General features: G+C 34.3%; 44 protein-coding genes, 2 tRNA genes and 3 rRNA genes (2 of these 49 only partly in view). 34 read left to right on the top strand and 15 right to left on the bottom strand.

Going from position 1 to position 57,671, the window contains the following annotated elements:
* The 17 genes from AC3QL1_RS02880 to AC3QL1_RS02800 form a co-directional block, all read left to right on the top strand.
* Positions 1 to 366, top strand: the 3' portion of a protein-coding gene (locus AC3QL1_RS02880) for a ribonucleoside-diphosphate reductase subunit alpha (protein ID WP_492494928.1). The gene continues 2,025 nt to the left of window position 1, outside the view; the window shows 366 of its 2,391 coding nt (coding positions 2,026–2,391); its start codon lies off the left edge, out of view; the stop codon is at positions 364 to 366.
* A gap of 546 nt (positions 367 to 912) precedes the next feature.
* Positions 913 to 2,310: a DUF1800 domain-containing protein gene (locus tag AC3QL1_RS02875; RefSeq protein WP_492494926.1), complete on the top strand. Its 1,398-nt coding sequence runs from the start codon at positions 913 to 915 to the stop codon at positions 2,308 to 2,310.
* A 12-nt stretch (positions 2,311 to 2,322) separates the two neighbouring features.
* Positions 2,323 to 3,489 carry a DUF1501 domain-containing protein gene (locus AC3QL1_RS02870; RefSeq protein WP_492494924.1) on the top strand — a complete coding sequence of 389 codons (1,167 nt, stop codon included), beginning with the start codon at positions 2,323 to 2,325 and terminating at the stop codon, positions 3,487 to 3,489.
* Between the two features lie 459 nt (positions 3,490 to 3,948).
* Complete coding sequence (locus AC3QL1_RS02865; RefSeq protein WP_492494922.1) at positions 3,949 to 4,785, top strand: prephenate dehydratase; 837 nt, start codon at positions 3,949 to 3,951, stop codon at positions 4,783 to 4,785.
* A 70-nt stretch (positions 4,786 to 4,855) separates the two neighbouring features.
* Complete coding sequence (locus AC3QL1_RS02860; RefSeq protein ID WP_492494920.1) at positions 4,856 to 6,001, top strand: pyridoxal phosphate-dependent aminotransferase; 1,146 nt, start codon at positions 4,856 to 4,858, stop codon at positions 5,999 to 6,001.
* A gap of 219 nt (positions 6,002 to 6,220) precedes the next feature.
* Positions 6,221 to 7,081, top strand: a complete 861-nt coding sequence (locus AC3QL1_RS02855; protein WP_492494918.1) for a prephenate dehydrogenase — start codon at positions 6,221 to 6,223, stop codon at positions 7,079 to 7,081.
* Between the two features lie 11 nt (positions 7,082 to 7,092).
* A complete protein-coding gene (locus tag AC3QL1_RS02850; protein ID WP_026983484.1) occupies positions 7,093 to 8,175 on the top strand; it encodes a bifunctional 3-deoxy-7-phosphoheptulonate synthase/chorismate mutase type II in 1,083 nt (360 codons plus the stop codon).
* A gap of 337 nt (positions 8,176 to 8,512) precedes the next feature.
* Positions 8,513 to 9,496 carry a ribosome small subunit-dependent GTPase A gene (rsgA, locus tag AC3QL1_RS02845; protein ID WP_492494916.1) on the top strand — a complete coding sequence of 328 codons (984 nt, stop codon included), beginning with the start codon at positions 8,513 to 8,515 and terminating at the stop codon, positions 9,494 to 9,496.
* Positions 9,497 to 9,514: 18 nt separating this feature from the next.
* Positions 9,515 to 9,967 (top strand): D-aminoacyl-tRNA deacylase, encoded by a 453-nt coding sequence (gene dtd / locus AC3QL1_RS02840; RefSeq protein ID WP_492494914.1) that lies wholly within the window; start codon positions 9,515 to 9,517, stop codon positions 9,965 to 9,967.
* A gap of 63 nt (positions 9,968 to 10,030) precedes the next feature.
* Entirely contained in the window at positions 10,031 to 11,938 is a 1,908-nt protein-coding gene (locus tag AC3QL1_RS02835) for a DUF3857 domain-containing protein (RefSeq protein ID WP_492494912.1), read from the top strand.
* A gap of 5 nt (positions 11,939 to 11,943) precedes the next feature.
* Positions 11,944 to 13,947: a transglutaminase family protein gene (locus tag AC3QL1_RS02830; protein WP_492494910.1), complete on the top strand. Its 2,004-nt coding sequence runs from the start codon at positions 11,944 to 11,946 to the stop codon at positions 13,945 to 13,947.
* A 1-nt stretch (position 13,948) separates the two neighbouring features.
* The gene (locus AC3QL1_RS02825; protein WP_492494908.1) at positions 13,949 to 15,871 is read left to right on the top strand and encodes a transglutaminase family protein; all 1,923 of its coding nucleotides are present in this window, start codon (positions 13,949 to 13,951) and stop codon (positions 15,869 to 15,871) included.
* A 41-nt stretch (positions 15,872 to 15,912) separates the two neighbouring features.
* Positions 15,913 to 16,239, top strand: a complete 327-nt coding sequence (locus AC3QL1_RS02820) for a nucleotide pyrophosphohydrolase (protein WP_012022600.1) — start codon at positions 15,913 to 15,915, stop codon at positions 16,237 to 16,239.
* Positions 16,240 to 16,338: 99 nt separating this feature from the next.
* A complete protein-coding gene (aroA, locus tag AC3QL1_RS02815; protein ID WP_492494906.1) occupies positions 16,339 to 17,568 on the top strand; it encodes a 3-phosphoshikimate 1-carboxyvinyltransferase in 1,230 nt (409 codons plus the stop codon).
* Positions 17,569 to 17,898: 330 nt separating this feature from the next.
* Entirely contained in the window at positions 17,899 to 18,948 is a 1,050-nt protein-coding gene (gene queA / locus AC3QL1_RS02810; protein ID WP_115847990.1) for a tRNA preQ1(34) S-adenosylmethionine ribosyltransferase-isomerase QueA, read from the top strand.
* A gap of 173 nt (positions 18,949 to 19,121) precedes the next feature.
* A complete protein-coding gene (gene kynU / locus AC3QL1_RS02805) occupies positions 19,122 to 20,399 on the top strand; it encodes a kynureninase (protein WP_492494904.1) in 1,278 nt (425 codons plus the stop codon).
* Between the two features lie 414 nt (positions 20,400 to 20,813).
* Positions 20,814 to 21,251: a YMGG-like glycine zipper-containing protein gene (locus tag AC3QL1_RS02800; RefSeq protein WP_492494903.1), complete on the top strand. Its 438-nt coding sequence runs from the start codon at positions 20,814 to 20,816 to the stop codon at positions 21,249 to 21,251.
* Positions 21,252 to 21,300: 49 nt separating this feature from the next.
* Here AC3QL1_RS02800 and AC3QL1_RS02795 read toward each other — a convergent pair whose 3' ends face one another.
* On the bottom strand, positions 21,301 to 23,112 hold the full coding sequence (locus AC3QL1_RS02795) for a hypothetical protein (protein ID WP_492494901.1): 1,812 nt from the start codon (positions 23,110 to 23,112) through the stop codon (positions 21,301 to 21,303).
* 192 nt (positions 23,113 to 23,304) lie between these two features.
* Positions 23,305 to 24,861, bottom strand: coding sequence for a hypothetical protein (locus AC3QL1_RS02790; protein ID WP_492494899.1), 1,557 nt, complete (start codon positions 24,859 to 24,861; stop codon positions 23,305 to 23,307).
* 114 nt (positions 24,862 to 24,975) lie between these two features.
* Here AC3QL1_RS02790 and AC3QL1_RS02785 point away from each other — a divergent pair, with 114 nt between their 5' ends.
* Entirely contained in the window at positions 24,976 to 27,366 is a 2,391-nt protein-coding gene (locus AC3QL1_RS02785) for a penicillin acylase family protein (protein ID WP_492494898.1), read from the top strand.
* A 93-nt stretch (positions 27,367 to 27,459) separates the two neighbouring features.
* On the opposite strand, the gene AC3QL1_RS02780 is transcribed toward AC3QL1_RS02785, so the two are convergent.
* The 8 genes from AC3QL1_RS02780 to AC3QL1_RS02745 all read right to left on the bottom strand — a co-directional run bounded on the left by AC3QL1_RS02780 (position 27,460) and on the right by AC3QL1_RS02745 (position 35,195).
* Positions 27,460 to 27,897 (bottom strand): hypothetical protein, encoded by a 438-nt coding sequence (locus AC3QL1_RS02780; RefSeq protein WP_492494896.1) that lies wholly within the window; start codon positions 27,895 to 27,897, stop codon positions 27,460 to 27,462.
* 214 nt (positions 27,898 to 28,111) lie between these two features.
* On the bottom strand, positions 28,112 to 28,528 hold the full coding sequence (locus AC3QL1_RS02775; RefSeq protein ID WP_492494894.1) for a DUF6157 family protein: 417 nt from the start codon (positions 28,526 to 28,528) through the stop codon (positions 28,112 to 28,114).
* A 121-nt stretch (positions 28,529 to 28,649) separates the two neighbouring features.
* Positions 28,650 to 30,104 carry a serine hydrolase gene (locus AC3QL1_RS02770; protein ID WP_492494893.1) on the bottom strand — a complete coding sequence of 485 codons (1,455 nt, stop codon included), beginning with the start codon at positions 30,102 to 30,104 and terminating at the stop codon, positions 28,650 to 28,652.
* A 151-nt stretch (positions 30,105 to 30,255) separates the two neighbouring features.
* Positions 30,256 to 30,729 carry a nuclear transport factor 2 family protein gene (locus AC3QL1_RS02765; RefSeq protein ID WP_492494892.1) on the bottom strand — a complete coding sequence of 158 codons (474 nt, stop codon included), beginning with the start codon at positions 30,727 to 30,729 and terminating at the stop codon, positions 30,256 to 30,258.
* A 9-nt stretch (positions 30,730 to 30,738) separates the two neighbouring features.
* Positions 30,739 to 32,268 carry a serine hydrolase domain-containing protein gene (locus AC3QL1_RS02760; protein WP_492494891.1) on the bottom strand — a complete coding sequence of 510 codons (1,530 nt, stop codon included), beginning with the start codon at positions 32,266 to 32,268 and terminating at the stop codon, positions 30,739 to 30,741.
* Between the two features lie 77 nt (positions 32,269 to 32,345).
* Positions 32,346 to 33,152, bottom strand: coding sequence for a helix-turn-helix domain-containing protein (locus AC3QL1_RS02755; protein WP_492494890.1), 807 nt, complete (start codon positions 33,150 to 33,152; stop codon positions 32,346 to 32,348).
* A gap of 30 nt (positions 33,153 to 33,182) precedes the next feature.
* A complete protein-coding gene (locus AC3QL1_RS02750) occupies positions 33,183 to 34,016 on the bottom strand; it encodes an alpha/beta fold hydrolase (RefSeq protein ID WP_492494888.1) in 834 nt (277 codons plus the stop codon).
* Positions 34,017 to 34,601: 585 nt separating this feature from the next.
* On the bottom strand, positions 34,602 to 35,195 hold the full coding sequence (locus AC3QL1_RS02745) for a GNAT family N-acetyltransferase (protein ID WP_492494887.1): 594 nt from the start codon (positions 35,193 to 35,195) through the stop codon (positions 34,602 to 34,604).
* Between the two features lie 464 nt (positions 35,196 to 35,659).
* Here AC3QL1_RS02745 and AC3QL1_RS02740 point away from each other — a divergent pair, with 464 nt between their 5' ends.
* On the top strand, positions 35,660 to 37,000 hold the full coding sequence (locus AC3QL1_RS02740) for an FAD-dependent oxidoreductase (RefSeq protein ID WP_492494886.1): 1,341 nt from the start codon (positions 35,660 to 35,662) through the stop codon (positions 36,998 to 37,000).
* A gap of 74 nt (positions 37,001 to 37,074) precedes the next feature.
* Here the strand turns inward: AC3QL1_RS02740 and AC3QL1_RS02735 are convergent, their stop codons facing one another.
* Positions 37,075 to 38,592, bottom strand: a complete 1,518-nt coding sequence (locus tag AC3QL1_RS02735; protein ID WP_492494884.1) for a helicase HerA-like domain-containing protein — start codon at positions 38,590 to 38,592, stop codon at positions 37,075 to 37,077.
* A 380-nt stretch (positions 38,593 to 38,972) separates the two neighbouring features.
* On the opposite strand from AC3QL1_RS02735, the gene AC3QL1_RS02730 reads away from it, so the two are divergent.
* The 8 genes from AC3QL1_RS02730 (at position 38,973) to AC3QL1_RS02695 (ending at position 45,459) form a co-directional block, all read left to right on the top strand.
* The gene (locus tag AC3QL1_RS02730; RefSeq protein ID WP_059117658.1) at positions 38,973 to 39,797 is read left to right on the top strand and encodes a MotA/TolQ/ExbB proton channel family protein; all 825 of its coding nucleotides are present in this window, start codon (positions 38,973 to 38,975) and stop codon (positions 39,795 to 39,797) included.
* A 51-nt stretch (positions 39,798 to 39,848) separates the two neighbouring features.
* Complete coding sequence (locus AC3QL1_RS02725; protein WP_492494882.1) at positions 39,849 to 40,475, top strand: ExbD/TolR family protein; 627 nt, start codon at positions 39,849 to 39,851, stop codon at positions 40,473 to 40,475.
* Between the two features lie 19 nt (positions 40,476 to 40,494).
* On the top strand, positions 40,495 to 41,046 hold the full coding sequence (locus AC3QL1_RS02720; RefSeq protein ID WP_492494880.1) for an ExbD/TolR family protein: 552 nt from the start codon (positions 40,495 to 40,497) through the stop codon (positions 41,044 to 41,046).
* A 40-nt stretch (positions 41,047 to 41,086) separates the two neighbouring features.
* Positions 41,087 to 41,887 (top strand): energy transducer TonB, encoded by an 801-nt coding sequence (locus AC3QL1_RS02715; protein WP_492494878.1) that lies wholly within the window; start codon positions 41,087 to 41,089, stop codon positions 41,885 to 41,887.
* Positions 41,887 to 42,117: a hypothetical protein gene (locus AC3QL1_RS02710; protein WP_492494876.1), complete on the top strand. Its 231-nt coding sequence runs from the start codon at positions 41,887 to 41,889 to the stop codon at positions 42,115 to 42,117. The genes AC3QL1_RS02715 and AC3QL1_RS02710 overlap by 1 nt, the downstream gene beginning before the upstream one ends.
* A gap of 2 nt (positions 42,118 to 42,119) precedes the next feature.
* Complete coding sequence (locus AC3QL1_RS02705) at positions 42,120 to 43,040, top strand: PstS family phosphate ABC transporter substrate-binding protein (protein WP_492494874.1); 921 nt, start codon at positions 42,120 to 42,122, stop codon at positions 43,038 to 43,040.
* Positions 43,041 to 43,057: 17 nt separating this feature from the next.
* Positions 43,058 to 44,725 carry a tetratricopeptide repeat protein gene (locus AC3QL1_RS02700; protein WP_492494872.1) on the top strand — a complete coding sequence of 556 codons (1,668 nt, stop codon included), beginning with the start codon at positions 43,058 to 43,060 and terminating at the stop codon, positions 44,723 to 44,725.
* A 101-nt stretch (positions 44,726 to 44,826) separates the two neighbouring features.
* Positions 44,827 to 45,459 carry a 7-carboxy-7-deazaguanine synthase QueE gene (locus AC3QL1_RS02695; protein WP_492494871.1) on the top strand — a complete coding sequence of 211 codons (633 nt, stop codon included), beginning with the start codon at positions 44,827 to 44,829 and terminating at the stop codon, positions 45,457 to 45,459.
* Between the two features lie 81 nt (positions 45,460 to 45,540).
* Here the strand turns inward: AC3QL1_RS02695 and AC3QL1_RS02690 are convergent, their stop codons facing one another.
* Both AC3QL1_RS02690 and AC3QL1_RS02685 read right to left on the bottom strand, forming a co-directional pair.
* Positions 45,541 to 46,086: a YfiT family bacillithiol transferase gene (locus AC3QL1_RS02690; protein WP_492494870.1), complete on the bottom strand. Its 546-nt coding sequence runs from the start codon at positions 46,084 to 46,086 to the stop codon at positions 45,541 to 45,543.
* Between the two features lie 15 nt (positions 46,087 to 46,101).
* Positions 46,102 to 46,809: a class I SAM-dependent methyltransferase gene (locus AC3QL1_RS02685; RefSeq protein WP_492494869.1), complete on the bottom strand. Its 708-nt coding sequence runs from the start codon at positions 46,807 to 46,809 to the stop codon at positions 46,102 to 46,104.
* Positions 46,810 to 46,883: 74 nt separating this feature from the next.
* On the opposite strand from AC3QL1_RS02685, the gene AC3QL1_RS02680 reads away from it, so the two are divergent.
* The 7 genes from AC3QL1_RS02680 (at position 46,884) to rrf (ending at position 54,989) form a co-directional block, all read left to right on the top strand.
* Positions 46,884 to 47,378, top strand: a complete 495-nt coding sequence (locus AC3QL1_RS02680) for a YkgJ family cysteine cluster protein (RefSeq protein WP_492494867.1) — start codon at positions 46,884 to 46,886, stop codon at positions 47,376 to 47,378.
* Between the two features lie 113 nt (positions 47,379 to 47,491).
* Positions 47,492 to 48,727, top strand: coding sequence for an ABC transporter permease (locus AC3QL1_RS02675; RefSeq protein ID WP_492494866.1), 1,236 nt, complete (start codon positions 47,492 to 47,494; stop codon positions 48,725 to 48,727).
* Between the two features lie 1,027 nt (positions 48,728 to 49,754).
* Positions 49,755 to 51,268, top strand: a 16S ribosomal RNA gene (locus tag AC3QL1_RS02670).
* Positions 51,269 to 51,390: 122 nt separating this feature from the next.
* Positions 51,391 to 51,464 (top strand) — tRNA-Ile (locus AC3QL1_RS02665).
* 155 nt (positions 51,465 to 51,619) lie between these two features.
* Positions 51,620 to 51,693 (top strand) — tRNA-Ala (locus tag AC3QL1_RS02660).
* A gap of 131 nt (positions 51,694 to 51,824) precedes the next feature.
* Positions 51,825 to 54,708: ribosomal RNA gene (locus tag AC3QL1_RS02655) — 23S ribosomal RNA — on the top strand.
* A gap of 171 nt (positions 54,709 to 54,879) precedes the next feature.
* Positions 54,880 to 54,989, top strand: a 5S ribosomal RNA gene (rrf, locus tag AC3QL1_RS02650).
* The 16S, 23S and 5S rRNA genes sit together here with 2 tRNA genes alongside, the layout of an rRNA operon.
* 463 nt (positions 54,990 to 55,452) lie before the next feature.
* Here the strand turns inward: rrf and AC3QL1_RS02645 are convergent.
* Both AC3QL1_RS02645 and fucP read right to left on the bottom strand, forming a co-directional pair.
* Positions 55,453 to 56,559 (bottom strand): pectinesterase family protein, encoded by a 1,107-nt coding sequence (locus AC3QL1_RS02645; protein WP_492494864.1) that lies wholly within the window; start codon positions 56,557 to 56,559, stop codon positions 55,453 to 55,455.
* A 79-nt stretch (positions 56,560 to 56,638) separates the two neighbouring features.
* A protein-coding gene (fucP, locus tag AC3QL1_RS02640) for an L-fucose:H+ symporter permease (RefSeq protein WP_492494862.1) crosses the window boundary here: on the bottom strand, positions 56,639 to 57,671 show its 3' portion. Its footprint extends 272 nt past the window's final position; the window shows 1,033 of its 1,305 coding nt (coding positions 273–1,305); its start codon lies beyond the right edge, outside the window; the stop codon is at positions 56,639 to 56,641.

The raw sequence follows: 57,671 nt of genomic DNA, 5'->3' as shown, positions 1-57,671 counted from the left end.
GACCTGAAAGATTTATATAAAACAGTTTGGGAAATGTCTATGAAAGACATTATCGATATGTCTCGTCAAAGAGGTTATTTTATTGACCAATCTCAATCGTTGAACTTGTTCATGCAAGATGCAAACTATTCTAAACTAACGTCAATGCACTTCTACGCTTGGCAATCAGGTTTAAAAACAGGAATGTATTACTTGAGAACTAAATCAGCAGTTGATGCGATTAAATTCACATTAAACAACGACAAAAAAGAAGAAGTTCCAACTTTAGTTGCAGAAACTGAAGCAATCAGTGTGGAAGATTATAAAGCGATGTTGTTAAAAGCACAAGCTGCAGATCCAGAGGATTGTGAAATGTGTGGGTCTTAATTTTTTTTTAGAAGAAAGAATATAGAATAAAGAGGAAAGATTTTATTCTTGTGTTTATAGAAAAGCAGTTATTGTAATGATAGCTGCTTTTTTGTTGCTTTAAAGCTTCTATGTTCTCATTTTTGTCATTCCGAGGAACGAGGAATCTCCGTAAGAAACTCGTCAAAGATTGATGATTTAATTGCGGAGTTTCTTGCGAAGATCCTTCCTTCGTCAGGATGACAAGATCGCGAAACAAGAGCAGTGAAGTATTTCCAGGAACGGCGAATCTCTAAAACTATTGCAATATAGCCCGTGGTTTCAACCACGGGAATACAATGCGTTGCCCCAATTCGTTTCCCGTGGTTGAAACCACGGGCTATGTTGATTATCATTACGCTAAATAAACAATATCCCCAAAAATTCCCCGTTTTAATTATTACCAAAAACCTTTTTAAAATCTCAGTCACGAAGCTTCGGAATAGAATCTTAGTGACTTAGCTTCTTTAAAAAAAATTAAACCTTTTAAAGAAAATAAAGTCTTATTTCTAAACAAATTCCTGTGTTATGAAAAAAAGCAATCTTTGGTCATTACGATTGGGTTTTTCCGGTAAAGAAGCCGCTAAAATTGAGAAACTGGGATTAGAAAAATTTCTAAGACATTCCTACGATTCAAAATTTGACAGAGAAATGCCGGGCTTTCTGCAAGATCTGCCTAAAACTACTTTAGAACTCAAACAAGTACGGGAATTTCTTAAAACTGCCGATCCAGAAACTAAAAAAGAGCTTCAGAAGAAAGAAAACCGTTCTACACTTGAATTGAAAAAATGGTGGATTTCTAAAATTCGTAATGACGAATTCCCGCTTAGGGAAAATATGGTTTGTTTTTGGCACAATCATTTCGTTTCTACTTCTCAAAAAGTAAAAGTCAATTACTGGCTTTATCAGCATAATATGATTTTGCGTGAAAATGCTTTTGGAAATTTTAAAGAATTAACCAAACAGATTCTCAAATCAAATGCAATGGTGCGCTATCTTGATAATGGCGACAATAAAAAAGGCAAAATCAACGAAAATCTGAGCCGTGAATTACTGGAATTATTTACTATCGGAATTGGGAATTATACCGAAGATGATATTAAAAATGGTGCCAGAGCTTTAGCTGGTTTGAATATTGGAGATGATGGCGCTGTTTACAGAAAAAATATCGAAGATAATAGCGATAAAACCTATTTTGGGAAAACCGGAAACTGGAAAGCAGATGATCTAGTCGATATTATTTTCGAACAGAAAAACATTCCGTATCTCATTACGAGGAAAATTCTGAAATGGTTTATTTATGATAATCCGCCTGAAGATCTGGTTATTTATTACGGAGATTATTTTCGGAAGCAAAAGTTTGAAATCGAGCCTTTACTGACAAAGATTTTTACAGAAGAATTTAAAAAAGAGAATTCGGGAAATAAAATTAAAAATCCGCTGGTTTATATTTTACAGCTTTGTAATGAATTGCAGATTGAAACAATTGATAATGAAGTAATTGTTCCGTTTTTGAAATTACAAGGAATGGATTTGTACAATCAGGTCAATGTAAAAGGCTGGGATGGCGGAAATTCCTGGCTGACTTCGCAGATTTATCTTCAAAGAAACAATACAGCCGATTTATTATGCAGTGGAAAAAGTCTCAATAGAAAAGTTTTGAAAACGATGAATAATGGAGTTGAAAAGGAAAAATCAGAATATGAGAAAATCGAAGTAAAAGTCGCTTTTGATGCTGATGGAAATAACAAAACCATTATTTCTGAATTGTCAAACAGGTTGTTGTTTTCTGTCAGCGATTCAGCTCAAAAAGACATGGAAAATCTTTTGAAATATGATTTTGACCCAAAAGATCCTCACGCTGATTTTGCCGTAACCAGACTTTTTAATTACATCGCAAAATTGCCCGAATATCAATTAATCTAGAAAATAAGCATCATGAACAGAAGAGATTTTCTAACGTTGACAGGAACATTTACAGGTGGCATGCTTGTGCTTCCTGATTTTTTACACGCTTTTGGTTCACAAAACAATTTGGTAATTGGCGAGCAATGTATTGTTTTTGTGCAGTTGAATGGCGGAAATGACGGGTTGAATACTTTTATTCCGTTTGAAGATCCTTTGTATTATGAATTGAGAACAAAAATCGCGTTGAATAAAGATGCAGTTGTCGGAAAAAATAAAGGAATGGCATTTCATCCTTCTTTGAAAGATTTTGCCCAAATGCAGCAAAACGGAGATTTAACCGTAATTCAAAATGTGGGATATCCGGAGCCGATTCGCTCTCATTTCAGAAGTCAGGAAATTTGGCAAACCGCAACAGATTCTAATCAATATATAAATGAAGGTTGGCTGGGCAGATATTTGGATTTGCAATGCAACGGACATCAGGCAACGGCAGGAATTAATCTTGATTCTATAGATAATCTGGCTTTAAAAGGAACGGAACCTAATTTTATAACGGTAAAAGATCCAAACCGATTTAAGATTAAATTTGATAAGGAAGAAAATGTGACTTTATCAAAAAATCCGCATTTAGATTTTGTTCGAAAAATCGCTAATTCCGTTACAGAGGGTTCGGATGAAATCCAGAAAGCATTGGCAAAATCAAAAAATGAAATCAGTTATCCAAAAACAGAATTGTCTAAAAATCTGGAATGGATTGCGCGATTGATAAAAGGAAACCTAAATTCGAAAGTATATTATACTTCGCTCGGCGGTTTTGACACACACGATAATCAGCTTGCCATTCACGAACGCAAATTGACGGATTTAAATGATTCATTGTTTAGTTTTTATCAGGATTTAAAACAAGCACAATTACTTCAAAACGTTACCATTGTGGTATTTTCAGAATTTGGAAGACGCGTAAAAGACAACGGAAACGGAACAGATCACGGAACCGCAGCGCCAATGTTTATCATTGGAGGAAATAATAAAGGAACAATTTTAGGAAATAATCCAAATTTGTCCGACTTAGATAATGGAGATTTAAAATATGAAATTGATTTTAGAAGTGTTTATGCTTCTTTATTAAAAGAAAAAATGAATTTCGATTATTCAAAAATTGGGATTAGAAATGCGCCGGTTTCAGGATTGTTTTGAGGATAGATAGCCACGAATTCACAAATTATTTTAAATCTATAATTTGTGAATTTGAATTAAATAATCCAAAGATTTGCCTTAATTCGTGAATTCGTGGCAAAAAAACTTAGCCCCTTAGCTCCTCAGTATCTTAGCATCTCAGAAAACCCATTGTAAATATCTCATTTCAAGCCGATATTTTTATATTATCATACAAAACCTCCTAAATTTGTTAAGAAATCCTTTTTTGTTTCATAAAATGCAATATTTTTTTTGGTGCGCTGAAAATAATTTATACATTCGCAGAGAATTTATTGAAAAACACAAACAAAATGTCTAATAACCGTTTTTATTTTAGCAACTCTTTTTATTTCTTCTTTAGTAGAAGTAAGGATTGTGCTATGGTTATTTGAGAAAATTAAAACAACAAATAAAACTAATATACAATCCTGATGCAAATCAGGATTTTTTTTTGAATATATGACAACTAAAATTGCAATACAAGGTATAAAAGGTTCTTTTCATCATCAGGTTGTGAAGGAGTATTTCTCTGAAAATGTGGAAATTGATGAATGTTTGTCTTTTGAAGAATTAGTAGACAGCCTTCTTTCCGGAAAATCAGATCAGGCAGTTATGGCGATTGAAAATTCGATTGCAGGGCCAATTATTCCGAATTATGCTTTGATTGACAAGAATAATTTACACATTATTGGAGAACATTATTTAAGTATTCATCAAAATTTGATGACTTTAAAAGGTCAGAAAATCGAAGACATAAAAGAAGTTCATTCACATCCAATGGCGCTTTTGCAATGCATGGATTTTTTGAAACAATATCCAAACATTAAGTTGGTTGAGGATAAAGATACTGCTGAAACTGCCAGAAGAATTCAGGAAAAACAATTAACCGGAATTGCAGCAATAGGAAGTAAAGTAGCTTCAGAAATGTATGATTTAGAAATCATCGCGCCGGAAATTCAAACGATCAAAAACAATATGACCCGTTTTGTGATTATCAAAAAGCAAAATTCATTTTTGCCGGAAAACGAAATCAACAGAGCCTCAATCAAATTTGAATTGGATCACAAAAGAGGAAGTTTGGCAGCGGTTCTAAATGTGATGAGCGATTGCAAATTGAATTTAACCAAAATTCAGTCGCTTCCAAAAATTGAAACTCCATGGAAATATTCGTTTTTCGTTGATGTAACATTTGAGAAATATGAAGATTTTGCAAAAGCCAAATCATTATTGAATATCATGGCGGAATATTTAAAAGTTTTGGGAGAGTATAAGAATACAAAACCTTTTATAGGTTAAATATTATTAGTTAAAAGTTAGAAATAAAAAAAGCCGAAAGCTTACAGCTTAAAGCCTAAAGCAGAAAAAAATGATTACAACAGCAAAAAGATTAGATACAGTTGAAGAATACTACTTCTCATCAAAATTGAGAGAAGTTCGTCAGCTGCAATCTGAAGGAAAATCTATCATCAATATGGGAATTGGAAGCCCTGATTTGAGTCCGTCGAAAGCAGTAATTGAAGCAGTAGCTGCCGCAATTCTGGATGAAAACGGGCATGGTTATCAAAGCTATCAGGGATTACCGGAATTGAGAAAAGGGATGGCAGATTTTTATCAGAATCAGTTTGGTGTTGAGTTGAATCCGAATAATGAGATTTTACCTTTGATGGGTTCAAAAGAAGGAATTATGCATATTTCTTTAGCATTTTTAAATGAAGGCGATCATGTTTTGATTCCGAATCCTGGTTATCCAACTTATACTTCGGTAACCAATTTGGTTCAGGCAGTTCCGGTTTATTATGATTTGAAAGAAGAAAATGGCTGGGAACCGGATTTTGAAGCTTTAGAAAAATTAGAGCTGGAGAAAGTAAAAATTATGTGGCTGGGTTATCCGCACATGCCGACTGGAGCAAGAGGAAGTTTAGCGTTATTTGAAAAATTGGTTGCTTTTGCTAAAAAACACAACATCTTATTGATCAACGACAATCCGTATAGTTTTGTTTTGAATGATAACCCAATGAGTTTATTACAGGTTGAAGGAGCAAAAGAAGTAGCTTTAGAACTGAACTCTTTAAGTAAAACGTTCAATATGGCAGGATGGAGAGTCGGGATGGTTTTAGGTAATCCTGAAATTATCGATGCGGTCCTAAAAGTAAAAAGCAACATGGACAGCGGAATGTTCTACGGAATTCAGAAAGGTGCAGTTGCCGCTTTAAATTGTGATAAATCCTGGTTTGAAGACCAAAACAAAATTTACAGACGCCGTAGAGAACTAACAGAAAAATTAGCAGAAAAATTAGGCTGCGAAGTTTATAAAGAAGGAGTTGGGCTTTTTGTCTGGGCAAAATTGCCTGAAGGAATTGAATCAGCAGAAAAGTTCATTGACGAAATATTATACGAGAAACATATTTTCATCACGCCGGGAACCATTTTTGGAAGCAACGGCGAAGGATATATCAGATTCTCGTTGTGTGTGAAAGAAGAAAAAGTACAAGAGGCGATTGATAGATTTTAGATTTTAGATTTTGTGCCAAAGACTGTCAGGCTGAGCGAAGTCGAAGCCCACGCCAATTGGAACGTCCTTCGACTTCGCTCAGGATGACAAATGAATAAAAATCTAAAGGTCTTGAAAAACCAGAAGCCCTAGCCCTGATAGAAGCGGCATCCTTTTGTGGTGGGGTCCACCACAAAAGATACAGCGGATAGCAGGAAATAGCTTCTAATAAAAAGAATTATGAAAGTATACGTAATAGGAATAGGATTAATAGGGGGTTCGATGGTGCTGGACATCAAAGACCAACATCCTGATGCAACTATTTTTGGGATTGATAGTAACGAAAAACATTTGCAGGAAGCAATTGATTTAGGTGTTATCGATCAGGCAGGAAGCTTTGAAGAATTAGCTGATGCTGATTTTGTAATTGTTTCAGTTCCGGTTGATGTGGCGCTGGTGGTTTTGCCTAAAGTGCTGGATTTAGTTGGAGATAAAACAATTGTTTTTGAAGTAGGTTCGACTAAAAAGCCAATTTGCGATGCCGTTGCCAGTCACCCAAAAAGAAGAAATTTTATTGCCACACATCCGATAGCGGGAACGGAGTTTTCAGGACCTTCGGCTGCGATAAGAGGTTTGTTTAAAGGAAAAACAAACATAATTTGTGAGGTGGAAAAAACCACTTTTAAATTGCAGGAAAAAGCATTGAAGCTTTTCAGCGAAATAGGAATGAGGATTCGATATATGGACCCGACTTCGCACGACAAACATATTGCTTACGTTTCGCATTTGTCGCACATTAGTTCGTTTATGCTCGGGAAAACGGTAATGAATAAGGAAAAAGATGAACAGGATATTTTTGATATGGCGGGAAGTGGATTTGAAAGTACCGTTCGTTTAGCAAAAAGTTCGCCCGCAATGTGGACACCGATTTTTAAGCAAAACAAGGAACATGTTATTGAAACATTAGAAGAATATATTTCAAATCTCAGTCGGTTTAGGGATTTGTTAAAAGAAGAAAATTACAATGCCATTTTTGAAGAAATGGAAAGCACAAATAAAATAAAAGAAATACTAAACGGATTAACAACAACTAAAAAGTAAATTAGAATAAGATGGAAAATAAGAAAGAAATGAGAAAGTGGTTAGAAGATTTCAATTTAAATCACCCACTTGTGATAGCTGGACCATGTAGTGCAGAAACAGAAGATCAAGTATTGAAAATTGCGCATGAATTAAAAGATTCAAAAGTTAGTGTATTCAGAGCAGGAATATGGAAACCAAGAACGCGTCCGGGAGGATTTGAAGGTGTTGGAGAAATTGGTTTGAAATGGTTGCAAAAAGCGAAAAAAGAAACTGGTTTATTAATGGGAACAGAAGTTGCAACTGCAGCGCATTGTAAACTGGCTTTAGAACATGATATCGACGTTTTATGGGTTGGTGCACGTACAACTGCAAATCCATTCGCAGTTCAGGAAATTGCTGATACTTTGAAAGGAACTGATAAAATCGTTTTGGTTAAAAACCCTGTTAACCCGGATTTAGCTTTATGGTTAGGTGGTGTTGAGCGTTTACACATGGCCGGAATCGAGAAATTAGGAGTTATCCACAGAGGTTTTTCTACTTACGAAAAAACAAAATATAGAAATATTCCAGAATGGCAGATCGCGATCGAATTGCAAAATAAATTCCCTGATTTACCATTAATCATCGACCCATCTCACATTACAGGAGATCGTAAAATGATTTTTGAAGTAACGCAAGAGGCTTTAGATTTGAATTACGACGGTATGATTATCGAAACGCACTACGATCCGGACAACGCTTGGTCTGATGCTGCGCAACAAGTTACTCCAGATGCTTTGAAACAAATCATTAAAGATTTGACTATAAGAAAAACGGATGATACTACAGATGAGTACAGTTCAAAAATGACAAAATTAAGAGCTAACATCGACGTTCTGGATGCTAACTTATTAGAGTTGTTAGGAAAACGTATGAAAGTAGCTGACGAAATTGGTCAGGTGAAAAAAGATGCAAACGTTGCGATTCTTCAAAACAACCGTTGGAACGAAATCTTAGGAAAAATGATTTTAGAAGGGGAGAAAAAAGGTCTTACTGAAGAGTTTGTTTTGAGAATGTTTAAAGCAATTCACCAGGAAAGTATTGGTCACCAGGAGAAAATTTTCAACGCATAATTTTTGCTGAACCATATAAGTGATATAAGATAGTTTTAGTTTTTTCTAAACCTTGTTAATTGGTTTTATTATATCACAATCTTAAAATTAAATTGTTTTTTTAAATCCTCGTCACTTTTGAAAGAAGTGGCGGGGATTTTTGTTTATAATTTATATAGCCCAAGGTTTCAACCATATTGTTTATTAATCAATTGCTAAAGTTTCAATTTATAGCGTAATGTTTATTAATCAATTCCCAAGGTTGAAACCTTGGGCTATGTTTAAAATTATTCATTTATCTTTGCAAAGATTTAGGATTTAAATCTAAACTCTAAAATCAGAAATCTAAAATTAAAGAATGACAGGACTCGTATATAAATCTACAGGAAGTTGGTACACCGTAAAATCTGAAAAAGGTGATTTTATAGAATGCCGTATGAAAGGGAAGTTTAGGATGAAAGGCATCAAAAGTACCAATCCTATTGCTGTAGGTGATATTGTCGATTATGAACTCGAGGAAACTTCGGATGCTGTAACGGGAACGATTTTTAATATTCATGAAAGAAAAAATTATATAGTTCGTAAATCGGTTAATTTATCGCATCAAATGCATATTATTGCGTCGAATATTGATCGTGTATTTTTATTGATTACGATAAATAATCCACCCACAACTTTCAACTTTATAGATCGTTTTTTGGTAACTGCAGAAGCGTATAATATTGAAACGATTCTGGTTTTTAATAAAATAGATACTTTTGATGAACCAACTTTGGAGGATCAATTGTATATGCAATATGTATATCAGCAAATTGGATACAAATGCCTTCGTGTTTCTTCTACCGAAATGAAAGGAATTGACGAACTAAAAGAAATGATGATTGGTAAAGTAAGCATGTTTTCCGGACATTCCGGTGTTGGAAAATCGACTTTGGTAAATGCTATGGAACCATCTTTACATCTTAAAACCAAAACCATTTCTGAAGCCAGTAAACAAGGTCAGCATACTACGACTTTTGCCGAAATGTATGATTTGTCTTTTAATGCTAAGATTATAGATACTCCCGGAATCAAAGGTTTTGGAATTGTAGATATGGAACCATCCGAAATCAGCGGTTACTTTCCTGAATTCTTCAAATTAAAGGATCAATGTAAGTTTAACAATTGTTTACATAAAGAAGAACCTCATTGTGCCATTAAAGCCGCTCTTGAAAGAGACGAAATCGCCTGGTCACGCTACAATAGTTATTTGAAAATTCTGGAAGGCGATGAAGAAAATTATCGTACAGATTCATATGATGAAGATCGAAAAATTAGTGATGAAACCAGAAATCAGAAATAAATTCACAACTAATTAGATATGAGAATTGTTCTTCAGAGGGTATCTTCGGCTTCGGTAACTGTTGATGGAAATATTACAGCCGATATTCAAAAAGGATTATTGGTTTTAGTAGGTATTGAAGATGCTGATAATCAGGAAGACATTGATTGGCTTGTTGGGAAAATCATAAAAATGAGAATTTTTGGTGATGAAAATGATGTTATGAACTGTTCGGTTCAGGATATCGACGGCGATATTATAGCCGTAAGTCAGTTTACACTTCACGCTTCTACAAAAAAAGGAAATCGTCCTTCTTATATAAAAGCTTCAAAACCGGAATTCGCTATTCCAATGTATGAGAATTTTGTAAAATCTCTTGAAAAGGAATTTAATAAAAAAGTACAAACCGGAATTTTTGGTGCAGACATGAAAGTCAGCTTGTTAAATGACGGACCGGTAACTATTTTAATAGACAGCAAAAACCGAGAGTAAAAAATAATAAACAATTGTTAAGGATTTCTAAAAATAATATATATTTGGCGAAATTACTGACTGATGAAAAACCCCATTTTTGCGTTATTTTTTTTCCTTTTCACTCTTATTTCTTTTGCTCAAAAGAGCGAATATCCAGTAACTGCAATTGCCGATAGTCTTAAGGAAAATGCCAATGCGGTAGTTAGGTTAGATCAAACTGATATTACGATTTTATCGCAGCGAAGCATGATCATTAAAATCAACAGAGTTGTAACTGTATTTAATGAAAAGGGAGCCAAAGCAGTAAATGCTATTCAAAGTTACAGCAAAAGAAAATCAGTTAAAAACATTGAGGCTGTTGTTTATGATGCTTTTGGTAAAGAGTTGAAAAAAATAAAGCGCAAAGACTTTAAGGATATTAGTGCTGCAGATGGAGCCACACTTGCTTCTGATGCCAGATATATTTATTTAGATTATACTCCAATATCATATCCTTACACAGTTATTTTTAGCAGCGAAATAGAGACTTCCAATACAGCATTTCTTCCAGAATGGTACCCTTTGGATAACTATTTTGTAAGTGTAGAGAAATCTATTTTAAATGTTAAATATCCTAATAATCTTGGTTTTAGAAAAAAAGAAAGCAGATTTTCAGTTTTTGATATTAAAAAAACAGAAGAAACAGATACCCAGCTTTCTTATACTGCACAAAATATTTTACCTCAAAAACCTGAAGATTATAGTCCGGTTTTTAGCGAATTGTATCCAAAACTAAAAATGAGTTTGGAATATTTTAATCTTGAAGGAATTGATGGAAATGCAAAAAACTGGAAGGAATATGGAAAATGGTTCTCAGATAAAATTTTAACCGAAACGACAATACTGCCTGATGAGACCAAATCTAAGATAAAAACACTTGTTGGTAATGAATCAAATCCAGTTAAAAAGGCAAAAATTGTTTACCAATTTATGCAGGAGAAATCCCGGTATGTGAGTATTCAATTAGGAATTGGAGGATTTAAACCTATGCTGGCAACAGATGTTGATCGTTTGGGATATGGAGATTGTAAAGCTCTTTCTAATTACACCAGAGCATTACTAGATGCTGTAGGCGTTCAGTCTTATTATACAGAATTATATGGTGATCGTGATCTTATGGATATTGATGAGGAATTTTTTTCTATTGAAGGAAATCACGTAATCTTATGTGTTCCCGACCAGGATAAATATGTTTTTTTAGAATGTACAAGTCAGGATGATCCATTTGGATATCAGGCAAATTTTACAGATAATAGAAAAGTTATTGTGATTAAGCCAGATGGAGGAGAAATTATCAGAACTAAAGTTTATGAACCTGAAAATAATACTCAGGTTAGTACGGGAAATTATTCTATAGATGAAAATGGCATTTTTTCGGGAAAAATAAATATCAAATCGGAAGGATCTCAATATGGAAGCAAACAACAAATTGAAAAATTGCAACCCGATGAAAAAGAAAAACACTATAAAAACTATTGGGACAATATAAATAATATCAAACTTGGTAAAATAACTTTTAATAATGATAAAGAGAATATTCGTTTCACTGAAGATATCCATTTAAGTGCGGTAGAATATGGCACAACTTCAGGAAACAAAATGATTTTTGCTGTAGATGCCTTTAATCAAAATTCGGAAAATGTCAAACGAATTAGAAACCGCAAAAATCCATTTCAGATTCAGCGTGGGTATTTAGATACAGATGAAATAGAAATCAGTTTACCAACAGGTTTTACAATTGAATTTTTACCGACAAACTATGAACTAAAAGGGAAATTTGGTGAATACAAAACCGAAATTATTAAAAAAGAAAACAACAAACTTGTTTACAAACGATCCATGTTTTTAAATAAAGGGAAATATTCTAACAAAGAATATGATGAATATCGTCTTTTTATGGAACAAATTTCAAAAAACGATAACGCCAAAATTATATTAACCAAGAACTAATTAAAATGAAAATTATTAAAATTGTAGCATTCTGCATATTCCTTGTTTTTTCAAAAGCAACAGCTCAGGATTTAAGATTAGGAAAGGTGTCTATTGAAGAATTAAAAGAAAAAAATCATCCAAATGATACATCTGCAGTTGCAGCGATAATTTTTGAAAAGGGACAAAATACTTTTGAATATGATCAGGATCGTGGTTTTACAATGGATCTTGAAGTAATCACAAGAATTAAAATATATAAAAAAGAAGGCTACGACTGGGCTACAAAAAAAATTAATTATTACACGAGTGGTTCAAAGGAAAAAGTTTATTTAACAGATGCTAATACATATAATTTAGTAAATGGAAAAATTGAAAAAACCAAGCTAAAAAGTGATGGAGAATTTGATAAAATAATTAATAAATACTGGTCACAAAAAGTATTTACAATGCCAAATGTCAAAGAAGGCTCTATTGTAGAATTTCGATATATTTTAAAAACTGCTAATATAGGAAGTCCGAGAGATTGGAGCTTTCAGAATAAAATTCCTGTAAATTATTCAGAATATAAAATGAATGTTCCCGAATATTTTGTTTACAGTAAAAATTCAAAGGGATATATCAGTCCAAAAGTAACTGAGGAGAAAATGACAAGACAAATACCTTATAGTTATAGAGAAGGAACCGGAGGAGTTGTAAGTGCAGCTACCTCGCACGAAAAACTTGAGTTTTTAGAAACAAGGACGACATTTGTGGCAGAAAATTTACCAGCGATAAAAGAGGAACAATTTGTTAATAACATTGATAATTACACAGCCACTTTGACTCAGGAATTATCCATGACAAAATATCCAAATACACCATCAAAACTATATTCTACAGATTGGAATTCAGTTGCCAAAACAATATATGATTACGAAGATTTTGGTCCTGAACTTAACAAAACAGGTTACTTTGAAGATGATTTAAAGGTGGTGTTGTCTAGCGCAAATACTACTAATGAGAAAATATTAGCAATCCTGAATTATGTTAAATCAAGAATAAAGTGGGATGAATATTATGGCTACAGCTGTGATAAAGGAGTACGAAAGGCATATCAGGAAAAAACTGGAAATGTCGCTGAAATTAATTTAATGCTTACTGCCATGCTGCGTTATGCAGGATTAACAGCTAATCCGGTTTTAATAAGTACAAGGTCGAATGGGATATCCATATTTCCTAACAGAACGGCTTTCAATTATGTGATTGCAGCAGTCGAAACTGAAGAAGGAAATATTCTGCTTGACGCTACAGATAAATTTTCAACACCTAATATTTTGCCATTGAGAACTTTAAACTGGCGAGGACGATTAATTAGAAAAGATGGAACCTCAGAAGATATTGATTTGATGCCTAAAAAAACATCAAACGACACTGTTTTTATTACATACAGTATTGATACAGAAGGTAAGATCACGGGGAAAGCTAGAAGGCAATGGACGGATTATAATGCGATGATAACCAGAGGTAATATTTCTAATTTAAAAGAAGAAGAATATCTGGAGAAATTAGAAAATAAAAATAACAAAATAGAAATAAGCGAATATTCACGAACAAACGAAAAGGATATTTTATTGCCAATTACAGAAACATATTCATTTACCGGTAACAATTTATGCGAATTAATTGGCAATAAATTATATATTAATCCGATGCTCTTTTTTACAAACGAAGAAAATCCATTTAAACAAGAAGTTCGCGAATATCCGGTAGATTTTGGTTTCCCTTTTACAGATAAATACAATATTACTATTCAAATTCCTGATGGATATTCTGTGGAAAGTTTACCAGTTCCAGCGGCAATGACAATGGAAGATAATTTAGGTATTTTTAAATATAACATTGCAGCAAACGGAAATGCTTTACAATTAATTGTTGTACATCAAATAAACGAAGCAATTGTTGCATCTGATAAATATGAAATGCTAAAAGAATATTATAAAGCAATGATTGCAAAAGAAACCGAAAAAATTGTTTTAAAAAGAATATAATATGAAGTTTCAGAGTTTAGTTTTAGTTACTTTTTCATTTTTCATTTTTTCAAATATTAAAGCTCAAAATCATGAATTAGGAAAAGTAACTATTGCTGAATTAGAAGAAAAAATTCACCCTAAAGATTCTTCGGCTGTTGCAGCTATTCTTTTTAGCAAGGCATTAGTAAAATTAACTGCTTCGGGTTACTCAGATGTAAATTTTCAAACACGCATAAAAATTTATAAGAAAGAAGGTTATGATTGGTCTAATGTTCAAATTTCTTTTCCTGCGGGAAAATTAAGTGAGTTAAGAATAAAGGATGTTTATACGTATAATTTAGTAGATGGTAAAATTGTAAAGTCTAAGTTGTCTCAGGAAGGAGAATTTGTCGAAAAAAATAATAAACGTTATTGGGTTAAAAAAATAGTGTTTCCAGATCTTAGAGAAGGATGTATTATCGAATACCAGTATAACAAAGAAGGAGGTTTCTTAAATATTCAAGATTGGGATTTTCAAAAAGATATTCCGGTTAATTATTCAGAACTTAAAACTATAATTCCAAATTCATTTTCGTTTAAGAGAAATTTAAAAGGATATTTTATTCCGAAAACTACAACCGAGGTTGTTAATAAAAATGGTTCTTTAGCAACTGAAAATATTTATCTGTTTCAGGATTTACCAGCTATGAAAGAAGAAGTTTTTGTCAATAATATTAATAATTACAGAGCAGCTATTTCACATGAATTAGAATCAATATCAATACCTGGACAAGGTTTTAAATCATTCTCCGGTACGTGGGATGACGTTGTTAAAACTATTTATAAGTTTGAAAATTTTGGACCGGAATTAAATAAAACAGATTATTTTGAAGATGATTTAAAATTATTATTACAAGGGAAAAACAAAGTAGAAGAAAAAATAGTAGCTATTCAGGAATACGTAAAATCAAATGTAAAATGGAACAATCTTGGAGGCTATGGTTGTGATAAAGGTGTCCAGAAAGCATACAAGGAAAAATCAGGAAATTCTGCTGATATTAACTTGATGCTGGCTGCAATGTTGCGTTATGCCGGCTTAAAAGCCAATCCGGTTTTAATTAGTACTCGATCCAATGGTGTTGCATTTTTTCCAAATACTGAAGCTTTCAATTATGTAATTGTGGCTGTGGAAACATTAAATGGAAATATTTTATTAGACGCAACAGATAAGTTTTCGACAATGAATGTTTTGCCTTTGAGGGATTTAAATTGGATTGGTCGATTAGTACGTAAAGATGGAACTTCTGAAGTTGTAGATCTAATGCCTAAAAAAATATCCAGCGATATTGTTTCAATGATTTATGGAGTTGATGATTCAGGTAATGTTGAAGGCAAAATTAGAAGGCAATATTCAGAATATAAAGCATTAAAGTTTAGAAAAAATACTGATGGAGTAAAGGAGGGTGTTTATTTAGAAAAAACAGAAGATGAGAATAATGAAATTGAATTTACTGATTATAAAAGAATCAATGAAAAAGAATTATTATTGCCAATTCTTGAAACATTTTCATTTAATGGCTCTGATTCTTCTGAAAATATTGGAGATAAAATATACATAAATCCGATGTTATTCTTTACAAATAAAAAAAATCCTTTTAAACAAGAAAAAAGAGAATATCCAGTTGACTTTGGTTTTCCATTTTTAGAAAAATTTACAATATCAATTAAAATACCTGAAAAATTTACAATTGAAAATTTACCAGAATCAATTTCAGTTGTTATGGAAGATAATTTAGGTTTTTTTAAATATGAAGTCGCTGTGATTGGTGATACAATACAGCTCGGAATACAGCACCAAATTAATGAAGCGATCATTGGGGCGGATAAATATGAAATGCTAAAAGAATATTACAAAGCAATGATTGCAAAAGAAACTGAAAAAATTGTTTTAAAAAGAATATAATCGCCTGAAAGATTAGGTTAATTTTGTTGAAAAATATAATCATGGATCTAAAAAATGCTCAACTTGACGTTGATACCTGGATAAAAGAACACGGAGTTCGCTATTTTAATGAATTGACCAATATGGCGCAGCTTACCGAAGAAGTGGGTGAAGTTGCCCGAATTATTGCACGCAGATACGGTGAACAATCAGAAAAAGAAAGTGATAAAAATAAAGATTTAGGCGAAGAACTAGCCGATGTTGTTTTTGTGGTTTTGTGTCTGGCGAATCAAACGGGAATTGATTTACAAGCCGCTTTCGATAAAAAAATGGATTTAAAATCAGTTAGAGACAAGGATCGTCACAAAAACAACGATAAATTGAAATAATTGTGAAATATCAATGGTGAATTTTGAATTTTGAATGTGGAGTGGTAAATTGCGGGCTCGAATTAAATTACACATAATTCGCAACTCATAACTATTATCATGAATTTAAAATTAAGCACGAATTCACAATTCACCATTGACAATTCTCAACTAAATATTACAGGATCAAAAAGCGAAACAAATCGTTTATTGTTACTGAAAGCATTATTCCCAAATATTACACTTTCTAATACTTCAAACTCTGACGACAGTGAAGTAATGCAAAAAGCATTAATTGGAAATGAAGAAATTGTAGACATCCATCACGCTGGAACGGCTATGCGTTTTTTAACGGCTTATTTTGCTGTAAACGAAGGCAGAGAAGTGGTTATGACAGGTTCAAGCAGAATGCAAGAGCGCCCAATCAAAATTTTAGTGGAAGCTTTGGCGCAATTGGGAGTTGAGATTTCTTATGAAAAAGAAGAAGGTTATCCGCCAATTCGAATCAAAGGAAAAAAAGTTACAGCTTCCAAAGTAACTTTGGCTGCAAATGTGAGCAGTCAGTATATTTCGGCTTTATTATTAGTAGCTTCAAAATTAGATAATGGTTTAGAGTTAACTTTAGAAGGAGAAATTACATCAATACCATACATCAAAATGACTTTGGCTTTGCTGAATGATTTAGATATTCAAACTAGTTTTGAAGGAAACGTAATTAAAGTACATCCAAAAGCAGCAGTTGCTACCAAAGAAATGGTTGTAGAATCTGACTGGAGTTCTGCTTCTTACTTTTTTAGTTTAGTGGCTTTGGCCGATAAAGCTTCAATCACTTTAAGCAGTTATAAAGAAAATAGTTTACAAGGAGATTCTGAATTAGTTTCACTTTATGAAAAATTAGGAGTTCAGACTACGTTTCAGAATAACAAAATGACTTTGGTAAAACAGGAAGATTTTAAATTTGAAGATGTAAATTTCGAACTAAATAATACACCAGATATTGCGCAGACAATAGTAGTGACTTGTTTAGGTTTAGGAATTGGCTGTCATTTAACTGGACTTCATACTTTAAAAATTAAAGAAACAGACAGACTTGAAGCGCTTCGAATTGAATTGACAAAGCTTGGAGCAAATATCTCTGTTACAAATGATTCTTTGACTTTATTGCCTTCGCATAATATCAATCACGATGTAAAAATTGCCACATACAACGATCATCGTATGGCAATGGCTTTTGCACCTTTAGCGATTAAAGTTCCAATTATTATCGAAAATGCCGAAGTAGTTTCAAAATCATATCCGGATTTCTGGGAGGATTTAAAAGCATTGAATTTTAAAATTTCAGAATTGTAATTTTTAAACCATATAAGTTCATTAAAATAAAATGAGCATAATTTACATAGCCCTTAGTTTTAACTAGGGGTTTTTTTATGCGCAAACTTCTCGGCTTTAGCCAAATAAAAAGGGACAATTTTTCTTGGAATTTCAATTAAATGAACTTATATCAATTATATGGTTAAAAAATCGTTTTTATTCAACTCCGAAACACCACTAAATCAACGACTTTTGAAAATAAACACCAAAACACTTGACAACGCCTATCTCACAATCGTATATTTGCACACGATTTATAATTTTAGATAGAAAATCTAAAATCTACACTCTAAAATCAACAATGCCAATATGAAATTATCACATTTTCAATTTAATTTACCAAAAGAACTTTTAGCGGAATTTCCAGCAGAAAACAGAGATGAATCTCGTTTAATGGTAATCGATCGTCAAAAACAAACTATAGAACATAAAATGTTTAAAGATGTTATCAATTATTTTGATGACGGAGACGTTTTAATTCTTAACAATACTAAAGTTTTTCCTGCACGTTTGTACGGAAACAAAGAAAAAACAGGAGCAAGAATTGAAGTTTTCTTACTAAGAGAATTAAATTCAGAACAACGTCTTTGGGACGTTTTGGTTGATCCGGCTAGAAAAATCCGTATCGGAAACAAACTTTATTTTGGTGATGACGATTCGTTAGTTGCTGAGGTAATTGACAATACGACTTCTCGTGGTAGAACTTTACGTTTTTTATATGACGGTTCTTACGAAGAATTCAGAAACAAATTAACAGAACTTGGAGAAACTCCAATTCCTAAATACATCAATAGAGAAGTAACTGCTGAAGATGCTGAAAGATACCAGACAATTTATGCAAAAGAAGAAGGAGCAGTAGCAGCGCCAACTGCCGGTTTACACTTCTCTAAACACCTTTTGAAAAAATTAGAAATCAAAGGAGTAAATTTTGCAGAAGTAACACTTCACGTTGGTTTGGGAACTTTTAATCCGGTTGAGGTGGAAGATTTATCGAAACACAAAATGGATTCTGAGGAATTGATTATCAAACAGGAAGCCTGCGATATTGTAAATGCTGCAAAAGCAAACAAAAAACGTATTTGCGCTGTTGGAACAACTTCAATGCGTGCAATTGAAAGTTCAGTTTCGTCTCAAAACACTTTAAATCCTTATGAAGGATGGACAAATAAATTCATTTTTCCTCCTCACGATTTTAGTATTGCAAACTGTATGATTACAAATTTCCACACACCAAAATCAACATTATTAATGATGATTTCTGCTTTCTGTGGTCACGATTTAATGAAAAGAGCATACGAAGAAGCAATCAAAGAAGGATACAAATTCTATTCTTACGGAGATGCGATGTTGATTCTATAATCTGATTTAATTTCAGAATTTTAAAACCTGTCAGAAATGATGGGTTTTTTTATTTAAAATTGGTTTCAAGTTTTTTTTTGTTTCAAGTTTCAGGTTTTGCAGAACGTTAAACTTGAAACCTGAAACTTGAAACAAAAAAACATTTCCTATTTTTACGCTTCAAAATAAACGCAATGACTTTTCAAAATACACGCGAATTCGCGAAACAACTCGATTCACAAGATGCTTTAAACCATTATCAGGATCAATTTATATTTCCGAAAGTAAATGACAAACGTGTTATATATTTTACAGGAAACTCTTTAGGATTACAGCCAAAACGCACCAAAGCATATATTGACGAAGTAATGAACGACTGGGCAGAATTAGCTGTCGAAGGTCATTTTTATGCTCAAAAACCCTGGTGGGATTATCAGGAAAGATTTGCAGAGCCGTTGAGTAAAATTGTTGGTGCTTTGCCATCAGAAGTTACGGTAATGAATACCTTAACTGTGAATCTACATTTGTTGATGGTTTCTTTTTATCAGCCGGAAGGCAAACGTTACAAGATTATTTGTGAAGAAAAAGCCTTTCCTTCTGATCAGTATATGTTTCAGAGTCAGGTTCATTTTCATGGATATAAAGCAGAAGATGCAATCGTAGAAATCAAACGGCGTGAGGGCGAACACAATATTCGTCTTGAAGATGTTCTGGCAAAAATTGAGGAAGTTGGTGATGAACTGGCTTTGGTTTTAATTGGCGGTGTAAATTATTACACCGGACAAGTTTTTGATATTAAAACAATCACGGCTGCAGGACATAAAGCGGGTGCAAAAGTAGGATGGGATTTAGCGCATGCCGCAGGAAACATAAAACTTGAACTTCATGAATGGAACGTAGATTTCGCCGCTTGGTGTAGTTATAAATATATGAATTCTGGTCCGGGAAATGCTTCCGGTTGTTTTGTTCATGAAAAACATCATAACGATTCCAGCTTACCAAGATTTGCAGGTTGGTGGGGACATAACAAAGAACGACGTTTTAAAATGGAACCCACTTTTGATCCGGTTCACGGAGCGGGAGGCTGGCAAATAAGTAATTTACCTGTTCTTTCTTTAGCACCGTATTTAGCTTCGGTAGAAATGTTTGCTGAGGTTGGAATGGACGCTTTAATTATTAAAAGAGATCATATTACATCTTATTTAGAATTCATTCTTCATGAAATTGATAAAGAAGTAAAAGGAAATTTCGAAATCATTACACCTTCAAATCCAAAAGAAAGAGCTTCGCAATTGTCTGTGTTTTTACATGGAGAAGGAAGAAGTTTATTCGATTATTTAATGAAAAACGGAGTTATTACAGATTGGCGCGAACCTAACGTAATTCGCCTTGCACCAGTTCCTTTATATTGTTCTTATGAAGATATGTATGATTTTGGACAGATTCTTAAACAAGGGATTTTAGGAAAGTAAAGTTATCGCGCAAAGACGCTAAGGCGCAAACTTTTTCTCATTTCGGAACAGAAGGTATTATATTCTTAAGGCAAAAACAAATACACTTTATATAGACATAGCGAACGGTTTCAACCGTTTGGAGCCAATATATCATTCAATGTATTTTCATAATGCATATCCCCAAGGTTTCAACCCTGGGCTATGTTGAAGTTATCTTAAACTTTCTATTTAATTATCTGTAATTAGTAACTTATCAAGATTGTTAGAATGGCAAATTAAAATCTGTATCATCCGCGTTTTGCTTTAGCAATCGGCGCTATCAGCGTCCAATCATGAATATTCAAATTCTATAACCTTTACTCTAAATCGTGTAACTTTAACAAAAGCAATTGTTTTTACTTTGTAGTGTACAATAATTTAAAAACTACAATCATGAAAACGTTATATATATTACTAGTCGCTTTGTCAATTGTTTCTTGTCAGAACCAATCGAACGCAGATATGAAAAAAGCGAAACAGGCAAGTATAGACTCCATGAAAGTTGAAATTTATAAACAAAGAGTAATGGATTCAATGAAAACTGAAATGGCTAAGATAAAAGAAGAGCAGAGAGTTGAATCTCAAAAAGAGGTTGTGGTCGTGCATCAACAGGCAGCAAGTGGAAATACTGCTACTACAACAACTACAACTAAAAAGAAAGGCTGGAGTGCAACTGCTAAAGGTGCCGTAATTGGAGCCGGAGTTGGTGCTGCAACCGGAGCTATTGTAAGTAAGAAAAAAGGTGAAGGTGCTATTATAGGTGGTTTAGCCGGTGCTGCTTTAGGAACTGGAACAGGTGCTGTTATCGATAGCAAAAATAAAAAGCAATAAATTATATATAAAAAACCCCGATTTAGAGATCTAAATCGGGGTTTTTGTTTTATGCCAATTGTGGGATTGGTATTTTTATTGCGGCTAATTCCAGTTTGTAAGAATCAAATTGCTTTTTAATATTTTCAAGATCACTTTTAAAATAAAAGCCTGATGAAAACAAAGTTTGATAATATTCAATTCCTTCAAAAAGATTAGCTTTAAAACTATTCCATTTTTTGAGCTGATTGGTGGACACGTCACCAGAGACACCTTCAATTTCATTTCTAAAATAATCGATATACATCTTTAATTCTTTTACAAATAAATTTGGACGATTATTAGTTCTTAAAACAGACTTGTTTCCGTAAATATGATGCAACATATCACTCAATGAAACTTCTTGGTCAAAATAAGCCATATTTGGTCCAGGACAAATAACAACCCCTTGTGCCTGACCTTTTATTTTGATATCATTTTCCAAATAAGAAGCATTTGCCAAGCCAACACACAAGCATGATTTTTCGGTAATTTTAGTTTTGGCATTCTCAAAAGCGTTGAGTGAAATAGTACTTTTTATATTTTCTAACTCTTCCAGCTTAATGTCCTGATATTTTTTTGAAGCTGTGCAAATTCCATGCGGATCATATTCTTTGCTTAGCGCCAGGAATCTTTTCGGACAGGAACTTCCTGCTTTATTTTCATGAATTCGTTTTTGTTTCAGGATTTCATTTGTTGTTCCTTTCACAGTATTAAAAGGAACGCCTAAAGGAGAAATATGACTTAAATATAAATCTTCTTCTTTGGCATTTATCAATAAATTTCGAGTTGTTTTATCTACAGATGTTGCCTCAGGAACTAGTAAAAATGGCGAACCCCAGCCAACAGAATCTACCTGATATTGGTCTAATAAAAATTCATGTTCTTCTGATGTTCCAACGCCGCCCTGAACTGTAATTTTTAAAGGTAAAGGCTGATCAGGAACAAATGCATTTTTTTGTTGAAGTACTTTGATCATTAATTCATGCGCAGAATCAATTAGTTGCGCTTTTTTCTGTTTAAATTCTTCGAGAATCGTTCCTAATAAAAGTCCGTCAGTAGCAAAAGCATGTCCGCCGCAGTTTAAACCTGATTCTATGCGATATTCAGAAACCCAAAGTCCTTTCTTGGCCAGGAAATTTCCCTGAATCATAGCAGATCTAAAATCACTTACTTTTAGGATAATTTTCTTTTTAAGTTCGTTTTTTTGGTTTGGAAAAAAATCAGAAAAATTCTCAAAGTAGCTGTAAAGCCTTGGATTCATTCCTGCAGAAAGTACAACTGAAGATTCAAGATTACTTTTGGCAAAACCTCTTAAAGCGGCATGAGCATCATTAAATTCGATAGGAAGCTGTTCGTTTTTTATGAAATTATCTTTGTCCAGTTTTGTCATGATATTCACGTCAATTTCTCCCGCAAAAAGATTGGTTTCGATGTAATTTTGAATGTTTTCCTTAAATGAAATTCCGTCTTCCAGTAAGTTTTGAAAACCTTTTTTAATATCAGAAGTATTGGGTAATGTTGCGATAAAATTTTCTAATGCAGTTTTGCTCTCGGCTAATTCTGTTTTGAAATTTTCAAACTTCTGTTTTACGATTTTATCAACTAAATTTAAGTAAGAAGTAATTCTTTCGGCACGATAATCCTGAAATTTCTGAGTTATTTCTTCGTATGGGAAATTGAATTTGGTGCTGTAAAAATTGCGCATTTTTTCAATTAAATCATCGTCGGCGATTGAAATTACAGATGAAATACCGTATTGTGCCACTCTAATAGGGCTGTCAATAGTATAGGCGAGTCCCATTACCGGAATATGAAAAGTGTGTAAAGGCCTTTTTGTCATTTGTTTTTCAAATTAAAATAAAAACAAATATTGGAAAAAGGATTTTTCTAAAACCTGATAATTGTCAGGTTATGTAAATTGTAAAAAAGGTTGTTAGCCACGAATTACACAAATTTCCGCTAATTTTTATGTAGGATGCTTGAAAAATTAATTCGTGAAAATTCGTGAAATTTGTGGCAAAAAATAAATCTTCTAAATCAAAATCTTCTTCAAAGACTCAGCGATACTTCGCCATAAAAAGTTATAAAATGATTTTTCCTGAATTCTTTCGAGTTCAACATCAGCGGTTTTTGCTTTGTCTTTTGAATCATTTTTAACTAATAAATTAACGATGGCCGATTTTAATTTTGCCTCTTTTTCAGGATGTTTCTTTTTGAATAATTTCACTTTCAAATCATCATAATCTAAAGAAGCGTTTCCTTTTGAAATATTATCATTTCCGTAGAAATTAAATCGGTATTTATTGAAAACTCCGGTAAATGAAGCGTTCATATAAGGTTTGCTGAATTGCCCCATTGCCCTGACATCAAAATTTGAAATAACGCCCTGGATATGAAAACCATCATTTTTGTCGAGAACATTAAAACTCCAATCGACATTAAGAGGAGAATTTTTCATGAAAATACAATTCACTTTGATCTTCACGTCGTTTGTTTTTTTCAAACCAAAACCACTTCGCAAATTGGTAGCCTGCAAATTGAATTTATCAAAATTTAAAACTCCCGGACCTTTAGAAAAATCAATCTCTTCTTCATAAACCAGTTTCGATTTCAAAACCTGAAGCGTATCAATTTGCAGCGGAAATTTAATATTTCGCAACAAATGATTGTAAAGATATTTTTTGCTTAAATCGTCTTTTGGCATTTTTCCGCGGTAGATATTAGCGTCAAAATGATGCATTACAAGTGAATTTGCCTTAAAGAAAAATTGATCGTTTTTGAAACCCCAATCCATTTTTTTTATTTCGGCAGAATCTAATTTTAAAGTGTAAATGTCTTTTTCTTTTTCTAAACGCTTTGTAAATTCTCTTCGGGTAAATTGAGGAAGATTTGCAAAATTATTAATTTTAAGAAAGTTCTTTTCAGTACTGATTTTGCCTACCGTAATAGTATAAAAGGCACTCGGTCTGTAAAATAAACTATCAATTACTAAAGCGTAACTTTCAAACTGAAGCGGGATTTTTTCGCTTAATGTCTTATCCGTTATTAAAATTCCTTCGAGTTTTACGATGATCTTCTTAATACTTAAAATGGGTTTTTGACTATCTAAAGAAACTACGTCAACCGAAGCGTCATTAAGGTAAATATTTGAAACAGCAATAATTTTACGAAATGGTTCTATGATTTCATTTTTAATGCTTTTGCTGTTATTCAAAAGTTTTTCGCCTTTTTTGTATAAAATCACGCGAGGCTTATTGATGATAATACTTTCTGCCTGAATAATATCACGAAAAGCCAAATCCCAGACATTAAAATGCTTGATTGTAATAGATTCTATTTTAGAAAAAAGTCCGTTTTTGCTGTCTTTTGGCTGGTTCTTCGGACTTACCAATAATGTTTGTGCGTAGATATTTCTGGAAAAAAGCGAGACTTCAATTTTTTCGTAATTGATATTATACGGAGTCGTATTTTTCTCGTGTATAATTATAGGTAATTGTTTTTTTATCCAATAATTGAGACCAATATTGATAAAAATGACAAAAAGGAAGACTGAAATTACACCGATTGCTATTTTTTTATAGATTGACATTTATTGTATTGGTTTTAAATACATAAATTTAGAGTTTTAAAAGCCATGTTTCTTATAAGATTTGCTCTTTAAGTTACATCATTACATAATCATTATTTGCTTAATCTTTTGAATATGAAAATCATTAAAAAAATCCTGCTGATTTTATTGGCCTTAATTGTTGTTTTAGGAATTGGTTTATGCGGTTATATTTTTCATTTGAAACCCAAATATGAAGGAGAATTACAATTGAAAAATCTCCAAAAGGAAACTACAGTTTATTTTGATGATTTTGGAGTTCCTCATATTTATGCCAATTCTGAAAAAGATGCAATGACGGCGCTTGGATATGTTCACGCGCAGGAAAGATTATGGCAAATGGAATTACTACGCAGAATTGCACCTGGAAAATTATCAGAAATTTTTGGATCGGTTGCGCTTAAAAATGATATGTTTTTCTCCGGAATTGGTATTGAAGAAGCTTCGGCGAAAGCCATTGCAAAATTGAATAAAAACAGTCAGAGTTATCAGTTAACCTTGGCGTATTTAGACGGAATTAATCAATATTTAGAAGAAGGAGTTACGCCGGTTGAATTTACTTTGGTTGGTGTGAAAAAGAAAAAATTTACGATCGAAGATGTCTATAATATTTTCGGATATATGTCTTTTAGTTTTGCGATGGCTCAAAAGACAGATCCATTATTAACCGATATTCGAAATAAATATGGTGCTGAATATTTGAAAGATCTGGGAATCGAAGGTGAATTTAATACAACGCAAATTAGAAGTTCAAAAGAAAATATTGAAGAATATACCGCGATTTCAAAATCAGTTGCAGCTTTACTGGACAAATCACCAATTCCGCCATTTGTGGGAAGTAACAGTTGGATTGCCGGACCTAATAAAACCAAAAGCGGAAAAGTCATTTTTGCGAATGATCCGCATATTGGATTTTCGCAGCCGGCAACCTGGTACGAAGCGCATTTGGTAACGCAGGAACATGAATTATATGGCTGTTATCTCGCCGGAACGCCATTTCCGTTATTGGCACACAATCGCGATTATGCTTATGGTTTAACAATGTTTGAAAATGATGACATCGATTTTTATCAGGAAAAAAATAAAGCAGGAGATTCAACTCAATATCAAACACAGGATGGTTTTGCTAAATATGAAACCAGAAAAAAAACAATAAAGGTTAAAGATACTTCGGATGTGGTTCTAACTGTAAAATCAAGTCGACACGGTCCAATAATGAATGATTTATTAGAACGTCTAGATCGCAAAAATCCAATTGCAATGTCGTGGATTTATACGCAGCAACCAATTCAGATTCTCGACGCTGTTTACGGACTTTCACATGCTAAAAGCAAAGACGATTTTAAAAAAGCAGTTCAGCTGGTTGCTGCGCCGGGATTGAATGTCATGTACGGCGATGCCAAAGGAAATGTGGCGTGGTGGGCAACAGGAAAATTGTATAAACATGATAAAGGTGTAAATTCGTTTTTTATTCTCGACGGCTCAAGTGGTAAAGATGATATAAAAGAGTATTTGGATTTCTCTAAAAATCCGTCGGCAGAAAATCCAGAATGGGGTTATGTCTATTCTGCAAACAATCAGCCCGAAGCGGTTGATGGCTATTTATATCCAGGCTATTATTTGCCCGAAGATCGTGCGAAAAGAATTTCGGGTTTAATGGATGCAAAATCAAATTGGGATAAAACAGAAATTAGTGAAATGATTTATGATAATACATCTGATGTTTCGCCGGGAGTTGCTAAAAATTTAATCGCAAGTTTAAATAAAAATGCTCTTTCAATAGAAGAAAAACAGGCAATCGGAATTTTGAAATCATGGAAAGGAACCAATAATTTAGAAGATATTGCGCCGACGATTTACAACAAATGGGTGTATTTATATTTGAAAAACACGTTTGAAGATGAAATGGGATCAGAGAATTTTAATTTGTTTCTGGGCGTGAGTTTAGGAAAACAAATTATTGCCAGACAAATTGTAAACGAAAATTCACTTTGGTGGGATAATGTCAAAACGAAGAAGGTAAAAGAAACGAGAAATCAAATTGTAACAAAGTCATTTCATGAAGCGATTACGGCTCTTAAAGAACAATTAGGAAACAATGTTCCTGACTGGAATTGGGGAAAAGTGCATACTGTAGAACACGAACATCCGTTAGGAAAAGTAGCTGCTTTACGCAAATTATTTAATGTGGGTCCGTTTGCAGATCCGGGATCGAATGAAGTAATCAACAATCAGTTTTTTGGATATAATGAAGAAGGGAAATATTATGTAAAAGGCGGACCTTCAACCAGAAGAATTGTCGATTTTGCAGATGTTGAAAACAGTTGGAGCATCTTGCCAACCGGACAATCCGGAAATCCTTTCAGCAAACATTATAACGATCAGGCCGAAATGTTTGTTCACGGAAAATTCAGAAAAATGAAATTGAATAAAGAGGAAATTATAAAAACTTCGACAAAATTAGTCTTTAAACCAAAGAAGAAATAGTTTTTTTTTAAAGTCGCTAAGGTTCTGAGGTTCTAAGTTAGTAAGATTTCAAACTTAGAACCTCAGAACCTTAGCAACTTAGTACCTTAGAGTTTATTTAGCTAAATATTTTCCGGTAACAACATCTTTGGCATAAATATCCAGATTGTTAAGCAAAACTTTATTAGTCGTCATGACGTTTGTCGTTTGATAAGCAGTATTTTTTTGATATTCTTTTAATAATGTTTCCAAATCTACTTCGTTGTAAAACGCAAACATATTATAAACAGCATCTCTAAAATTTTTAAAGTTGATGGTTTCTGTAATTTCAACTGTTTTTTTCTCGTTCCATTTTTCTTTATAAGCTGTTTCGTTTATTTTCGTTAAACAATAATCAACAAAATAAGTTTTGTAATTGGTAACATCGATGATTTTATTTACGATAATTGTATTCTGCTGTGTTGGCATTGGAGCATTTACAGAAGTTTGGGAAATACATACAGAAGGAACAAACATCAATAAGACAAGAAGTAAAAAGTAATTTTTTTTCATAGGTTATTTTTAAATTGCTTACACTTTTTAAGTTGTAAATCAAGTTGATTTCGGGTTTTGATATTATTTTTCGGGCTGGGCTAAATTAGCTTTTTTGTTGTAAATATTCAATCGAAAAAATGACTTTTAAATAAAAAATCCGATACTGCAGATTTTTAAAAATTGTACGATCGGAGTTAATAAGAGAACAGTTACGAATATTCCTTTTTGAGTTTTATTTTCTGGAACTTCGAATTGCTTTTACGACTTTTAGATTTTCATCTTTTAAGAATTTTTGATATTCAGGAGTTTCCATTCCGTATAAAGCTATTTTTCCATTTTCGTCATTATGAATTCCCCAGCCATAACGTTTTGTCAATGGCGAAGCGCGAAAGCAAGCCTGACCTTTAGAGAAAAATTGATCGCGCGCTTCCTTATATTCTGATTTTGTTAAATCATTTTTCTCTGCAAAAACCTGAAACAAAACATCATCTGAAGTAAATTTATAAGGATTTCTGCTGATCATTTCAAACTCGATATTGGCAACGGTTTTTTTGTCGCCTTTTATTGGCGGAATCTCGGCGCTTGTTACAGGACTATCTTCTGCAGTTTCAATAAAAGTGTTCTGATAATTTGTGGTATGAATTTTCATCTCGTTTATTGATTTTGTTTACGCTAAAATAATCATTTTTAAAATAAAAAAAACTCCAACAATCAGTTTAAAAGCTGATTGTCAGAGTCAATTGTTGATGACCTGATTATTCGATTTTTGATTATTGGTTTTTTAAAATTTCTGCCAAAGCTTTTTTTCCGCCTTCGTTGGAAGGATCAAGCTCTATTGATTTTTTATAATTAATTATGGCTAAGTTTTTATCGCCATCGGCCAGATATGCTTCTCCCAAACTATCATAAACATTTCCTGATTTTGGAAAAGCTTCTACATTAATTTTGAAGATTTCGATTGCTTCTTTCTTTTTTCCTGTTTGTAATAATTGATATCCAACATTGTTCATATCACCTTCTTTAATACCATAAGTTGGATCGTTTTTCAATTTAGCGTAAGTTTCTGTTCCGCCTTTAACTCCTTTTTCTGAAAATACTTCTAACAATTCAAACGCCAGCGATTTTTTGGGTTGATCAATTGGCTGATTGTATAAAATATTTCTAATATTTTCTGTCATTTCGCTTAAAACAGCTCTTCCGGTATTATTCAATAAGACGATTAGGATTTTATCTGATGGAATGCGAGATATATTGGTATTAAAACCATTTATTCCTCCACCATGTTCAACAACTTTTACTTTTTTAGTTCCGATCGTTATTTCACCAAGAAACCATCCATAACCATAACTTTCATCTCCTATATTTATATAAGATTTGAACAAAGATTCCATTGATTTTTCCGAAAGTAATTTGTTCGTATAAAGTGCCTGATCCCATAAATACAAATCTTCTGCAGTTGAATACAGCGATCCTGCGGCATACGGAATACTCATGTCAAGATAAGAAGCATTAACGATCTTTTTTCCTTGTTTTTCATAACCTGCAGCTCTGTTTTTGATAATAATATCGCTGTGATCATAACCGGAATTAACCATTTTTAAAGGTGTAAAAATAGTTTCCTGTAAATACTGCTCATACGTTTTACCGGTAATTTTTTCAATAATATATCCTAATAAAAAATAACCGGAATTGCTGTAAACGAATTTTTCACCAGGTTTAAATTCAAGTGGCAAACTCGAAAATGTTTTTACAAAATCTGCCGGAGAATAAGGATTCTTGGCCTTTTCTTTCAGGAAATTGGGAGCGTTGGTATAATTTGGAATTCCTGAAGTGTGCGTTAGTAAATTATGAATCGTGATTTTGTCACCGTTTTCTTTTGGATAATCCGGCAAATATGTTGTAATAGGAACGTCCAGTTTTATTTTTCCTTCTTCGGCCAATTTTACAATTAACAAAGCCGTAAATTGTTTAGTGATAGAACCTAATCTGAATTTAGTGTCCGGCTGATTCGGAATATTCCATTCCATATTGGCATAACCATATCCTTTTTTCAGAATAACTTTTCCGTTTTCTGCAACTAACGCCGATCCGTTAAATTGATCGTATTGATTGTATTTGCTTAAAAGTTCATCAATTTGTTTTGATTTATCTTGTGCAAATGTTGTTGCGAACGTAAACAGAAGCAGGAATGCAAAAAAGAAGGTGAGTTTGATTGATTTTTTCATGAATTGATTGATTATGATTAATAAATGGTTTTTGGTATTTGATATAATAGTAAACGAAAATAGCCGTCTAATTATTAGACGACTATTTTATGATTTTGTTTCCAAATTATCGGTTTTTTATTATCTTTTTTAGAATAAAGAATCAGAATAACTACTTTTTAATAGGTCTGTGTTCATAACTAACGATTCTTTTTAATTGCCAATTCTCTTCTTTTCGTTCCCAGATATGGATGAATTTTCCCGTTCCCACCGGAATATTATTGACAAGAAAAGTATGTTCTCCCAATTGTACAGCTCCAAAATCACCTAATTTATCAATTGTGCAGAAATCTAATTTTCGGGTAAGTTTCTCAGAGCTTGCACATCTTTCCGTTAAAGATTTTATTTCATTTCCTTTTGAAGTATTTAATCCAAAACGGTCGTCGTAAAATTCAATATCTTCTGCAATGATTTTTTTAAAAAGACCGGCATCACATTGATTAAAGGCAACATTAAAAAGCAAACTGTCCATTTTAATGATTTCATTTTTTAGAAGATCTATTTTTAGGACTTCATTATTCGTTTGAGCCTTTGCTTCTCTGTTCAAAAACAATATAAAAAAGGCCAAAGTGTTTATCATTTTCATAATTGTCCTTTATTTCATTTCGATGTCAATTATTTTTCTTCCGTTTTCACCTAAATAATGAGAAACGATTTTTTCATAAACCTTGTAACCATCATCAACATTGGTAAAAATAAGTAAGCCTTGTTTTGTTTTTGGAAGTAGAATAAAAATCGTCTGAACGCCTTTGTCTGCTCCGCTGTGTGATAAAGCATAATTTTCACTTCCTAAATCATATATTTTAAAACCTAAACCAAAATATTTGTCATTCTTAACATCAACCTGATGCGAAACCATTTCATCAAAAACTTTTTTGCTTAAGCCGTCACTGTTTAAAATACTGCATAAAAAATTGCTGTAATCTTCAACGGTTGTCAACAAATCATCGGCTGCACTTGCGGTTTTGTTTTTAGTTGGTTCATACGGATTTCCATTGTTATCATAATTAACAGCATATCTCGAAAGGTCTATTTTATCATTCCAAATAAACTGAGTATCAGTTGTTTTTAAAGGTTTAAAAATTAACTCATTGGCTAATTCATCTATTGTTTTATGAAATTTATTCTCCAATGCTTTGCTCAAATATGCAAATCCTTCACCTGAATATTGAAATTTAGTTCCAGGTTTAAACTGAAAATCCAATGTTCCGGATTTATTCAAAAATCTCCAATTTGGGAAACCCGTTTGATGGCTTAAAATAATTCTTGTTGTCAATAATTTATGGTTAGGGTCGTTTTTAATATCCGGATCTATCCAATATTTATCAAGAGGTTCGTCAAGATTCCATTTTCCCTCACTTACCAGTTTTAAAGTCACAATTGCTGTTACGGGTTTTGTTAATGAAGCGACATTCCAAATAGTATTATAAGGCGCTGTAACTCCTTTTTTAAGTTCGCCAAATACTTTTACATCCTGAAGCTTTCCGTTGTTGATTATGCCAATTCCCATCGTGGGAACATTGTTTTGTAGCAGCCATTTTTTGATTTCGGCATCGTTGTCAAAAATGTCTGATTTAGTGCCGGCCGTATTTACAGTTTGATGATCGTAACTAAAAGATCTTTTCAATTTCCAAATACCGTTGTTTAATAGCCAGACATGAGTAAATCTCGCTGTACTGCCAAAATTTTCTTTTGCATCTGCAAGATTTCCATTTTTATCAGTTGATTTTTCGTAGAATTGGTGAATACCCATTTGCATCGCGCCATACAAAATACCTTTTTTATATAAAGGATAAACTTCGGTACTGTTAGGAACTAAATATCTTCTGGATTGGTATGTTCCGATTGAACCGCATAAACCTTTTTTAAGGTTGTGAAGAAATAGAGCTTTATCAGAAATACTGTCTTTGTCGTGATAAAATTCAAAATTGTCACTTAAAAGATTTTCAAATTGTGAAATATCGCAAGTATTAAAGCCAACATTAAACAGAAGGCTGTCTTTTGACATAATGGTTTTGTAGAGTTTTGAGTTTTTTTTCTCCTGAGAAAATCCACTGTGCAATTGAAAGAGTAGTATTCCAATTAAAATTACTTTTAACCTGAAAAATGATGAATTGATTTTCATTTTGATTGATTTGATTGATTGATGATTTTGCAATAGTAGTACAATTATAATTTTTAAAATTGTACAAATGCGAAATATTATCTTTTTTTCGAAAGAAAATACGAGCTTGAATTAAAGGTTTTCGGAGTCGTTTTCATCACATCTTTGAACTGTTTTATAAAATGCGACTGATCAAAATATTTGTTGTAAAGTGCTACATCAGTGAGATTTAGTTTGTCCAAACCAATGTTTACCATTTGATCAATTGATTTTCTGAACTTCAAAATCTGAATGTATTTTTTAATGGTAAGTCCGGTTGCGGTTTTAAACTTAATCTGCAATAATCTTTGTGAGACATTTAAAAATTTTCCAATTTCCGAAACCGTAATTTCTTCGTTATGAAGTTTGATGATTTCGCAGATTTTTTCGACACTATTTTTGTTTGAATGTAAAGCACTCAATTCTTCAAAATAATGATTAATGGTGTTTAATAATTTCGAAATTTCACTGTTTAAACTCAAATCAATTTCCTTGTCAAAAGGCAATTCACTCGGACTGATTTTAATAATAGAATCGGTAAAATTGCTCAAATCATAATTAGGAAACATAGAAAGTGTCCAGGCATGAAACTGAATTATAGTTACTTTCGTTTTCGGCTGAATGTTTACCAAAACTTTATTGGTCATTTGCGAACAAAAATAAATTCCTTCGGGCATTTCATACTTTTGTTTGCTTGTATGAACTTCGGTTGCGTTTCCGCTTACAATAGCGAGATTAAAACAGCCGTTTGGTAAAACGAGTTTGTTCTCGATTAGGCTTTCGCCGATGCTATTATCGAGACACCAAATTTTATTGACAAACCGTTCGCATTTTTTACTCACATAATATTCTGAATATAATTTCATTTGATGATTATTATGTTATGGAAATTCAGCTTATTTTTTTCCTGTAAATAATTCTACACTTGATGTTTTCTTAAACGGATCTGTAAAGAAACTCATCAAAACCAAGTTAAAAAGATCCGGTTTTTCATAAGCGCCAAAATGGGTTGCGCCCGGCATTACAAAAAAGTTTGAATTGGGAATATTATTAAATATTTCGATAGAATGTTCCAGTCTGATCACGTCGCGGTCACCCGACATAATTAAAACCGGACATTTTATTTTTTGAAGATCTTTGTCAGTAATATTAGGTTGTTTTGCCAGTAAAGTATATAGATTTTTAGTGCGGGGATCTTTTGTCGCTTTCAAAGTATCCATAACCATTTTGTCAATTTCAGTGTAGATTGCTTTTTTACCCGGAAACAAATTGGCTCCAAAAGTGGCAACTTTGCCCGTTTTATCGGGATGATTAATAGCCAGTAAAAGACCTAGAATTCCGCCATCGCTTTGTCCCCAGATATTAGCATTTTTAATTTTAAGCGAATCCAGTAAAACACTGACATCATCAGCCATTTGAACGTAATTCAGCTGTTGTTTAGAATCATCTACAGATTTTCCGTGACCTCGACTGTCAATGGCAATAACCTGAAATTTTTGTTTGAAATATTCAATTCTGCGTGTATGACCTTTAATTGAACCGCCATTGCCATGAAGCAAAACCAAAGGTTCCCCAGAGCCGTAAACTTCGTAATACATTTTAAAACCGTTGATTTCTTTGTAATGTCCGGCTTCGGGATTATTTCCGTATGGAATTTTGATTTCTGTCTGTGCAGAAATTGTTCCAAAGGTTAATAAAAAGATTGCTAACAGAATGATTGATTTTTTCATTTGGTTTTTGATTGATGATTTTGGTGACGATTATTGTCTAATAATTAATAGACGACAGAATTCATTTTTTGTTTCAATTTTGATTGAGAAATAATTTAAACATTATAACTAAGTATAATATCAAGTATTAGATATTTTAAAATGTAACATAATATTAGCGGTATAATTGCTAAGCAATATTGAAACCATTCATCAAGAGATTGTGCCTCATCAGATTCCTGATCATTCCAGACAGTATTGTACTTTTTTTTAAAATACAGATTACGTCCATATTTCTTAAGGATATAAGTATCACAATATTTATAAATCAATAAAAAGAACAATGAATATAGAGAGATAAATAATGTCTCTTTTCGATTTTGCAACATTTGAGGATTATAGGCAGTAATAGAGATTATTGGAGATAAAACCGAAAAGCACAGAAATAAATTATATGTTTTTTTCTCTCGTAGAATTCTATGCGCTGGAGGATGAACAAATGTTACGAACCAAATAAATCCATATCCCATGCAAATAGTAATTAAACTTATTGTCTCCATAATTGGCTTTTCTTAAATATTGATGAAGAAGCTAAAATATGTAAATCTATATAAACTCTCCAAAATAATCTCTTTTAGTATTCTTCCATTCCTCCAAAATAATACTATAATAAACATCATCTTTACTTTTTCCTTCAGAATCAACATAATTATTTCTAAATATCCCTTCTTTTAAAGCACCCAGATTTTCAATGGCTTTTTGGGATCTTATATTTTCAAGATCGGCGCTAAATTGTATCCTTTTAAATTGAATGTTTTCGAAACCAAAATTCAATAATTCATATTTACAAGCTTTGTTTAAACCTGTTCCCTGAAATGCTTTTCCATACCAGGTCCAGCCAATTTCGCATTTTTGGCTTGCGTGATTTAGATATCCGTATCGGGTACTTCCGGAAACTTTATTGGTGGCTTTATCTATAATTAAAAACGGATAACAAATTCCGTCTGCTTTTTGTTTTAGTGTGTTTTGAATATAGTTTTCGAAATCAGTTTCAGTTCGCACATACATTCCCATGTATTCCCAGATTTCATCGTCGAAAATGATTTCTTTGAGTTCGATGTTTCTTTTGTTTTCGAAAGGAAGTAGTAAAACTTTTTCGTTTTCTAAAATAATGTCTGATTGTAATAGTTCGCTTTTCATGAATTAAGTTTTTTAATAGTATATAGTTCTCGCAAAGTCGCCAAGGCGCAAAGTTTTTATACACAATGTTGTCATTTCGAGTGACGAGAAATCACACACGTAATTCGACGAAGATTGGCGATTTTGTTTGCGGAGTTTCTAGTGTGATTTCTCCTTTCGTTGAAATGACAAAAAAATAGAAATTATTTCTTGAACGAAAGTAGCCTATTTGATGTTTCTAATAAATCCACAAAAACGCTAATTTGTTATGAAAACGAGAGTTGCATGAGGGATAGGAACGGCATCCTTTTGTGGCAATGCGCGTTGCTATTGTGGCCACAAAAGATATAGTGGATAGCCCGGCCCGCTTTTTCTGCGGGTCATGCCATGATAAATAAGCTTTTAAATCATAAATATTTCCTTTATTTTAAAGCTCTTGTAGAATTATTACTTATTTTTACGATCTTATATTTAGATTTTTCTTGATGCAAACTTCACTAAAAATTGCCGTTGTTGGTTCTGGATTGGTAGGATCGTTATTGGCAATTTATCTTAAAAAAGCAGGTCACACCGTTCATGTTTATGATCGTAGTCCTGATATTCGCAAAATTAATTTTTCTGGTCGTTCTATAAATCTGGCGATGTCTAATCGTGGCTGGAAAGCACTTGATGGCGTTGGCGTTGGTGATTCGGTACGGGAAATCGCGATTCCGATGGACAAACGCGCCATTCATTTGGTTGATAAACTCAATTTTCAGAATTACGGACAGGAAGGCGAGTCAATTTATTCGATTTCGAGAGGGACTTTAAACCGAAAAATGATTGATCTTGCTGAACAAGCCGGAGCAGAATTTTTGTTTGACCAAAAAATCTGGGACGTAACGTTAAGTGATGCAACTTTGCATATTGGCGAAACCGAAAGAGGCGAGTGGGAGGAGAAAAAATACGATATGGTTTTTGGTGCCGATGGTGCTTTTTCGAGAATTCGCCACAGAATGCAGCGTCAGAGTATGTTTAATTATTCGCAGGAATTTTTGAATATGGGTTATAAGGAATTGAATATTCCAGCCAATGCAGATGCGACGCATAAACTGGATAAAAATTCATTTCATATCTGGCCGCGCGGCGAATATATGCTGATTGCGCTTCCTAATTTAGACGGAAGTTTTACGTGTACTTTATTTATGCCTTTTGAAGGTAAAAACTCGTTTGCATCGTTAACAGATCGAAAAATGGTAGAAGATTTCTTCACGAAAAACTTTCCTGATTCGATTGACGTGATTCCGAAGTTGGCAGAAGATTTCTTTAAAAATCCAACGAGTACTTTGGTAACAATGAAATGTTTTCCGTGGACGTATGAAGATAAAATTGCTTTAATTGGAGATGCCTGTCATGCGATTGTACCGTTTTACGGACAAGGAATGAATGCCGGTTTTGAAGATATTACCGTTTTAAACGAAATGATTGAGAAATATGGTGACGATTGGAAGAAGATTTTCTCAGAATATCAAATTTCACGTAAACCAAATGCCGATGCAATTGCGGAACTTTCGTATCGTAATTTCATGGAAATGAGTACAAAAACTGCCGATGAGAAATTCTTATTACAAAAGAAAATCGAAAAAGCATTCTCTGATAAACATCCAGATAAATGGATTCCGCTTTACAGTCGCGTAACTTTTAGCGACCGTCCGTATGCCGAAGCTTTGGCAATTGGAGATTTCCAAAACGGAATTATGGAAGAAATCCTGAAAATAGACAACATAGAAAATATCTGGAACACGCCTGAAATCGACAATAAGATTCTGGAGTTGTTGCAGAAATAAAATCAATATCAATTACAATATCAAAATTCAATTTAAATTGACATTGATATTGTAATTGATTTTTGATATTGAATTTATTTCTTGAATATTTTTGTCAAAACGCCAAAAACACCCCTTATAAAAGTTGCACTTGTTACGACTTTCAAAACAGATTTGCCAACTACACTTGCAGTACTTGGTTCTGATTTTGAAGATCTCGTTGGCGCTTGTTCTTCTTGTTCTGTAGCTGCTTGCGAAGCTTCTTCAATTTTTTTGGTTAGTATTTCGTACGCACTTTCACGATCAATTTCTTCACTGTATTTTTTTACCAATTTTGATTTGCTGTTGATCGCTTCGATTTCATCAGAAGTTAAAACATCCATTCGGCTTTGTGGCGCGCGCATCATCGTGGCAACAAGTGGCGTTGGAACTCCTTTTTCGTTTAGTGCCGTTACCAGAGCTTCTCCAATTCCCAGATTAGTTAATAATTCGTCGGTTTTATAATATTGCGAAGTTGGATAATTATCGGCCGTTTTTTTAATCGCTTGTCGGTCATTTGCAGTAAAAGCCCTTAAAGCATGCTGAATCTTTAATCCTAATTGGGCAAGAACCCCACTTGGAACGTCCATTGGATTTTGCGTTACAAAATAAACGCCAATTCCTTTTGAACGAATTAATTTTACAATCGTTTCAATTTGTTCTAATAATGCTTTGCTGGCTTCATTAAAAATTAAATGTGCTTCATCAATAAAAATGACTAATTCAGGTTGTTCTGCATCTCCTTTTTCAGGCATTTTCTGGTAGATTTCAGCCAATAAACTCAACATAAAAGTCGAGAATAATTTTGGTTTATCCTGAATATCCGTTAGGCGGATGATGTTTACATAACCTTTTCCGTTTTCGTCAATTCGCATTAAATCATCAATTTCAAAAGATAATTCACCAAAAAATAAATCTCCGCCTTGTTGTTCTAATTCGATTATTTTTCTCAAAATAGTTCCGGTAGTTGCCGTAGAAATTTTACCGTAACTCGCGGTAATTTCGTCCTTACCTTCTTCGGTAATATAATTAATGACTTTCTTGATGTCTTTTAAATCCAATAACGGCATTTGTTTGTCATCACAATATTTAAAGATTACGGCAACAACTCCTGCCTGAGTGTCATTTAAATCTAAAATCCTGGAAAATAATACAGGGCCAAATTCAGAAACTGTCGCACGTAAACGAACTCCGTTTTGTTTTGACAATGACATTAATTCAACAGGATATGAAGATACATTATAAGGTATGTTTATTTTAGCGTGACGCTCGGTAATAAATCCTTCTTCTTTTCCTTCTTTTGCAATACCACTAAAATCACCTTTTATATCCATCATTAAAACAGGAATTCCGGCATTTGATAATTGCTCTGAAAAAACCTGAATAGTTTTCGTTTTTCCAGTCCCGGTTGCTCCGGCAATTAAACCGTGGCGATTCAGGGTTTTTAGCGGAATTTTTACGTGAGCCTCTGCGATAGCTTCTCCGTCAAGAATTGCCCCGCCTAGTATAATGCTGTCACCCTTTGATAAATAACCATTGTTTATATCCTGAATGAAATTGTCTTTTTTATTCATGTTTTTGTTTGTAATTTAGATGATTATAAGAGTATTGCTTTGTTTTTTAACAATTTGATTACTTATTTTTTAGTAGGAAAAAGCTTTTTCGGGTTAAAAATATAATAAAAAATAATTTCGCATCTTTTTAAGAAGATATCAAAGGAATCTTTGAATATTTACTAAAACGTTGTAATTTTCCCATAAATCGTCCTTATTTTTGTTTTATCGAAAAAAGAATGTTGGCAAATTAATGAGATATTTTTTAATTTGACGTTAAATTTGCTTCAATAAAATTAAAAAAAGTTTTTTTATTTAAACTAAACGTATAAATTTGCTCCTCTACAAGTTAAATATAACTAAAAAATAAAAATTATTTAAAACTATTAAAATTTAAAAAAATGGCAAACGTTAAAGTTAAAAAAGAAAGCACTTCGAATGGGGGAGGAATGATTACTGGAATCATTATTGTAGCGTGTATCTTGGTAGGGGTGTTTATTTGGAAAGTAATTATGGGAGATGCTTCTAACTTCGAAGGAGGTAATCCTGAAACAGGTCACCCAATCAATACATTAGGACAAGTATATAAAGGAGGATTTATTGTACCGGTATTATTAGGTATGTTTTTAATGGTTGTTGTTTTTTCTATTGAAAGATTTATCGTTATTGGTAAAGCTGCTGGAAAATCTAACTTAGATAAATTCATGAAAAGCGTTCAAGCAAGTATTAAAGAAGGAAACATCGAAGCTGCTATCGCTTCATGTGACAAACAACAAGGTTCAGTTGCAAATGCAATTAAATCTGCTTTGATTAAATACCAAGACGTTAAAAAAGAAGGTTTCAACAGTGAAGAAGCTTCTGAAGTAATCCACAAAGAAATCGAAGAGGCAACTTCATTAGAAATGCCAATGTTAGAAAAAAATATGACTATTATCTCTACTTTAGTATCATTAGGAACTTTAGGAGGATTATTAGGGACTGTATCAGGTATGATTAAAGCGTTTGGTGCGTTAGCTTCTGCTGGAACTCCAGACCAGGCTGCTCTTGCAACAGGTATCTCTGAAGCACTTATCAACACTGCAACAGGTATCTCTACTTCTATCTTAGCTATCGTTTCTTACAACTTCTTTACTGCTAAAATTGACGATTTAACTTACTCTATCGATGAGGCTGGTACTACAATCGTGAATACTTACAGAAGATTCAGAGGAAGTTTGAAACAATAATTAATTTTTGAATAATTATAATTAATTATATCAAAATAAAAATAAAAGAGAATGGCTAAAATAAAAATGAAAAAAAAGTCAACATCGACAGATATGACTGCCATGTGCGATGTTGCGTTCCTTTTGCTTACGTTCTTTATTTTGACCGCTACTGCTAAGGTGCCTGAGGCACTTCCTGTAGATATGCCTTCTTCTACTGTTCAGACTAAATTACCTGATACGGATTTAGCTACGATCATTATTGGTAAAGGAAAAGATGGAAAAAGTAAAGTGTTTTTTGACATTAAAGGTAGAGAAGTTCGTAAAAGAACTCTTGAAGGAATGGGTCAAAAATACGGAGTTGCTTTTTCTGAAGATGATAAAAATCAATTTGCATTAATGGATGACTTCGGTGTTCCGGTTGCAGGTTTGAAACAAATCATCAACATGAAAGCGGCTGATAGAAGTAAAGCAAATCAAGGAGGAATCCCAATGGATTCTTTGGATAATCAATTAAAAGATTGGCTTTTGATTGCTAGAAGAGCTACAATTGATCTTGATGATAAAGAATTGCAAATCGCTATTAAAGGTGATGCAAAAGAAGAATATCCGCAAATCAAAAAGATTATGGATATCCTGCAAGATCAAAAAATCAATACCTTTAACTTAGTTACTGGTATGAGAGGAAAAGACTTTTAATTAAAAAATATACACTAAAATGGCTGAATTAAATACCGGCGACGGTGGTGGCGGAAAAGGTGGTAAGGTAAGAAGTAAAAAGCAAAACTCTAAAGTAGATTTAACTGCGATGGTGGATTTAGCTTTCTTATTGATCACATTCTTTATGTTAACCACTACGTTGTCAAAACCTCAATCGATGAGTTTAGGTTTGCCAGATAAAGATGATGATCCTAACAAGAAAATAGAAGACATGAAGGTCGATGAAAGACGAACTATGACTGTTATGTTAGGAGAAGACAATAAGCTTGTTTACTATATGGGATTATTAGATAGTCCTATTGCTGGTCCTAAAGATATTGCTTATGGAAAAGACGGTATTCGTAAAGAATTATTAGCTCGTAAAAAATCAGTAGTTGAATATACTGGTAGTAAAGAGAAAGGTATTATTGTTATCATCAAGCCGGGTAAAAAATCTAAGTACAAAAATCTGGTAGACATTTTGGATGAAATGGCTATTACAGGAGTTGGAACTTATGCAATTGTTAACGATTTTCTACCTAAAGAAACCGAATTGTTAGAGAAAAAATAAGAGCAATCTTATTTTGACAATAACCTAATAATCAAGAAAAATGAAATTAGATATAATTAAAAATCAGTGGCTTGATATCGTATTCGAAGGACGTAATAAGATATATGGTGCATATGAGCTAAGAAAATCAAATACAAAAACCACAGTAAGAGCTCTTATCATTGGTTCAGTTATTTTTGCTCTTGCTGTTGCAGCACCACTTATTGCAAGTTTCTTACCAGATTCTGGTGATGATCTTGAAAATAACGATATTAAACTTACCACGATAAAATTACCTCCAAAAAAAGAGGTAATAAAACCAAACACTCCGCCACCTCCACCACCTCCGCCAAAAGTGGATCAGGTGAAGTTCGTGAAACCAGTTGTTGCTAAAACAGAGGAAATCACAGAAGAGCCACCAAAAATTGTGGATCTGAAGGAGAAGAAAATTGGTTCAGAAACTATCAAAGGAGATCCGGATGCAGTTTTAACTGTGGATGAGCCAGTTGGTAAAGGTCCGGTAACCGAGATCATTCAGGAAGATAACAATGTTTATAATACTGCTGGTATCGAGGTAAAACCAGATTTCCCTGGAGGAATTGAAAAATTCTACAAATTCGTAGGAAACAATTACAAGACTCCGGAAGAAGAAGGTTTAAAAGGAAAAGTATATGTTACTTTTGTAGTTGAAAAAGACGGTTCATTAACCGACATTAAAGTTTTAAGGGATATCGGTTACGGTACAGGAGCAGAAGCAATTCGTGTTCTTAAAAAATGTCCAAAATGGACTCCCGGCGAGCAAAATGGTAAAAAAGTTAGGGTTCTTTACTCTCTTCCTATTACTATTCAATCTGCAGAATAATGTTAAAAGATATGCTTAATAATATTCAGAAGAAATCGCTCAAAGAGCGATTTCTTCTTGTTTTAGGAATACTGTTTTTTTTGATATATCTTGTACTGGGTTTAATGATAATGTTTTGGAAAAAATTACCTTTAAACATGGATCCTATGTACAGATATGCTTTCGGAATCTTATTAATAGTATATTCAGCAATACGTTTTTTAAGATTAATTAATTCAAACACAGAATAGTTATGTTTAAATATGCTAAAGTTTTTGCTTTGATAACTTTTGTCTTTTTGTTTGCCATGTGCAACCAAAAAAGCAAGAGCGAATCTGATAAAGAATCAATTTTAAAAGGAGCTATTGATATTACTGTTGATGAAACTGTTAAACCAATAGTTGAAGATCAGGTAGCTGTTTTTGAAAGTACTTATGATGCGAAGATTTCAATAAAAACAAAATCGGAAGCAGAGTTAATTAATGATCTTGCAAATCAAAAAGCTAAAGTTGTAATTACAACAAGAGATCTTACTCCTGAAGAGAAAGACAGATTTACAAAAAACAAAATAAATCCAAGAGTTACTCCTTTTGCAACTGATGCAATTGCTTTAATTTCGAATAAAAGCAATAATGATACATTAATTGCGTTGAAAACAGTAATCGATTTTATGCAGGGAAAAGCAGATCCAAGAATTAAAGGATTAGTTTTTGATAATCCAAATTCAAGTACAGTACGTTACATGAAGGATTTAGCCAAAGTAAAAGAAGTTTCTGCCAATGGTATTTTTTCTTTTAAAACAAATGATGAAGTGATCAAATTTGTTTCTGAGAATGACGGAATGATTGGTGTTGTTGGTGTTAATTGGTTATCACAGCCAACAGCAAATATGCAGGAAGTGATAAAGAAAATTAATGTTTTAAGTGTTAAAGGATTAAAGGATGATAAATATTATAATCCGACACAAAATGATCTGGCTGAATTAAAGTATCCTTTGGCACGTGATTTGTTTATTATAAATTGTCAGGGTTATACTGGTTTGGGAATGGGATTTGCATCATTCATATCAGGAGATATTGGACAAAGAATAGTTTTGAAGTCGGGATTACTGCCTGTGAGAACTCCGGGACGTAAACTGCAAATTAGAAGTCAAATTATAAACGATAAAGAATAAATTAATTACAATTAAAGATGAATAAATTTAAAATTTTTAGTCTTGCATTAGTTGCTTCAGCTTCTGTTGCACAAGCGCAAGATATCAAAGAAGCTAAAAAAGCAATCGATGCAGAGCAATTTCAAAAAGCAAAATCATTGCTAAAATCGATTATTAAAGCTAAACCATCTGACGGAGAAGCAAATTTTGTTTTAGGTACTGTTTACTTAAATCAGTCTATTGTAGATTCTGCGAAAATTTATTTCTTAAATGGATTAGAAGCGTCAGACAAGAAAAACTTAAACTATATTGGATTAGGTCAAATAGATCTTGATAGTAAAAATGCTGCTTCAGCTACTGCAAATTTTGGATTAGCTACAAAAGATATGAAACGTAAAGATGTAGATGAGTATATCTACATTGGTAAAGCATACACAAATTCAGATAATCCTGATTATACAAATGCTGTTGCGTCTTTGAAAAAAGCATTGGCAATCGAGCCGCAAAATGCTCAGGCACTTTTAGCAATTGGAGATGCATATTATGGAGCTAATAATCAAAACGATGCTTACAAAGCGTATCGTGATGCATTTACAGCAGATCCAACACTTTTAAGAGCAAAAATGCAATTAGGTGTTTTGTTAAAAGGAGCTAAATCTTATGAAGAAGCAATTAAAGCCTTCAATGAAGTTATCGCATTAAATGCTAATTATGGTCCTGTTTACAGAGAATTAGCTGAAACATATTACAAATGGGGACGTAATAAACCTTCGACTTCAAAAGTTAATATGCAAAATGCAATTACAAACTATGAGAAATATTTAAGTCTTACTGACTATTCATTAGACTCAAAAATGCGTCACGCAGATTTCTTAATCCTGGTTAAAGATTACAAAAATCTTGAGGTTGTAGCAAATAAAATGATTGCTGAAGACAAAGTGAATCCTAGAATTTACAGATATTTAGGATATGCTGCTTATGAAAACGGAAATGTAGATGTTGCTATCAAATCTATTGAAGATTTTATCAAAGTACCTTCTAACAAAGTAATTGGTAGAGATTATTTGTATTTAGGTTTGTCTAAAATCAAAAAGGGTACAAATGCTGAAGGTATTGTGGATCAGGCTGCTTTTGATGCAGGAGTTGCTGATATCAAAAAAGCTATTGAATTAGAGCCTTTGGTAGTTGAAGAACTTGCTGATTTTGGAAAAGTTTTGTTTGGTAAAAAACAATTTGCTCAGGCAGCAACTATTTTTGAACTTGGAGCTAATAACAAAGAGTCTAAAAACTATTTAGATGATAATGTTTATTATGGTATTTCTTTATATTATGCAAATGCTGGTAAAGCAAAAGGTACTATAGATACTGCTGCATTAGCTAAAGCAGAAGAGGCTTTTGACAGAGTTTTAGTTGCTTCTCCTACTTATGATGAAGCTTACTTATACAAAGGAAGAATCAACAACTTGTTAGAGAAAGATGATTTGATTATTAAAAACTACGAAGAGTACGTTACTAAAACAACTGCAAAAGGAGCAGAAGAATTAGCTAAACCTGCTACAGTTAAAAAAATCGTAGAAGCTTACAACAGCATCGGTGCTAGTTATGCTAATACTGATAAAGCTAAAGCAATTGAATATTTCAACAAAACTTTAGTTTTAGATCCTGCAAATAGCTACGCTTCTCAATCAGTTAAAGCTTTAAAATAAATAAAGCTTTCTAAATTAAATATAAAACCGATAGTTCAAAGAACTATCGGTTTTTTTTGTTCCGTATTTAATTGACTATCTTTGCACTTTAAAATAAAATAATGTTATCAAAAGAAATACAATTAGAAGTAAATAAAGGAGCAATGTTGCCTTTAATGGAAGAATTCTACACCATTCAGGGAGAAGGTTTTCATACAGGAACAGCTGCTTACTTTATACGAATTGGGGGTTGCGACGTAGGTTGTCACTGGTGTGATGTGAAAGAGAGTTGGAATGCAGAATTACATCCGCCAACAAGTGTTGATTTAATTGTAAATAATGCTGCAACTTATGCTGACACTGTTGTTATTACAGGAGGAGAACCATTAACATGGGACATGACGCTTTTAACTCAGGAATTAAAAAATAAAAATCTAAAAGTTCATATAGAAACTTCAGGCGCGTATCCTTTGACAGGATTTTGGGATTGGATTTGTCTTTCGCCTAAAAAAAATAAATTGCCAACTCAAACCGTATATGACAATGCACATGAGTTAAAAGTGATTATTTACAATAAACATGATTTTATTTTTGCCGAAGAACAAGCTGAACTAGTAAATGATAAAGCGATTCTGTTTCTTCAGCCGGAATGGAGCAAGAAAGAAGAAATGACTCCTTTGATTGTTGATTATGTGATGAACAATCCGAAATGGAGAGTTTCTCTTCAAACGCATAAATATTTAAATATACCTTAATTATAAAACAAAAAAATCTCTTCGGTCTGAAGAGATTTTTTTGTTTAGCTAAAGATACAGTGTGTAGAAAATATACAGAATCTATTTCCAATTTTTGTACTTCTTCAAAGAAGTAATATGTGCCAAATGATGATTTCCATGCCAGGCATAAAGACCAATGATATGTTTTATTTTATATTCTGAATTATTTTCAGGATGAATAAAAGATTTTTCCAGTTCTTCTTCAGATAAATTTTTCATAATGAAAGTCAATCTCGAATGTAAACCTTCTAAAATATTTAAACTCGATTCTATTGGCATTTGTAAATTATCTGGTAAAGCTGACCATAAATTTTCATCATAAGGCTTTATAACTGGATTATTTTCTGTTAATGCCCATTTTATTCGAATAAAACAATTCATATGACTTTCGGCACAATGGTGAATTACTTGTCGAATTGTCCATCCATCAGGACGATAAGGCGTATCAAGTTGATCATTATTTAAATCATATGTTTCGTTTCTCAGTCTTTCCGGAAAAGATTCCAGTTCTTCAATTTTATTTAATATATAATCTTTTGAATAAAGTGTTGGAACAATAAATTTTCCAATAGGATATTTTAATTTCTCCAGATCCAAATTTTCCATGAATTTCTGTATAATTTAAATTGAAAGTTTAGCCAGATAATCATAATGTTCACCTTCTAAAATAAGTTCACATTTTAAACCATTTGCAATAGCGGCATTTTGAAGTGTATTATAATCGAGATATAACCAATCAAAAGGTTCTTCTTTTTCACCTTTGTATGAAATATTAAAAACAAGTTCTCCGTAATAATCATTATTCGACGGAATCCATTTTCCTCCGTCTTCATCTTCATCAAACATATAAATAATATCAGAACTGTCTAATAAAATTTGTCCGCCTTCATTCAAAAGAGATTTTAGCTTAGATAAATAGTTGTTGCAGTTTTCTAATTTCCCAAAAATGCCTACGCCATTCATTAATAATATAATCGTGTCGAATTTTTCTCCTTCAAAATCTAAGATATTTTCAACTTTTGCATTTTTTACACCTCGAAGTTTACAGGTTTCAATTGCCTTTTCAGAAATATCGATAGAAGTAACGTCTAAATTGCGATCATTTTGTAGTGATAAACTGTGGCTTCCGGCTCCGCAGCCAACATCAAGGACTTTTCCGTTGGCTAATTGTAATGCTTTTTGCTCAATTTTAGGCATTTCATTATAAGAACGAAAAAGATAATCGACACTCATTTCGTCTTCTTCAGAAATAGTGGTTTCAGTAATAATGCCTTCAGGTGAATTATTCGTCTGAAAATCAAACATCGCTTTTCCAAAAAGATCTTTCATTGTAATTTAGTTCAAAGTTTAAGGTTTCAAGTTTAAAGTTGTTTAATTTTGCAGATCAACTTTAAATAGTAGTCTTGAAACAAATTTTAAATAACTTAAATAAGTTAGCCAAAGATAAGCATATCGAAAACAAAAAGTATTTTGATAAGCTGAAAAAGAAACAACCCAAGAATTTGGATTATATGATGCAGGATTTGCATGATTCCGAATTTAAAAAAACGGACTGTTTGCAATGTGCCAATTGTTGTAAAACAACCGGGCCGTTATTTACTTTGGCTGATATTGAAAGAATTTCAAAATCTTTTAGACAAAAACCACAACAATTCATTGATCAGTATCTTCGAATTGACGAAGACAAAGATTATGTTTTAAAAAGTGTGCCCTGTACTTTTCTGGACAGCGAGAATTATTGCATGATTTACGACGTTCGCCCAAAAGCATGCAGGGAATTTCCGCATACAGATCGAAAAAAGTTTCATCAAATAGCAGATCTTACTTTAAAAAATGTGGCAATTTGTCCGGCAGCTTATAATATTGTTGAAGAAATGAAAAAGAAAATGCCTTTATAAAGAACCTAAATAATTCGTAATTGTTTTTAGTAACAATTCGTTTTTGCTTTTTTAAACGTATTTTTGACTAACACAAACTAAACTGACTCAATAAATCAATAAGACCTCATAAATTGAATCTAGAATATTTTATAGCTAAAAGACTTATCACTGCCAAAGATTATAAAAGCAGTATATCGGCGCCTATTATTAAAATTGCTATTTCGGCTATCGCAATTGGTATTATTATGATGTTGGTTTCGGTGGCAACCGGAATTGGTTTGCAGCAAAAAATACGCGAAAAAGTCTCAGCATTCAATGGTCAGGTCATTATTTCGAATTATGACAATAATAATTCAGAAGTAACTTTGGTTCCAATTTCAAAAAAACAAGATTTTTATCCCAACTTCAAGTCGGTTCCGGAGGTAAGTCATATTCAGGCAATCGCAAGTAAAGCCGGAATAATCAGAACCGAAAATGCATTCGAAGGAATTATCTTCAAAGGAGTAGGAGCAGATTACGATTGGAATAATATAAAAGAATATTTGGTAGAAGGAAAATTACCTGATTTCTCTAAATCCTTAAATGAAGAAGTTATAATCTCCAGATTTCTTGCAGATAGATTAAATTTAAAAGTTGGAGATAACTTTAATACTTTTTTTATTAAAGAAGAAGCGGGTAAAATGCCAAATAGCCGCCGATTCAAAATCACCGGGATTTTTAATTCAGGTTTTCAGGATTTTGATGCTACATATATAATAGGAGACATTCGCCATATCCAGCGAATCAATAAATGGGCACCGGATCAGGTTGGAGCATTTGAAGTTTTTGTCAAAGACTTTAATAATATTAAAACAACCGGTGATCAAATCTACGAACAAACGTCTTCAAGTTTAGATACCAAAACCATAGTCGAGAAATACAGTTACATTTTTGACTGGCTTCAGCTTTTCGATTTTAATATAATCGTTATTTTGGCTGTTATGATATTAGTGGCAACTATAAATATGGTAGTAGCATTGCTGGTTCTTATTTTAGAGCGCACACAAATGATCGGAATTCTAAAAGCATTAGGCGCAAATAACTGGACTGTACGTAAAGTTTTTTTGTATAATGCCTTCTATCTTATAATAAGAGGACTCTTTTGGGGTAACTTAATTGGTATTTCAATATTACTAATTCAACAGCAATTTGGAGTCGTTCAATTAAATCCTGAAAATTATTACGTTAACCAGGCACCCGTTTATATAAATTGGGGGTATGTCGCGTTATTGAATTTGATGACCATTACAGTTTGTTTTATTGTGTTGTTAATTCCGTCTTATATTATAACCAAGATTTCTCCGGTCAAAGCCATTCGTTTTGATTAGTTCATAATAATATATAAGAGTTAAATCTCATTCTAAAGCCCGACAGGTTTTCAAAACCTGTCGGGTTTGTTTTTATGCATATATTAAGGAGAAGTTTTTATTATATATAAGTGTAATTTCTAGTTCAACGAAACCCGACAGGTTTTTTAAAACCTGTCGGGTTTAATAACAACCTTTAATAACAACAGTTTTGTCCAGCTGAGCGAAGTCGAAGCTTTTTTAAGTTTGGAATTTTGCATTTCAGATTTGTAATTTAATTAAGAATCAGGAGCTATTTCCCGCTATCCGTTCCAATCTTTTGCTTTTTAAAGGAAAAAGCAAAAGGATTTCCACTTCTATCGGGGCTAGGGCAGCAGTTTCCAGAAGAAAATAAAGCGCAGGGAAGAAAACTTAGCGCCTTTGCGATTCTGCGAGAAACCACAAAACCATATAAAAAGAAGCCTTCGCGCCTTCGCGCCTTTGTGGTCAAACCACCAAAAGGAGCCAAAACCCAGTAAAACCACCCAAGTCCAAAAAAAACTTTGTGTTGTAAAAAACGCGAAACCAGCGAGTTATAAAAAAGATTGAAATTATATAAAAAAAAGGCTTGTAAATGTAAATAAAGGTGCTACTTTTGCACCCGCAACAACGACAGGCGTTCACTGAAATACTGACAGGCAAGGAATCAAAACTGAAAAAATATTTTCAAAAAAAGTTTAAAAAAAGCTTGTGAGATTTGAAAACAGCTGTTACATTTGCACCCCGCAAAACACGGAAAGTTCATTGAGAGATTGGCAAGGTTGGAAGGAAAAAAGGAAAAGAAATTTTCTAAAAAAAAACTTCAAAAAACATTTGCCGGTTAAAAATAAGTTTTCTACTTTTGCACCCGCTTTGAGAAACAAGCGAAACAAAATTGAAACACGTTCGTAGACATATTGAATTGACAGCCGTTTTAACAGAGATGTTAGAACAAAAGAATAAGAGTAATGGAATCGGGAGATTCGAAGAGAACCGATAGAGACGACATCGCAATATAATATTAAAATATACGATGAAGAGTTTGATCCTGGCTCAGGATGAACGCTAGCGGCAGGCTTAACACATGCAAGTCGAGGGGTATTAGTTTTCGGACTAAGAGACCGGCGCACGGGTGCGTAACGCGTATGCAATCTACCTTTTACAGAGGGATAGCCCAGAGAAATTTGGATTAATACCTCATAGTATAGTACAACCGCATGGTTGAACTATTAAAGTCACAACGGTAAAAGATGAGCATGCGTCCCATTAGCTAGTTGGTAAGGTAACGGCTTACCAAGGCTACGATGGGTAGGGGTCCTGAGAGGGAGATCCCCCACACTGGTACTGAGACACGGACCAGACTCCTACGGGAGGCAGCAGTGAGGAATATTGGACAATGGGCGCAAGCCTGATCCAGCCATGCCGCGTGCAGGATGACGGTCCTATGGATTGTAAACTGCTTTTGTACGAGAAGAAACACTCCTACGTGTAGGAGCTTGACGGTATCGTAAGAATAAGGATCGGCTAACTCCGTGCCAGCAGCCGCGGTAATACGGAGGATCCAAGCGTTATCCGGAATCATTGGGTTTAAAGGGTCCGTAGGCGGTTTAGTAAGTCAGTGGTGAAAGCCCATCGCTCAACGGTGGAACGGCCATTGATACTGCTGAACTTGAATTATTAGGAAGTAACTAGAATATGTAGTGTAGCGGTGAAATGCTTAGAGATTACATGGAATACCAATTGCGAAGGCAGGTTACTACTAATGGATTGACGCTGATGGACGAAAGCGTGGGTAGCGAACAGGATTAGATACCCTGGTAGTCCACGCCGTAAACGATGGATACTAGCTGTTGGAAGCAATTTCAGTGGCTAAGCGAAAGTGATAAGTATCCCACCTGGGGAGTACGTTCGCAAGAATGAAACTCAAAGGAATTGACGGGGGCCCGCACAAGCGGTGGAGCATGTGGTTTAATTCGATGATACGCGAGGAACCTTACCAAGGCTTAAATGTAGATTGACCGTTTTGGAAACAGAACTTTCGCAAGACAATTTACAAGGTGCTGCATGGTTGTCGTCAGCTCGTGCCGTGAGGTGTCAGGTTAAGTCCTATAACGAGCGCAACCCCTGTTGTTAGTTGCCAGCGAGTCATGTCGGGAACTCTAACAAGACTGCCAGTGCAAACTGTGAGGAAGGTGGGGATGACGTCAAATCATCACGGCCCTTACGCCTTGGGCTACACACGTGCTACAATGGCCGGTACAGAGAGCAGCCACTGGGCGACCAGGAGCGAATCTATAAAACCGGTCACAGTTCGGATCGGAGTCTGCAACTCGACTCCGTGAAGCTGGAATCGCTAGTAATCGGATATCAGCCATGATCCGGTGAATACGTTCCCGGGCCTTGTACACACCGCCCGTCAAGCCATGGAAGCTGGGGGTGCCTGAAGTCGGTGACCGCAAGGAGCTGCCTAGGGTAAAACTGGTAACTAGGGCTAAGTCGTAACAAGGTAGCCGTACCGGAAGGTGCGGCTGGAACACCTCCTTTCTAGAGCCCCATGTGTTAGCAGCAATGCACGCTGGGGAAAAAAGATGTCTATCTAAAGGATCTGGATTTCAGGTTCAATTACTCTTGCTGTTAGTTCAAATAATAAATTTTAAGTAAAACAGAGTCTCGTAGCTCAGCTGGTTAGAGTACTACACTGATAATGTAGGGGTCGGCAGTTCGAGTCTGCCCGGGACTACTTTTTTAAAGTTTTCAATTCAAAATTGAGAATTAAAAATTAAAAAGACTGTTAGCTTGGAAAAAGGAAATTCTGGAAGTTGGAATTCACCAAAAGAAATTAGAGAAGAATTAAGAAATCTAAAATCTGAATTCTACAATCTAAGATTGAAAAATGGGGGATTAGCTCAGCTGGCTAGAGCGCCTGCCTTGCACGCAGGAGGTCAACGGTTCGACTCCGTTATTCTCCACTGGTTTACTATAAAGATAGTAAATAAAAGTTCATTGACATATTGAGATAAGAAAATAATAAAAAGTAGAAAGCGTTTTTGTTATAACTAACAAAAACAAAAAAAACGGTCATATTAAATTATGATTGGTACAATAAGCAAAATAAGGGCGTATGGGGGATGCCTAGGCTCTCAGAGGCGATGAAAGGCGTGATAAGCTGCGAAAAGCTGCGGGGACGGGCACACACCGATTGATCCGCAGATACCTGAATGGGGCAACCCACTATGTTGAAGACATAGTACACCGATAGGTGGGCAAACCCGCTGAACTGAAACATCTAAGTAGGCGGAGGAGAAGAAAACAAAAGTGATTCCGTAAGTAGTGGCGAGCGAACGCGGATTAGCCCAAACCAGTGCTGTTACGGCAATGCTGGGGTTGTAGGACCACGACATTTTATGCACAAGGAACCGGAAGTTGCTGGAAAGTGACGCCACAGAGGGTGATAGCCCCGTATGGGTAACAAGTGTAATAGATAGTGGTATCCTGAGTAGGGCGGGGCACGTGAAACCCTGTCTGAATTTGGCGGGACCATCCGCTAAGGCTAAATACTCCTGAGAGACCGATAGTGAACCAGTACCGTGAGGGAAAGGTGAAAAGAACCGTGAATAACGGAGTGAAATAGATCCTGAAACCATACGCTTACAAGCGGTCGGAGCCCTTTCGTGGGGTGACGGCGTGCCTTTTGCATAATGAGCCTACGAGTTAACGTTGCTGGCAAGGTTAAGTGGTTAAGCCACGGATCCGTAGCGAAAGCGAGTCTGAATAGGGCGCTTTAGTCAGTAGTGTTAGACGCGAAACCGTGTGATCTACCCATGGGCAGGTTGAAGCTGTGGTAACACACAGTGGAGGACCGAACCGGTTGACGTTGAAAAGTCTTCGGATGACCTGTGGGTAGGGGTGAAAGGCCAATCAAACTCGGAAATAGCTCGTACTCCCCGAAATGCATTTAGGTGCAGCGCTGTGCATAAAGTTATATAGAGGTAGAGCTACTGATTGGATGCGGGGGCTTCACCGCCTACCAATTCCTGACAAACTCCGAATGCTATATAATGTTTCACAGCAGTGAGGGCTTGGGTGCTAAGGTCCAAGTCCGAGAGGGAAAGAACCCAGACCATCAGCTAAGGTCCCCAAATATACGCTAAGTTGAAAGAACGAGGTTTGTCTGCCCAGACAGCTAGGATGTTGGCTTGGAAGCAGCCATTCATTTAAAGAGTGCGTAACAGCTCACTAGTCGAGCGGACGAGCATGGATAATAATCGGGCATAAGCGTATTACCGAAGCTATGGATTTAGAGTTTACTCTAAGTGGTAGGGGAGCATTCTAACAGGGTTGAAGGTGTATCGTCAGGTATGCTGGACTGGTTAGAAAAGAAAATGTAGGCATAAGTAACGATAATGCGGGCGAGAAACCCGCACACCGAAAAACTAAGGTTTCCACAGCTATGCTAATCAGCTGTGGGTTAGTCTGGTCCTAAGGCGAACCCGAAAGGGACAGTCGATGGCCAACGGGTTAATATTCCCGTACTACTAATTACTGTGATGGGGTGACGGAGTGATGAAAGCGCCGCGAACTGACGGAATAGTTCGTTGAAGTACCTACCTATAAGATGCGCAGGCAAATCCACGCGTCTTGGGGAAATACGATAGTACTCGGAGTCTTCGGACAAAGAGATAGTGCGCCTAAGGGCTTCCAAGAAAAACCTCTAAACTTCAGGTAATTAGTACCAGTACCGTAAACCGACACAGGTAGTTGAGGAGAGAATCCTAAGGTGCTCGAGAGATTCATGGCTAAGGAATTAGGCAAAATAGACCTGTAACTTCGGGAGAAAGGTCGCCCTGAGCAATCAGGGCCGCAGTGAAGAGGTCCAGGCGACTGTTTATCAAAAACACAGGGCTCTGCAAAATCGTAAGATGAAGTATAGGGCCTGACACCTGCCCGGTGCTGGAAGGTTAAGAGGAGATGTTATCTTCGGAGAAGCATTGAATTGAAGCCCCAGTAAACGGCGGCCGTAACTATAACGGTCCTAAGGTAGCGAAATTCCTTGTCGGGTAAGTTCCGACCTGCACGAATGGTGTAACGATCTGGACACTGTCTCAGCCATGAGCTCGGTGAAATTGTAGTAACGGTGAAGATGCCGTTTACCCGCAGTGGGACGAAAAGACCCTGTGCACCTTTACTATAGCTTAGTATTGACCTTGGATAAATGATGTGTAGGATAGGTTGGAGACTATGAAGCGGCGTCGCCAGGCGTTGTGGAGTCATTGTTGAAATACAACCCTTTGTTTATCTGAGGCCTAACCCCATATTGTGGGGGACATTGCTTGGTGGGTAGTTTGACTGGGGTGGTCGCCTCCAAAAGAGTAACGGAGGCTTCTAAAGGTTCCCTCAGTACGCTTGGTAACCGTGCGTAGAGTGCAATGGCATAAGGGAGCTTGACTGAGAGACATACAGGTCGATCAGGTACGAAAGTAGAGCATAGTGATCCGGTGGTTCCGCATGGAAGGGCCATCGCTCAAAGGATAAAAGGTACGCCGGGGATAACAGGCTGATCTCCCCCAAGAGCTCATATCGACGGGGGGGTTTGGCACCTCGATGTCGGCTCGTCACATCCTGGGGCTGGAGAAGGTCCCAAGGGTTGGGCTGTTCGCCCATTAAAGTGGCACGCGAGCTGGGTTCAGAACGTCGTGAGACAGTTCGGTCTCTATCTACTGTGGGCGTTAGAAATTTGAGTGGATCTGATTCTAGTACGAGAGGACCGAATTGGACAAACCTCTAGTGTATCTGTTGTCCCGCCAGGGGCACCGCAGAGTAGCTACGTTTGGAAGGGATAAGCGCTGAAAGCATATAAGCGCGAAACCCACCACAAGATGAGATTTCTTTTAAGGATCGTGGAAGATGACCACGTTGATAGGCTATAGATGTAAAGGCAGTAATGTCATAGTCGAGTAGTACTAATAATCCGTAAGCTTATGTACACCCTTTTCCCCCGATGCAAGTCGGGGGGAGAAACTTTCTAATACTTTTATGTTTCTTTATCTCAGTATGTTAAGATATTTGCTCGACGCAGAGCAGTTATGAGTTTTGAGTTATAAGTTATGAGTTGAAAAACTGCAGACTATAAACTGTGAACTGAAAACTAACAGCCTTAAGGTGGTTATTGCGGCGGGGCTCACCTCTTCCCATCCCGAACAGAGTAGTTAAGCCCGCCTGCGCAGATGGTACTGCAGTTATGTGGGAGAGTATGTCGTCGCCTTTCTTTTGAAAATCCTCATCATGTATTTGATGGGGATTTTTCGTTTTATAACACTTTTTTTACGCAAAGCATGCCAATAAAGCTTGTGTTATTTTAAAATAAAGTTCGCAAACTGTTGAGTAGCTTTATGAATTTTTTTTAAATACTATTTGAGATTAAGAATTTTTAAGCTGCTACCTGTATTACACAGATTGCATTAGGGATGGAAATGGCATCCTTTTGCGCTGTCTAACTTTTCTTAAAACTTTAAACCGCTAGCGCAAAAGATATAGTGGACAGCCCGGCCCGTAGGGAAACGCCAAAAATAGGGAACTACATATTTATTGTTTAATGAAATCATAGAGTTTTGTCACAGATAATATTGAATTAGATCTTAAACAGATGTAAAACGTAGTTTATTTAGTGAATTTATGATTAGATTATTGATTTGTCAAAGCTTTAATAGTGAGTTCTAAGTTTTTAGCGATTAATTAAATCCTTTGTCAAAAACTGAACCTGCATTTGTAGCTTTCTTTGAAGGCAATATAGAACGACAATTTTCATTTTCTATTATTGGATTCCAATCTTCTTCAAGATTATTTGCGGTTGTACTATTTACAGCAAATATTTTTTCTTTGGTGTATGCTGATACTTCTGTTTTGTTTAGCTGATGTGACCATGATATGCGATTATTTGGTTGGTATCCCGGACCATAACAATCGTATTCAGCATAGAAGGTAGTTTTCCAATTGTCATAAGCTTTGTGCGCCGGATCTGTTGACCATACAGACCAGCCTTCAGGGATAATATGTGATTCTTCAAAACAATGAATAAAAACTACATTGGCACCGGCACCCCATGGTCTCCCCAAAGAAACTTTTGTAGCAGAATTTTTCGGATAAGCCATTATAACACAATCTTTGAATACAAAGCCAAATTTGTTTTTACCAACATCCTGATTGCTGGCAGTAATATAAGAGTCTCTTTTACTTTGAATAAAGCAATTTTCAAATAAAGCAATACCAGATCCAAAAATAAAGTCTGTAGTTCCGTCAATGATACAATCTTTAATATAGGTTCTTTTGTTCGCCTTTAGATAAAAAGTGTCTTGAAAACCGCTTATTTTGCAATTATGAAATATTGCTTTGTCACCATTTACCATTAATGCTACTGCCTGACCGCCTTTTTTATATTGAGGTAAATTGCTGTCAATTGTGTTTTCAAAAGTGATATTTTCTGCAAAAAAGTCATTGGCTTCAATAAGAGTACTAAACGATTTGCTTGTACCACCTGCAATTTCAGCGTAATCGTCATACGTCAGGATCGTATTTTTATAGGATTCCCCTATTAAGGTGACATTTGGTTTGGTCGATATCAATTTTAATTTTTCTTTATATACACCGGCTTTTACAAAAATTACTGTGTGTTTTAAACTATTATCGGGAACGGCATCAAATGCATCTTGTACTTTAGTGAAGTTTCCACTTCCGTCTTTCGCCACAACAATATCATAAGAATCTTTATGTTTTTGTGCCCATAATGTATTGGTGGAAACAAACAGAATTAAATAAAATAGTTCAATGGCTTTTTTCATTTTGAGTAGTATTATTTAAATAAAAAAGAATTCCCAAGTTAATCAACTTGGGAATTTATAGAAAATAAAAATTAATTTACTAAGAAATGCTGTTTTTTACTTTGTGTCCAAATACACCAAAATAAAGAATGACAATAAAACACAACAAGGGAATGATATATCCCGATTGAATATCATCGTGATTCATATCTATTAAAGTTCCCATTCCGTAAGGTAAAATTGCGCCGCCTACAATTGACATTACCAGCCAAGAAGATCCTGTTTCGGTATTTGATTTTAATCCAACCAGACCTAAAGAAAAAATCGTCGGAAACATAATTGACATGAAAAATCCAATTCCGCCTAATGCATAAATTACATAAACTCCGGTTCCGTAAATAGCCACCAAACAAAGCAAAATACTAATTACACAATAGATTGAAAGCAAGACATAATCTTTTACAAACTTCAAAAAGAAAGTACCAATAAAACGGCCAGCCATAAAAAGAAAGCCATAAATACCAAGATAATATCCTGCTGTCTTTTCATCTAATCCAGCGCCTTGTTGAGCAATTCTGATAAAAAAGCTGGTAATACAAACCTGTGCACCAACATAAAAAAACTGTGCAACAACCGCCCAACTTAGATGAGAAAATTTTAAAACAGAGAAAAAACCTGGTTTAACTTCAACTTCTGTGTGTTGTGGTTTCATCGAAGGCAAATGCATGAAGTAGAATAATATCGCTACTAAAACCAATACACTTCCCAAAATGATATAAGGTAATTTTACAGCAGAAGCTTCTTCTAATAAGTAAACTGCTTTTGTAGCCTCTGGCATTGCCGCCATTTGCTCTGGCGTATGCGTTTTTCCGGACAAGATAAATAGTGAACCAACGATTGGTGCAACCATTGCGGCTAAACCATTAAATGACGCCGCTAAATTCAATCTCTTGGAGGATGATTCAGCAGGGCCTAAAATCGCAGCATATGGATTTGCACTTGTTTCTAAAATCGTCAGTCCGCATCCAATTACAAATAAGGCAAATAAAAATAATTCGTAAGTTCTTGTATTTGCAGCTGGAACAAATAGAAATGCTCCGGTGGCAAAAACTAATAATCCGGTGATGATACTA

The organism is Flavobacterium sp. GW823-FHT04A11 (genome assembly GCF_058796535.1).
Note: the sequence above shows the minus strand (reverse complement) of the source record. Positions and strands in the feature narration are given on the sequence as shown.

Coding starts and splice junctions, on each gene's coding strand:
- AC3QL1_RS02760 (WP_492494891.1), bottom strand. CDS start 32,268: ATGAAAATCAATTCATCATTTTTCAGGTTAAAAGTAATTTTAATTGGA.
- AC3QL1_RS02740 (WP_492494886.1), top strand. CDS start 35,660: ATGCAAACTTCACTAAAAATTGCCGTTGTTGGTTCTGGATTGGTAGGA.
- AC3QL1_RS02705 (WP_492494874.1), top strand. CDS start 42,120: ATGTTTAAATATGCTAAAGTTTTTGCTTTGATAACTTTTGTCTTTTTG.
- AC3QL1_RS02755 (WP_492494890.1), bottom strand. CDS start 33,152: ATGAAATTATATTCAGAATATTATGTGAGTAAAAAATGCGAACGGTTT.
- AC3QL1_RS02725 (WP_492494882.1), top strand. CDS start 39,849: ATGGCTAAAATAAAAATGAAAAAAAAGTCAACATCGACAGATATGACT.
- AC3QL1_RS02720 (WP_492494880.1), top strand. CDS start 40,495: ATGGCTGAATTAAATACCGGCGACGGTGGTGGCGGAAAAGGTGGTAAG.
- AC3QL1_RS02835 (WP_492494912.1), top strand. CDS start 10,031: ATGAAAAACCCCATTTTTGCGTTATTTTTTTTCCTTTTCACTCTTATT.
- AC3QL1_RS02735 (WP_492494884.1), bottom strand. CDS start 38,592: ATGAATAAAAAAGACAATTTCATTCAGGATATAAACAATGGTTATTTA.
- kynU (WP_492494904.1), top strand. CDS start 19,122: ATGACTTTTCAAAATACACGCGAATTCGCGAAACAACTCGATTCACAA.
- AC3QL1_RS02775 (WP_492494894.1), bottom strand. CDS start 28,528: ATGAAAATTCATACCACAAATTATCAGAACACTTTTATTGAAACTGCA.
- queA (WP_115847990.1), top strand. CDS start 17,899: ATGAAATTATCACATTTTCAATTTAATTTACCAAAAGAACTTTTAGCG.
- AC3QL1_RS02850 (WP_026983484.1), top strand. CDS start 7,093: ATGGAAAATAAGAAAGAAATGAGAAAGTGGTTAGAAGATTTCAATTTA.
- AC3QL1_RS02695 (WP_492494871.1), top strand. CDS start 44,827: ATGTTATCAAAAGAAATACAATTAGAAGTAAATAAAGGAGCAATGTTG.
- AC3QL1_RS02785 (WP_492494898.1), top strand. CDS start 24,976: ATGAAAATCATTAAAAAAATCCTGCTGATTTTATTGGCCTTAATTGTT.
- AC3QL1_RS02700 (WP_492494872.1), top strand. CDS start 43,058: ATGAATAAATTTAAAATTTTTAGTCTTGCATTAGTTGCTTCAGCTTCT.
- AC3QL1_RS02730 (WP_059117658.1), top strand. CDS start 38,973: ATGGCAAACGTTAAAGTTAAAAAAGAAAGCACTTCGAATGGGGGAGGA.
- AC3QL1_RS02865 (WP_492494922.1), top strand. CDS start 3,949: ATGACAACTAAAATTGCAATACAAGGTATAAAAGGTTCTTTTCATCAT.
- AC3QL1_RS02820 (WP_012022600.1), top strand. CDS start 15,913: ATGGATCTAAAAAATGCTCAACTTGACGTTGATACCTGGATAAAAGAA.
- AC3QL1_RS02800 (WP_492494903.1), top strand. CDS start 20,814: ATGAAAACGTTATATATATTACTAGTCGCTTTGTCAATTGTTTCTTGT.
- aroA (WP_492494906.1), top strand. CDS start 16,339: ATGAATTTAAAATTAAGCACGAATTCACAATTCACCATTGACAATTCT.
- rsgA (WP_492494916.1), top strand. CDS start 8,513: ATGACAGGACTCGTATATAAATCTACAGGAAGTTGGTACACCGTAAAA.
- dtd (WP_492494914.1), top strand. CDS start 9,515: ATGAGAATTGTTCTTCAGAGGGTATCTTCGGCTTCGGTAACTGTTGAT.
- AC3QL1_RS02825 (WP_492494908.1), top strand. CDS start 13,949: ATGAAGTTTCAGAGTTTAGTTTTAGTTACTTTTTCATTTTTCATTTTT.
- AC3QL1_RS02770 (WP_492494893.1), bottom strand. CDS start 30,104: ATGAAAAAATCAATCAAACTCACCTTCTTTTTTGCATTCCTGCTTCTG.
- AC3QL1_RS02690 (WP_492494870.1), bottom strand. CDS start 46,086: ATGGAAAATTTGGATCTGGAGAAATTAAAATATCCTATTGGAAAATTT.
- AC3QL1_RS02790 (WP_492494899.1), bottom strand. CDS start 24,861: ATGTCAATCTATAAAAAAATAGCAATCGGTGTAATTTCAGTCTTCCTT.
- AC3QL1_RS02795 (WP_492494901.1), bottom strand. CDS start 23,112: ATGACAAAAAGGCCTTTACACACTTTTCATATTCCGGTAATGGGACTC.
- AC3QL1_RS02715 (WP_492494878.1), top strand. CDS start 41,087: ATGAAATTAGATATAATTAAAAATCAGTGGCTTGATATCGTATTCGAA.
- AC3QL1_RS02875 (WP_492494926.1), top strand. CDS start 913: ATGAAAAAAAGCAATCTTTGGTCATTACGATTGGGTTTTTCCGGTAAA.
- AC3QL1_RS02745 (WP_492494887.1), bottom strand. CDS start 35,195: ATGAAAAGCGAACTATTACAATCAGACATTATTTTAGAAAACGAAAAA.
- AC3QL1_RS02710 (WP_492494876.1), top strand. CDS start 41,887: ATGTTAAAAGATATGCTTAATAATATTCAGAAGAAATCGCTCAAAGAG.
- AC3QL1_RS02645 (WP_492494864.1), bottom strand. CDS start 56,559: ATGAAAAAAGCCATTGAACTATTTTATTTAATTCTGTTTGTTTCCACC.
- AC3QL1_RS02750 (WP_492494888.1), bottom strand. CDS start 34,016: ATGAAAAAATCAATCATTCTGTTAGCAATCTTTTTATTAACCTTTGGA.
- AC3QL1_RS02860 (WP_492494920.1), top strand. CDS start 4,856: ATGATTACAACAGCAAAAAGATTAGATACAGTTGAAGAATACTACTTC.
- AC3QL1_RS02870 (WP_492494924.1), top strand. CDS start 2,323: ATGAACAGAAGAGATTTTCTAACGTTGACAGGAACATTTACAGGTGGC.
- AC3QL1_RS02685 (WP_492494869.1), bottom strand. CDS start 46,809: ATGAAAGATCTTTTTGGAAAAGCGATGTTTGATTTTCAGACGAATAAT.
- AC3QL1_RS02830 (WP_492494910.1), top strand. CDS start 11,944: ATGAAAATTATTAAAATTGTAGCATTCTGCATATTCCTTGTTTTTTCA.
- AC3QL1_RS02855 (WP_492494918.1), top strand. CDS start 6,221: ATGAAAGTATACGTAATAGGAATAGGATTAATAGGGGGTTCGATGGTG.
- AC3QL1_RS02765 (WP_492494892.1), bottom strand. CDS start 30,729: ATGAAAATGATAAACACTTTGGCCTTTTTTATATTGTTTTTGAACAGA.
- AC3QL1_RS02780 (WP_492494896.1), bottom strand. CDS start 27,897: ATGAAAAAAAATTACTTTTTACTTCTTGTCTTATTGATGTTTGTTCCT.